We start from the raw sequence: 57,671 nt of genomic DNA, 5'->3' as shown, positions 1-57,671 counted from the left end.
CAGATCATCGACAAAGAGGGGCGCCGAATTGTTGATGTGTTCGGACCGAACAAGGGGATGATCTTCCAAGAAGGCATGTCCCAAGCGATCACATGGGAACGCAAAAACGGCATGCTCCGCGCCTACGCCAGCGACGGCAAGGAAGTGCCGCTGCTGCCGGGCAACACGTGGGTGCAGATCGTGCCGGAGGGGACGAAGTTGAAGGTGGAGTAGGGGGTGGCCTAGAGTGGCGCCAACGTGTCGAGTACCTCTTCGTCAGGCGGCTGACTCAAAAGTAACTATTTTTGAAATGCGAGTCAGTTTCAAACGGTATAAAAGCTACAGGCCTCTTTCATAATCAAGTTAGTCGGTTTAGTCCGAAATTATCGAATTAATCTCACTGTCGGCGTCAATAAATCTTATTTAGTCCGAAATAGCCGAACTAAATCGACCCAAACATCCCTTGCGCAAGGAAATTGGGTAGATAATTCGGTAGAATCGGACTATTTGTCCTTTTTAAAAAGGAATCCTCGGTTTAATTCGTAGATATCGGACTAACGGAGCATCCGGAAAGGAAGTCAAACACAAAGGAGCTAAGCGCATTTAAGCCGCTTAGCTCCTAAATAATACCATGCCATGTCTGGTAGGTGGGGAATGGGGCGACCTCACGCCCCATCACCACGAACTATCTGCGCTTGCGCTTCGCCGTGCCGGATCGGGAGCCGCCTTTGCGTCTTTTGGCTGTGCCAGATTTCTTACGGCGTTTGCGTTTCGGACGGAAGACCTCCTCTACATCACCACCTGCTTTCCCTTTGCCGATGGAACCTATGAGGGTTTTCACCATTGGTGCCATTTGTTGAAAAGTAGACATGAACTTCTGAACCTTGCCCATCGTTCCGATGATGCCGTCAATACCACCCATCCGCTCGACGAAGCCAGAGATTTGCTTCATATTTAAGCCGCTAAGCGGGTTCGAAGAACCTCCAGCACCACCACCGCCGCCAAGGAGATTGCTTAGGAAATTACCACCACCGCCACCGCCGGCATTGCCGCCACCACCGCCTCCAAGGAGATTACCTAGGAAGTTACCGCCGCCACCACCGGCATTACCACCGCCACCGCCGAAGAGACCGCCGCCTGTATTGCCGCCACCGCCGCCGCCAAATAATCCGCCACCGGTATTTCCGCCAGCAGGAGGGCCGCCGAAGAAACCGCCACCACCGCCTCCTCCAAAACCTCCGCCTAAGCCTGGGTATTGACTAAAGCCTTCACCTGGAAGGGTTAAGCTCCTTGTTTCAACTACTTCAGGACGATTTCCGCCATTACCAATAATTTGTTGTCTTGGGTTGGTCACTAGGATTCACGATCCTTTTTATCAGATTTGTCTCCTACAGGATATGTCACTTGCCTACCTTTGGTATGGACGAATGTCACGGGTGCCCGCGATTTGTTGCTATTTAGCCAATTAACGCATAGAAATTTTAAAGTTCTGCTATCCTAAAGGAAGGAATTGCTTGGGACGTGTCGAATGATACACAGGAGCTTAGAGAACCTATGAGCTAACATGCTTTTTGACCGGGAGTTGACAGCAGATGCAATTAAAAAAATTAAATGATAAAGCCATAGACCAGCTTTTTGAAGCTGTACTAACATTGAAGGATATTGAAGAGTGTTACGTCTTTTTTGATGACTTGTGTACCGTGAATGAGATTCAGTCGCTATCGCAACGTCTTGAAGTAGCTCGTATGCTGCGCAAGGGATGTACGTATAACCAGATCGAAGCGGAAACAGGAGCTTCTACAGCAACCATTTCGCGGGTCAAAAGGTGCCTGAATTACGGGAACGATGGTTATGTACTGACATTGGATCGTTTAGGTCGTTAAATAATTGCAATACCGAATCCTGTATTACCTCGTGTAATGCGGGGTTTTTCCTGTTTAAGGAAGCTTCAAATTGACATAGCGGAACACATTCGTTAGCATAGGAAGATAGGCTTAGTTCGTACGGGTGGGGGAAGTTTGAATGAGTAAGTATGGTGTGCTTGTCATTAGCCATGGATCCCGTGATACAGGCTGGGTTCAACTGGTCGAGGATGCCGTGAATGCAGTTCGGATGCCTGATTTCATGCCCATTTATGCATCATATCTGGAGTTAGTCGAGGGTAAATTGATACAAGATGGGATAACCAGCTTACAGGAGCAGGGCGTGACCGACATCATCGTCGTTCCACTGTTTGTGTCCTCTGGGAGTACACATATCGATGAGATTAGCTACGCGTTAGGTGTTATTGCAGAGCCGTTGCTCGAAACCGACATGGAGCTCATGGATATTCGCGCGCGGATCCACTTCACTTCGCCGATCGATGATCATCCGGATATTGCAGCTATTATTTATAGCAAAATAAAAGAGCTTTCCGTGTCACCTGAGGAGGAGGTCCTCCTTTTGGTGGGGCATGGTAGTAAAGAAGAAGGCTTCCACCAGAGGTGGCGCCAAGGGTTAGAGCAGCTAGCGAAGCGGGTGAAAGAGCTCGGCGGCTTTGCCGAGGCGGATATTGCGATGCTTTTGCCGGATCAACTAGCAGAGAAGATGGCTTGGTGGGCGCGCGAAAAGCCGTCGTATAAAGTGATCGTTGCACCGCTTTTTCTCAGTGAAGGGTATTTTACGAGTAAAGTGATTCCTTCCCGTTTGGAAGGGTTCGATTATCAATATCATGGACAGGCGTTGTTGCCTAGTCCGCTAATTTCCAAATGGATTGAGGGGCAGATTGCCTCCGTATTCCCATAAAGTGAACAGGGGATGAACACAGTGGTCAAACGAGCACGATTGATCTATAATCCGACTTCAGGCCGGGAAGAAATGAAAAAAAGATTACCCGAAATCCTCCAACGCTTAGAGCGCGGCGGGTTTGAAGTATCCACTCATGCGACCATCGGTGAAGGAGATGCTACACTTGCAGCCGCCGAGGCGGTAAGACGCGGGTTCGATTTAATTATCGCGGCGGGCGGCGATGGCACGATCTGTGAAGTCGTCAACGGCATGGCCGAGAAAGAAGGCAGACCTCCGCTAGGCATTTTGCCGCTCGGGACGACGAATGATTTTGCGCGTGCGCTCGGTATCCCCAAGAACTTGGAGTATGCCTGCGATCTCATCATTCAGCAGTACTCAACCGCTATCGATGTAGGCAAAATCAACAACCGCTACTTCATCAATATCGCCGGGGGCGGCTCGATGACCGAGCTGACGTATGAAGTCCCGAGCAAGCTCAAAACCATGATCGGCCAATTGGCCTATTATATGAAGGGAATCGAGAAGCTGCCTAGGCTGAAGCCAATCGAGCTCTATATTAAAGCTGGCGATCGCGAGATGCATGAAGAAGTTATGCTCTTCCTCGTGGGCAACACCAACTCCGTAGCCGGTTTCGAGAAGCTAGCTCCTGAAGCCAGCATGAATGATGGTATGTTCGATGTGATCATTTTGCGGAAATGTAACCTCGCAGAATTCATCCGCATCGTCACACTTGCGCTGCGCGGCGAGCATTTGAGTGACCCGAATTTGATCTATTTTCAGACGAATCATATCGAAATTAACTCCCCTGACTACGTTCAGCTGAATCTTGACGGTGAGTTTGGCGGGACATTGCCTTGCGTGATGACGAATTTGCAGGGACACTTGCAGGTGATCGTCGATGAGTCCGGGCAGTCGATTTATAAAAAGAAGTTTTTTGATACATTGACCACGCCGTTTCAGTTGAGAGGGCATGGGAATGGGCATGATGATCATGAGTAGGGTTTGAGAACCTACCCAACCCTCCCACTTGGCAGGTTAAATATGAAGTGAGGTTATTATGAAAACAAAAGGTACATCTGGCTCTGCGCCAGGTAAACATAGAGGTAGTGGCAAGTCGGTAGGAAATAGAAATAGAGCAAAAGAAGTGCCAGCTTGGATGGCGGGCTTGCCTGTGCAAATCGGGCAGCAATATGAGGCTGAGATCATCGGGATCAGCCATGATGGCGAAGGGGTGGGCCGTGTGAACGGCTTTACCCTTTTTGTCGCGGGGGCGCTGCCAGGTGAGCGTGCGCTTGTACGGGTGAATCATTTGAAAAAGCAGTATGGGTATGCTGGCTTGGTGGAGCTGCTGGCAGTGAGTCCGGATCGCGTGGATCCCGACTGTAGCATTTATGATGAGTGCGGCGGCTGTCAGCTGCAGCATTTGAGTTATGAGGCTCAGCTGGGCGTGAAGCGTCAGCAGGTCGTGGATAATTTGCAGCGGATTGGGAAGCTGCAGGTGGCGGGTGAGCCGAGGATTGGTCGGGCTGTCGCGGAGGTACAAGAGCGTGAAGATGATGGGCAAGGTCGAGATCAAGATCAAGATCAAGATCAAGATCAAGGAATTGTTGTTCATCCCACGCTCGGGATGACCGATCCGTGGCGGTATCGGAACAAGGCTCAGGTTCCGTTTGGGGAAGAGCGAGGAGGCCTCATCGGCGGATTCTATGCGCAGGGTAGCCATCGCATCATCGATATGGAGGCTTGTCTGATACAACACGAGGCTAACGATGAAGTTGTTGCACGGGTGAAAGAGATTGGCTCGCGGTTAGGAATCCGCGCGTATAGTGAAGAGACAGGGACTGGACTGCTGCGCCATGTCGTCGTCAAAGTCGGCTTCCGCACGGGCGAGGTCATGGTCGTGTTAGTGACCAATGGGACCGAGATTCCGCGTGCGGATGAGTGGATTGCAGGCATTCGCGAGGCTCTGCCTGCGGTGAAGAGCATTTGTCATAACATTAACGTGAGACAGACCAATGTTATTTTTGGAGATGAGACGCGCGTCCTATGGGGCAACGAGGTCATCTATGACTATATCGGCGAAGTGAAATTTGCCATTTCCGCGCGATCCTTCTTTCAAGTGAACCCCGTCCAGACGGAAGTCTTGTACGGGAAGGCACTTGAGTACGCCGCTTTGACAGGCGGCGAAACGGTCGTCGATGCCTACTGCGGCATCGGCACGATCTCCCTGTTCCTGGCGCAGCGCGCAGGACAGGTGTACGGCGTCGAGATCGTCGAGGAGGCGATCTCGGATGCACGTAAGAATGCCGAGTTAAACGGCATGACGAACGTGCACTTCGAGGCAGGACCCGCCGAGGTCGTCCTGCCGGAGTGGACACGTCAGGGCGTTCGGCCCAACGTGATCGTGGTGGACCCGCCGCGCAAGGGGTGCGACCCGGCGCTGCTGGCGACCATCCTCGAGCTGCGGCCGCAGCGCGTGGTGTACGTGTCGTGCAGCGCATCGACACTCGCGCGCGACCTGCGCGTGCTGGTCGATGGCGGGTACGGCGTCGCGGAGGTGACGCCGGTGGATATGTTCCCGCATACGACGCACGTAGAAAATGTAGCGTTACTGGTCTTGAATGATACAGCAGTCAAAACACTTGATATATAAGGGTTTTTGGTGTGATACAGTTTGTAATACAGCGTTCTAGCGTATAAAATCATAAAAAACGTAAAATGACGCTAGGAGAGAATTTATCCTAGCGTCTTATTTTTATCCTTATTTCTTGTTCTATAGAAAAACACATTTTCAAGCTTATCGGCCGGGACCCGACTTAAAACGGGTCCCGCGTTACGGTTATTTTGAATTACTTTTCACATGCAATGCCATCTCCGTCACGATCAAGGTGACTTCCATAGCCTGGTTCACCCTTATGGAGCGGGGCAACACCTGCATTCTTCGCTGCAGTACAGTTTTTGTAATATGCAGCTGGTTTTGATGTTGGTTCTGGTTTCGGTGTTGGGTCTGGTCTCGGCGTTGGGTCTGGTTTTGGCGTTGGGTCTGGTGTTGGTGTTGGTGTTGGTGTTGGTGTTGGTGTTGGACTCGGTGTTGGACTCGAAGTCGGTGTTGGACTTGGACTTGGAGTCGGTGTTGGACTTGGACTTGGAGTCGGTGTTGGACTTGGAGTCGGTGTTGGACTTGGACTTGGAGTCAGTGTTGGACTTGGAGTCGGTGTTGGACTCGAAATCGGTGTTGGACTCGGAGTTGTCGTCGGTATTAACATGCCACATGAAGAGAAAAGAAGAATAAGACTCCAGATAATCGCTGCAACCCTTTTAGGTTTGGATAATCCCCTCCAAGTGAACGGAAGCATTATGTAAGGAATAAATATCCATCCTATTGCTTTTAAAATTTTCATTATACACATCCCTGTTCATCTTCATTTCATGTACTTTTACAATTTCTATCAGGTTTTAGCCGTTCGTAACAGGGGCGACTCGGGATCACACTTTTACGTGGAACCTCGTGTTGTTGAATTGGTTAAAATAATGTTACCTACTTTTTTCATCTGTTCCTGATCAAACATTTCGTCAAACTCTAAACTTCTTTTACCATACTGAATCCGTTGACCTCGTTCCAAAAATCCATCTTTAAACCAATTAACTTTACTTGATTTATCAAACTCACAGAGCTTTTTCATTTGGTTCAAATACCTACTCATTAGAGATTGGAAGAATTGTCTATTTTTTTGAACCTCATTGTATTCGTATTGAGAATATCCTTCTCTGCTATTCATTACTAGAGATAGTAATCTTCCCACTTCTTTTCTTTCGCTTTCTTGTTGTTCTCTGCGCAGCCGTTCTTGTTCCGCGCGTTGTTGCGCCCTCATTTGTTCTTGCTCGGCTTTACGTTGTGCCTTTTCCAGTTTCTTCTGTTTCAAAAGAAATTCGCTCTGGGCTTTATTATATCCCTCTTGATATGTCTTCATGTGCATTTCTCCAACATCTTTAGGAGGAGAAAATCAGGGCAAAGGAATCCTACGAATGAGGGATTAAAAGTTTCCTGTAAGATTTAGGTAACTCAAGTAGTTACAAAAAAGGGATGATATTTATTTTAAAAAATACAGATGATATATCCAGATTTAAAAAAATCTATGAGATTAAACAGGAAAGCTTTTATTTTCGAATCAATATTTCAATATTCCAAATAGAGAAAGGCGAGATAACTTTGTCCATCATTTTATCCAAAGGGTTGTTACCATCACTCAAAATGGCGGACCCGATATCGTTGTAAAACTGGATGAGCATGACAATAATCTCCCTAAGTGTGCTATTGCGTTGATTCAAAATATTAATGATGAAACGTTTAGCATTGAAAAAGTCGTACGTCATTTTAAGGGTCATCGCGAATTTGGACAAGGCTTATAATTGGGGTTTACGATGGAAAGTAGGAAGTAAATAAACTAACATCTGAATTAGTATTATTTTAAGGAGATATATAATGCTTCTGACAAAAGGACAAAAGATAGATGTTACAAAGGGAAAAGACTTGTCAAACCTAAAACTGCAATTCGGTTGGTCTACAGATTCAAGAGTGAGCATAGATGCTTCCTGTTTTGTATTATCGAATAAAAACCGTTGCGAAAAGGATGAAGACTTTATATTTTATGGCAATTCGAACGCGTTGGGAGGGGCAATAACTCATATTCAAGTAAATGGGGTAGACAAAGAGACGATAAAAATATGTCTATCAAAACTTCCCGATAGTGCTGCGAAAATTGCGTTCTCTCTAACTATTCATGAAGGTGAAAAGTACGGATATAGCATGAAGGATGTCTCAAATATGTATGTAAGACTAATGGATGCCGATCGTTACGAAGAACTATTTCGTTATGAATATGGAACAGATCTGTCGAAAGAAACAGCAATAGTCGTTGGGGAGCTATACAGGCACAATGGGGAATGGAAATTTACCGCGATTGGTAGCGGATTTTTTGGTGGATTAGAGGCGTTATGCACGAACTTTGGTTTAGTGATCGAGCAGGAAGTTTCGCAAGAAATTGTTAAAATTGAGGAGAAACCTGTCCTTTCCTCTATCGATCTACGCAAGAAGATCGTTCAGATCACATTAGAAAAGAAAAAAATGAATCATGTTGCAGCTAGAGTTGGCTTAGTGCTCGACATCTCCGGATCTATGCAGCTCTTGTACAAGAACGGAACAGTTCAGGAGGTCGTCGAACGGATACTGGCTGTTGCATGTAAGTTTGATGATAATGCGACTTTGGACGTTTGGATTTATGATAACGAATTCAGTCGACTGACTGCCGCAACTGAGAGAGATTTTGATCAATATGTGATAAAAAATATTTTAAACAATAAGGATATACATAAGTTTGGTCGTAATAACGAGCCACCTGTAATGGAAGACGTAATTCGTAAGTATACGATTGAAGAGGACTCACCTCTTCCTGCTTTCGTTATCTTTATCAATGATGGTGGAGTTGTAAAATCGATTAAAAAAGTAATCGTGGAAGCCTCTTTCAAGCCGCTGTTTTGGCAGTTCGTCGGAATTGGAGATTCTGACTTCGAGGTCCTAAAGAAACTGGATACGATGGAAGGTCGAATCGTTGACAATGCTAATTTTATTCACATCGAGGATATTGCTTCCATATCCGATGAAACTCTATATAATCAGCTTCTAAATGAATTTCCGTTGTGGCTTAAAGCAGCGACTGACAAAAGGATTATTCGTAAATAAACGCTGGTATAAGAAAGATTTCCTTCGTATCATTTCTCACAAGCTATACCATCTCTGTCACGATCTAACTTGGTGCTGTAACCTGGTTCCCCTATTCGAATTGGAGCTTTGCCTGCTGCTTTAACAGCAGAACAATTCGCGTAGTTCACACTTTGATTTTCATTTGCTGGTGTCGGTGCCGGAGTGTTAGCCGGAGATTTGACAGGAGTCTGCTTCGTGACTTCCTTAACGGTGCCAGTTGCGCCATCAATAACAAACATTATGCGGGTGCCATTCGGGTAATCTTCAAGCTGATTACCGACCCAAGAGCCCGAGCCTCTGTTATCAGAGGGCTTAACATAAGCAATGTCGGCTCCTTTTCCTCCTTCATCGCACATCGCCATAGGCCATTCGTCACGGTCATACCCATCTTTTGTTGGTATGCCTTGAAGCGATTCCTCGCGGTTATTGTCGGCTTCGGGACGATCAATCGTGCAAATAGACGACTCACCTTTTTGGATTGCGGCTTGGATATGCGAAGCTGTTTCCGGGTATTTATCTGCTGGGAAATGAAGAACAACGTCATAATTCTTGCTTTCCATTGTCTGCGGATCTTTTGCTTGCGGTGCAGTAGTTGACTCTGGGCTCGCCATTATTTCTTCATTGGTAGCAGGACTCGCGCTTGCTTCAACTACTTCAGGTGTAGCGGAAGGGCTCGCACTTGACTCAACTACAGGTGTAGCAGTCGGTAATGGTACTGGTTTCTTTGTTGAAACTGAAGGTGGTGAAGCTAATGGCGTTGTTGGTTGCGATGGCAGCAGGCTACCTAAAACGAAAAGAAGAGCGATAATGGCCCAAAAAACACCAAAAGCTTTTTTTACAATGCCGATCTTCTTCCATCTAAGGAAGATCATAATATATGGAATGAAAATCCATGCAATAACGATCAAAAATTTCATATTGCTACTCCTCATGTCTTCTCATTTTTTCTAAAGACAGGCTCAATAATAGCACAGGAAATAAAATGTTTAACCAAGTATAAATTGGATATAAGTCCGGATTGATTGATGGAAAACCCGTTCTGTAGTGCTCCCAAGAACCGTGCTTGGGGAAACCTCTAAATTAAGGTTTTAGCAAGACGCGGCTGAGGAGAGCTGACTAGCCTATGTTCCCGCATACGACACATGTGGAGTCGGTAGCGCTGCTTGTACGAAATGAAACAGATAGATAAGACTAGTGGTACAGCAGTGATTTATTAGCCATTGGTGAAAAGGACACGCTTTGAATGAACTATTATAGTCCATAAGAAAAAGAACCCGAACAATGGGTACAGCAATCGTTCGGGTTCTTTATGCTTCTTTACGATTTTTAAAGCCCCCCTTGATAAAACATGCCCATAAATGTTCATCGTAGGTGGGCGATTGAGTAACAACTTTAATTCATTATGAGTAGAATAGTTAATGTTCTCATGGGTAAATGACTAAGGTTCAACTCCCCACGTTTTTCTGAACCTTTTCCATGCAGGCGTAACAAAAAGGTTAGAATTTCACTTTCTCCCACTTTGCATGAAAGCCACAATCTGTTAGTATATAAAGAAAGGCGATAGATTTAGTAAGGATTAAAAGGAGGCACCTTTCCATGGAAAAACTGATGCTTGATTCTATAGATGAAATGACGCATCTGGATCAACTCGAGGCTGAAGCGATTTATATTATTCGAGAAGTAGCGGCGGAATGTGAAAATCCCGTGATGCTGTATTCGATCGGTAAGGATAGTTCCGTGATGCTGCATTTGGCGCTGAAAGCTTTTTATCCAGAGAAGCCGCCATTTTCTTTCATGCATATTGATACAACGTGGAAGTTCAAAGAAATGATTGAATTCCGCGACCGCAAAGCAAAAGAATTCGGAATCAACATGATTGTTCACTCCAACCAGGAAGGGATTAATCAAGGGATCAACCCGTTCGATCATGGTTCCGCGTATACGGATATTATGAAAACCCAAGCCTTGAAAGAAGGATTGGACAAATACGGATTTACAGCTGCGTTCGGCGGCGGAAGACGTGACGAGGAAAAGTCGCGTGCGAAGGAGCGAATTTTCTCTTTCCGGAATAAGAATCATGCCTGGGATCCGAAAAACCAACGGCCAGAAATGTGGAAACTTTTCAACACAAGAATCAATAAGGGAGAAAGCATCCGCGTCTTCCCAATATCCAACTGGACAGAAAAAGATATCTGGCAATACATTCGCAGAGAAAACATTGATATTGTGCCTCTCTATTTTGCAAAAGAAAGACCCGTCGTCACTCGTGATGGACATATGGTCATGGTGGATGATGATCGCTTGAAACTTGAACCTCATGAGAAAGTTGAAATGAAGAAAATGCGGTTCCGCACATTAGGCTGCTATCCTCTTACAGGGGGAGCTGAGTCGGAGGCGGATACGATCGATGCCATTATTGAAGAAACGCTTGGTGCGGTCTCATCCGAACGGACAACGCGGGTAATTGACCAAGAAGCTGCGGGAAGTATGGAAAGACGTAAAAGGGAGGGTTATTTCTAACATGAAAAGTCTGCTTAAATTTATTACTTGCGGAAGTGTAGACGACGGAAAATCCACCTTAATCGGACATATGCTATATGAGGCCAAGCTTTTATTCGCCGACCAGGAAAGAGCGTTAGAGTTGGATAGCAGACTGGGCAGCCGCGGCGGCAAAATTGACTACTCATTACTGCTTGATGGGTTACTGGCTGAGCGCGAACAAGGGATTACGATTGATGTGGCTTATCGGTATTTTACGACGGACGACCGTTCGTTCATCGTAGCGGATACGCCTGGACACGAAGAATATACCCGTAACATGGCTGTTGGCGCATCTTTTGCGGATCTGGCTATCATTCTTGTGGACGCAAAGAAAGGGGTTATCACCCAAACCAAGCGCCACACTCGGATTTGCGCACTTATGGGCATTAAACATCTTGTTTTAGCCGTGAATAAAATGGATTTAGTGGGTTTTGATCCTAAGATATTTGATGCGATCAAACAAGAATTCTTGCAGTTGACCGCTGAGTTTCACTTCCAAAGCATACAGGTGATCCCTGTTTCTGCTACAGAAGGGGATAACATTACGAAAAAATCGCCTAATACCCCTTGGTACGAAGGGCTTGCATTGCTGCCGTATTTGGGAAATGTGGACGTTCATCAGATCGACAATACGAAACAATTTATGATGCCGATTCAGCGTGTATGCCGTCCGGATCATACTTTCCGCGGTTTCCAAGGCCAAATTGAGGCTGGGCGTATCGCAGTTGGCGATGAGCTGATAACGTTGCCTAGTCATGAGAAGGCGAAAGTCAAACGGATCCTCGTGACAGACCAAGATCGCGATTATGCCTATGCTGGACAGCCCGTAACCATTCAATTGGATCGGGAAGTCGACGTTTCGCGGGGCTGCGTATTCACGAAGGATAGTCAGATGCAAGAGGCGGACAGCTTTAGTGCTACGATTCTTTGGATGGATGATTCTGTACTGACGCCAGGCAAGAACTATCTGGTCAAAGTGGGAACGAAAGTCCTACCAGGTACCGTAACGGCAATTACGCATAAAATTGAAGTTAATACTGGAAAAACGGTTCCAACCGATCATATTGTCAAAAATGAATTGGCAAAATGTGAGTTTTCTTTATCTGACAATATTGTTATTGATTCTTTTGAACAAAATAAAAGTATTGGCGGATTCATTCTGATCGATCGTGTCACCAATATGACATCTGCTTGCGGAGTGATTGAGCAAATCCTTCAAAGCTCTGACAAATCTGTACAGCAAGATTCGGAAATCACCAGAGATGTTCGTGCCCAGCAAAAAGGTCAGAATCCATTGACCCTTTGGTTCAGTGGTTCTGTCTCGGATCAATCGGCCCTTGCGAAGGAAGTCGAAAAACGCTTGGTATCGACAGGCCATCATACTATGTTACTCAAGAATGGCCAAGGAGAATCGTTGCAGCGAATAGCAGAGGTTGCCAAGTTGATGAACGATGCTGGACTTATTGCATTGGTATCGAATGTTTCCTCGAACAGTAACGAACGAGAAACTGCGCGAGACATCATTGGCAAAGAATATGTTGAAGTTAATGTAAACGGACCGCTTGCAGGTAGCTCTAGCACAAAGGATACACCTGGGAACCCGGTAATCGAAATCGATTTAAGCATGTTTTCAATCGAAGAAGCTGCAAATTATGTAGTGAAACGAATTATCAATTATTTAATCAATGAGAATAGTCGTGGACAATTCCTTAATTTCTAGTGTGAACAAATCGACGCAACGAAATAGTCTTTGAAAAATAGTATCCCTACATCATCGTGAATAGTGATGTAGGGACTTTTTTTGTCCGCGGCAAGCAATTAATCTCATGGCTGCAAAGATGAGTGCGGCACTCGCACTTGAAAGACAATTTAGTCATGAAGGGCTTGCTGCCTTGACCGAAGGATCTGGGGGGTAGTCTCGCGACCGAGCATACTAAGCGGTTCGTTGAGAACTCCGTTGAAGGTGTAAAGAGCGCTGAGTCTACTTGGGTAAAATGACTATAGATGTGCTTTGAAGTTGGGTGTGGTGGCTCCGGTTCAGGCGGTTTCTTTCGAAGAAGAGAAAGGGGACGTTTATCTGGAACGAAATCAATACTCCTTTAGAGGAAGAGACAGGATCGCCAATCCGTTCCTACTATGCCGATTCGCTTCGATCTTCGCTGCTTTCATGGGCAAGTGATGTAGTTCCAGCCGATTTATTCACGCGAATTGAACAGAAATCAGCTTTGTTGGGCAAAACATGCTGAAAGGCTGTGATGGATTTACTGGTGTTCAGAATTCTCTTCTCGGTGATTATGAACTGCGTTGGGATCCAACGCAAGTACCTGCAGATAAGGTGGAATTCCGTCGATGGGTGTATAACCTGACTGCAAAGCCAGCGACCGTCGAGCGTCTAAGTCAACAGATACAGCTTGGAAGGGATTCGAGCTTCTTGTTGAAGGGAAGACAGTGAAGACTAAGACTAAAAAGGTCTATAATGTCACCGATGGCCAAAGTATGCGCTTAATTTTTCAATCAATATGTGTGATAGGGAGCAGGGGAACCCGCTCCATTATTTTTTTGAATTTATTGATTTTTATTTTGCTATGGATCAATGCTCGCGAGCATAAAGTTTTAAGGGGATTTATTAAAGGTAATCCTCGCTTGTTGTCGAACATTTTGTAGAATGAAACCGACGACGATTCAAAAAGCCAACAGTTAAAGGAAATATGTGCGATGAATTCAAAGGCCTATCTCGAAAAAGTCATTATTTATGAGATTAATGATGCAAGCTCGTTCTTATTACAATCAAAATCGAGGGCGAATCGAAGCGCTCAAGCAAGCTCTGACAGGTGAAACGGATTAATTGCCATAAACCAGTGTCTAGAGCAATTATGTAAACTGGGGTTTACGAAAGACCTAGAGGATTTTTTGAAAAGTCACCCACCTACATCCGTGTTATTATAAAAGGGGTCATTGGCAATGTCATATAAAGAATGGAATATGGTCATAGCAAAGCATTTTTTCTATCCCGAGATGGATGGTCGTGAAGTATTATTGTACATAGATGACCAAGTTATTGATGAACTTGGAAAATCAATTGGACAGGATTTACAAGGCTTTATTTCATCTGTAATTCAAGGACCCTTTAGTAGATGTGATGAAAGTATAAACTTGTGTCAAAAAGCTTATTCGGTTTATAGTGATTGGCGCAAGAAAGACGCGCAATATCCACCTTACATCGCTTATCTTGCTTTATTTGTGCTTGTAGGCAGTACTGACAACGAAAATTTTTCTCCCAATGCTTATTACCCTAAATTACGGAAACTGCTTGGAGAAGAAGAGACTCAGGGGCAGTATCCTAGATTTGATCAGATGGGCTTACTATGGAGGGACTTGGAATTATGGAGCAAAAAAGATAAGAATGAATCCTTAGGACGATTTACAGTGAGGGTTTGGGGACATAAGAGACACGTTGGAATTCCACAGTCTCAGTCTATTTTATCTGCAAATGAAAGACGAGCTCTCCCGCTTTTATTTCATAGAGGCGATCTTTATCCAACCAGCCCACCACTTAATAACGATTTAGTTAATTTACTAATTAAACATGGACAGGATATTTTTTCGAGAAGGACCATGCGCTTATTACAAGGTGAAGAAGAATACCGAGAACTTTTTGAAGCCTTAATAGACTTAATTAGAGATGACCTTATTCATTGGAACGGGGCGATACCGAGCACGACATTATCAAAAGCTGAAGGGAAAGTGCGCTCTAGTCTATTTCTCTGTTTAGATCATGACAAGATTAAGAAAAGTCCGAAATTTTCCTTTAGAATTTTTTCTAATAATACATTCCCTGAGGAGCCACTAAAACTAACAGCAACTGGAGTTAAGGGCACATTTAATTGTAAAGGTAGCCTACATAATTGGTCTACTGTCCTTCAAGACGAAAATAATAAGATGTTAGAAATCACAACCATTGACTTATCTCGAAGTTGGATCTTTGAAGATAAAGATAACAAATGGTCCTCAAAGTTGGTAGGGAAGCATGTCCGTGTTTTTACAAGAGGACAGAGATTGGGTCTTAATAACTATTACGTAGAAATCCCCCAATTGCAACGCGGAGCTCAGTTCGCGTTGTTATGTCACAGTTATGTTGTTGAGAAAATTACAAAATGGGGCAAGGAAGCTTGCGATGCTTTTGGTTCAATTCCAAATAGTGTCCTTCCAAAAGGATGGTTTCTATTTCAAGGGATAAATCCTAAAGTTACGTGTAATGGTATCGCCGAGCTCACATTTTCAAGCCTAGTACAAGTTCGGCTATCTGGTGGTATTCGATTAGGTAACAGCAATCGATTCTTAGATGTTGTACTACCAACCGCAATATTAGAGAATACGGATCATGCAGAGACCCTTAAAATAAATGACAGGCCCTTAAAATATAATGCAGAACTTGATTGTTGGACATTACCTTCAGGGTTACCTTTAAAAGAACCATTAGTTCTGCAAGTTGATGGAGAACTGGATGAAATGAGAAAAGTAACTTTCCAGCTCGTAAAACCTGCTATTCGTATTAAGAATAAATCAAAGTACTTAGAACAAATAAGATATGCTACTGATAATACTGATACACTTTTAATTGGTCCTAATGTTTACAATCGTCCGGATTATGTTATTGAACATTACTCCCTGCCTACATTTCTGTCAAATGAAATTATTTTTATTGGAAGGCAAATTGGTCAAGTAATTCACTGGGTGAGTAATTCTGAAAGGGAACAGTTTTTATGGAAACCAGTATGGGCTATTGCAAAAGAAGGCCGAAACAGATGGAAACTTCATTACTGTAGTTCTGACAGTATTACCCGTAGCAAGCCAGTAGCCCAGACTGGTAATTTTGATAATATATCTCAATGGAAAGATGCAATTCTTTTGATGCTTAAAGTCATAGAGGCGCCTACCTTTGAGTTTGATTCACTGTATGATTTATGGAACCAATATGTCGAGGTGGCAAAGAATGCTTAACGATATTTTAACAGTAATAAGCTCTCTTGGTAGGGTTACTTTTGAAAAGTTTAGAACCATTTATGAGACCCTAATGCTGCCTCTTCTGGAGAGCGATGAACATAAATTGAGACCGGTTTCAGAAGTGTTAATTCACCTAGAGGCACTAGGACATTGCGAAGTGAATTACGAGACGAGGCATGTAACCGTCTGTCCGCCAACGCTCGTATTGCTTMCTCAATTAGGTCTCCCTGAAGCTGTTTTAATTGGGGGGAGAGATGAAGCCCTGTTACAACAGCTGCTGAAATCAGCTCAAAAAAATCAACATTTCTTTAAGGTATCAATACAAACAGATGAATTAGTGGGGATCCCGTTACTTCCCTCTATTATTAAAGTAGTTGCAACAAGTAAAAGTATTCTTTCTCAATTGGCGGAGCGCTTAAATTTAGAGTATCAATTAGAATATCCAGCTGCGTACACAGTACTTACTACAGCTCCCAATTTAAAGGAGATCGAAGATTCCCTTGTATACTCCGACGAATCCGAGCCCAATTGGAAGTGTAGCGTGTTTAATCCCACCCGTTTACGATTTGTCGAGGGAAGAGACAATTCTACAAATAAGTTGATGATGTATACGAATCCCATTACACAACAACAAACTTTTAGGTTATGGGTCGGAAAAAAGGCTGCTGCCGTAGATAAAAATTGGGGAAGGTACCTATCACTTCAACGTCATAACATAAGTGTTTTACTTTATGATGTGAAAAAACAAAGAATGGCCGTTCCACTTACGATTCCCCTTCCAAAACCAGTACATCGAGCCGCGGTTATTTGCTCCGGTTTATATCCAAGAAAAGAAGAACTTAAGCAATCCGTTGGATTGTTAATGGATCATATGTCGGTGATTATTTATGAGAGAGTCCCTGRCCTAATGGCTCAATACATATCAACAAAGCTGGGTCAACAGCAATTGCATGAAACAAACTTAATATAATATAGGGGGATTCTATGTCTAATCCATTTTTAGCTTTTGAAGAAATACGGGGGAATTTTATCAGATATGTTCAGACAGCATTCGGTACTAGGTACCCCTCTCTCGAGAAGGAGCGCAAACAACTATTATTAACACCGGGGGTTCTATCACAAGACCCTTGGATTGAGCCTTTGCCAAGATACAAAAGTTCTCAAATGCAGATTAATGATCTTACGAAACATGATTTACATGGCTTCACTTCAAAAGAGATAAATTTATTTCAGCAGTTGGCCACCAGTGGGCTCTTCAAAGAAGATCTTCCTTTATACACTCATCAAAAGCGTATGTTGTCTACGGCTCTAACTGGAAAACATTGCGTTATTACCTCAGGAACAGGGTCAGGTAAAACAGAGTCCTTCTTACTTCCGTTATTCGCATATTTGGCAAAAGAATCTTTAAGCTGGAAAAATCCAGAATCCCCACATCCAAGAGTGAACGATTGGTGGAAAAACGAGGATTGGCATGACACATGCAATCCAGTGGTAGGGAAAAAACATAGCATGCAGCAGTCGTTCCGTGTATCTCAAAGAGGCCATGAGACCCGCTCCTCTGGCGTACGTGCAATGATTTTGTATCCGATGAACGCACTTGTAGAGGATCAATTAACAAGACTTCGAAAAGCACTAGATTCAGATAAAGCTAGAGAGTTTTACCAAAGAGAACTAAATGGTAACAGAATTTATTTTGGAAGGTACAACGGATCAACACCTGTTGCAGGTCATGAACTCAAGAAGACTGGTAACCCCAATACAGATAAAATTAAAGAATTGACGAATATAATGAGCAGTGTAGAACAAGTAAGTGTGGAGGCAGCACGATACGCTAAGGCAGTTGGTAAGGATGATATCCCATACTTTTTTCCGAAATTGGATGGTTCGGAGATGAGATCTAGATGGGATATGCAGGAAGCACCTCCAGATATATTAATTACTAACTACTCCATGCTTAGCATTATGATGATGCGCCATGTAGACGGAGGGATTTTTGAGAATACAAAGAAATGGCTTGAGGAAAGCAAAGATCATATTTTTCATTTAATTATTGATGAGCTCCACTTGTATCGGGGGACGTCAGGGGCTGAAGTATCTTATTTGTTGAAGATCATGCTTCAACGTATAGGTTTGACCCCAGATCATCCGCAATTGCGGATTTTGGCATCCAGTGCATCGTTGGAGCCTGAAGACCAAGATAGCCGAACATTCCTTCAAGATTTCTTTGGTGTTCCAGAGGATTGCTTTGAGATCATTCCAGGTGTTCCTGATGAGATTCCTACAGATTCAGGAGTCATCTTACCGAGTCAGGCTTTTGCTGACTTTCAAACAATGTATACTTCGGTGCCTGATCAGGCGGTTTCGATCTTGGTCAAAAACTTGGGATACAAAGGAGATAAAGACGGAATTGTTGCACTAAAAGATACGTTAGAATCCAAAGGGTTGAAACTCGCTTCGACCATGCTCGCTGCATGTAAAGATGAAACAACCAATATGGTTCGTGCGGTTTCACTGGATTCTTTTTCGGAAAAACTCTTTGGTACCCATATTAAGAAAGAGGAACGGAATCTTGCGTTAACTGGTCTTTTTACAGCACGTGAGTTGTGCGATACAAAAAAAGAGCTCAGCAATTTACCGTCGTTTCGTTTCCACTGGTTCTTCCGTAATATCGAGGGATTATGGGCATCCACAGCATTAGAAACCCCTGCGCATCCCATTGGTAAGCTCTATGCAAAACCTGACATTGTTGATAGTAGAGGAAAGCGAATTTTAGAACTCCTATATTGCGAACAATGCGGTACCGTGTTTTACGGTGGTAACCGAATGAAATTAGCAGATGGCAGCTTAGAATTGCTGGTTACTCATCCTGATATTGAGGGAATTCCGGATCGAAATCGTAAAAACATAGTAGAACAAAAAAAATATAAAGACTATTCCATTTTTTGGCCTTCTATTACCGAGTCGCTACATAAAGATGTCCGTCCTTGGAAACAGAAGAACCCTAGAAAAGAAAAGCAAGAAGTGAATGCTGAATGGAAGCAGACGTCACTTAGCTCTGCAACAGGATCTGTCACTTTTACACATGAAGCTGCAGATGCAGATCCAGCTAATTTTATCAAAGGCTTCCTGTTTGATCTTGAGTGTAATGACGATGAAGTTGAAAAAGATTTCAACACGCTTCCATCTGTTTGCCCATGTTGTTCAGCGGATTATTCCTTGCGTAAATCTAGAAAAAGTCCTGTTCGGGGATTCCGTACTGGTTTTTCGAAGGTGAGCCAGATCTTATCCAAAGAACTTTTTCACCAAATTTCGAGCAATGATGAGAAAAAATTGGTTATCTTTTCTGATAGCCGAGAGGATGCTGCTCAAATRTCCAACGGGGTAGAACGTAACAATTATAACGATTTGTTACGTGAAATTGTGGTAAGCGAACTGCGATTATGTACCCTAGGGGAAGCCCAGCTATTAGACCATTTGGAGAATGATGTTCCTCTTACGGATCTGTCCAGAGAGTATATGTCCGTCTTTCCGGAGGCAGAAACGGACTTAAAGGATTGTATCGAAATGGCCCAAATGCCACGGCCTACAAACGCAATACTTCGCGCAGCATATGATGATTGTCTGAAAAAACTTGGGCGCATTAGACAAAGAAAAGAAACAGCGATCTATCAGTGCAAAGAATTATTTCATGCCAGTTCAGATAGGGAATGTGGCCGTCTTATATCCCGCTTCGTTGCCCTTGGTGTCAATCCAGCTGGTAATAATATTGAGTTCCAATCCTTTAAATGGGGACTCAAAGAGCACAGATGGACTGAATTGTTTGACTTCAATAAAAACAGTTGGTTGGAGGGTTTACCACCCGAAGCGGGAACAGTAAAAAATAAAATTATAGCTAAAGTAAGGGAATCACTTAGTGATCTTTTCTTCAGTCGACTTTATTTTAGTTTTGAATCATCAGGCTTTGGATACCCTGCAATACAACTTGACGACTCTCTTTTGGAGGGTACTGCTTCGGATCTATCGATTAATGTGGAAGTCTATAAACAAATATGTAATTCCTCGATTCGGATTTTAGGGGATCTTTACCGTCATGAGGGTTCTGATTTTCCACAACACTCCTGGATAGAGTTTAAGAATGCAAGAAGTACATTTAAGGATTATATAAGCTCAGTTTGTAGCGTGAATGGCATTCCATCTAGCCGTATTGAGACGTTGGGAAACAAAGTTCTTCAATCCATAAACCGCTCTGGTCATGAAGGCGCTATAATTATTACAGATAAACTCGATCTAAAAGTATCTTCACCCGAAGATTCATTTTGGAATTGCCCTAACTGCAAACGGCCACATCTTCATCGTTCTGCTTCAGTTTGTACAAAATGTTATACAAAACTCGCGGATGATCCAGATGGTTCATGCGGAGATCTGATGGATAAGAATTATCTTGCTTATATGGTTTCGAATGATCGGAGGCCAACCCGCATGCATGCCGAGGAGCTCACAGCACAAACTGATGATCAAGCAGAACGGCAAAGGCTTTTTCGGGGTATTTTACTTGACTCGAATGGAACACAACAAGTGAAACAAGTAGATGAAATTGATGTTCTCAGTGTAACTACGACCATGGAGGTAGGCGTTGATATAGGTAACTTGCAATCTGTTATGTTAGCCAATATGCCTCCAATGCGCTTTAACTATCAGCAGCGTGTCGGTCGGGCTGGACGACGGGGCCAAGCTTATTCATATGTCCTCACGCTCTGTAGAGGAGGCCGAAGCCACGACGACCATTATTTCCAAAACCCTGCTGCTATCACTGGAGATCCTCCTCCAGTACCGTTTATTACCACGAACCAACCACAAATTATTAAACGGTTGATTGCGAAAGAAAGCTTGCGGCGGGCGTTCATTGGAATTGGTGTAATGTGGTTTGATGGACCAACTAATCCACCAGATTCTCACGGAGAATTCGGACTTAAGTCCTCTTGGCCAGAGAGGAAAGACAAGTTGAAAGCATGGCTGAAAAATAATACGATCGTCTTGAAAGAGGTTGTTCGTGCGATTATTCCAAGTTGGGAACATAGTGACGAAAACATTAATCAGTATTTAGGGTATATCCAAAAAGATATCGTCACTGAAATTGAAAGATGCTATGAAAATAATGAACTCACTGGGGAGGGTCTAGCAGAATGCTTAGCAGAAGGAGCTAAATTGCCAATGTTCGGAATGCCATCCCGGACGAGGTATCTGTACCATGGAGGTGTGGAGGAACGGTCACAGGCTGTTTTGAACATAGACCGTGATATTGAGCTTGCAATTACTGAATTTTCGCCAGGTGCCCAAAAAACTAAGAATAAGGCGATACATACGGCAATTGGCTTTACTGCGCCATTGAGAAAGATACAAAACGCATGGAAGCCATCGGATATTAGAAACCCCTTACCACACCGGTATCAAATAGCTCACTGTAATGCGTGTGGTTATTTGAGAGTCAATCAGCCATCGGAGATGTGTACTCAATGCGGAACTCCGAAAGGGACAGCCTATAGAGAGATAAATGTGGCCATTCCGATAGCTTTTAGAACTGATTATTCGAAAGGGCAAGACGCAATGGAGGATGAGTGGGCGACTTCTGGTGCTCCGGCCAATATAGCTGAAGGGACACATGTTGATTTTAGGACAATTAGTAACTCTAATACTTCAATTAATCTAAGTAATGAATCACGTGTATGGAGAATCAACGATAACAATAAACAATTATTCCGCGGCGGTATTATTACTACCAATAAAATGAAGTTGCCAAATGGCTATGTCATAGAGGCACCTGCTATGGAAGGGCAATGGATACTAGAAAAGTACCAATACACTAGTAATCATAGTTTCAATAACCTAGAGGATATTGGTATCGCGGCAGCTAAAACAACGGATCTTTTGCGGATCAGACCAAGCGAGACACCGAATGGTCTTCAGTTAAATCCAACGAAAATTACCTCAAGAGCTGCTATGATTTCTGCGGGCTTTTTACTGCGATCCGTTGTGGTTGAGCGTTTAGATATTGATACTGATGAAATTGAAATTTGTGAACATATCAAATCTCTCGCTAAGGATGGAAGCGAAGTAGGTGAAATAATCCTAAGTGATAGGTTGCCCAACGGTGCAGGCTTCGTCAAATGGCTGGAAAATAATTGGATTTCAGTAATCGAAAGTATCGTTAGTTCGAAAAAGTATTCGTTTATAAAATTCATAACAGGAAAGCAACATGATTGCGATTCTGCTTGTTATAGTTGTCTAATGAACTATCGTAATATGCAGTACCATGGGCTTTTAGATTGGCGACTGGGTCTTGCTTATCTAAAAGCGATGAACAGTAAAGATTACCAATGTGGACTAGATGGGGATTTTACCCATGACGAACTTAGAAATTGGGGTAACTTGGCTGAAAGACTGACAAAACAATTCGCAGATTACTTTCATTACGAACAAGTCAAGTTTGGCGAGCTTTCTGGCCTGCGTATTGGTAGTCAAAATCTAATTATAGTGCACCCTTTATGGTCACAAGATACTCAAAATGGCTTATTAGCCGATGCAGTAGATGAAGCAGGCGGATCTCCTCTATTCATGGATACCTTTAACCTGTTACGACGTCCTGGTTGGTGTCATGAGCAACTAGGGAAAGATGAGGAAACGTGGTGGTAGTGTGTTAGTCCAGATCAATCCAGTCCAACAACTTAGCAGAATAGCACCTGGCAGCTTTTTTGGATTCACTCAATGTAAATTAAGAGAAGTGTATGCAGCCTCGGGGAATCCGGGGTTGTTGCCTTCTTATCCTAGTGCTTATTTTGGAAAAGCAGTCCATAAGTTATTTGAAATGGCAAGTAAAGGTCATATTCAAAGTACTGAATATATTGTAGATGCATGGAATAAATGCTTATCTGAAGCAGAGCAGGAGTTATTCAATAATGAGCAGACCAGACATCTCCTCCCCTTGAAGAAATTCGTCAAACAATACGAAGTGAAAAAGCGACAACTTATAAGGACCGCTGCTTCATTATTACAAAGAAAGCGTAGTTCTACTCAAAAGTTTTTTAGCGGAAATGAACGGTGGATAGAATCAGAGGATCAGACCATAGGAGGGGTTGTTGATAAGATTGTCTGGACAGTGGATGGCTATGAGATTGTTGATTATAAAACAGGTGATATTTTTGAGCCAACGGGAATAGAGATTAAGTCACAGTATAAGAATCAACTTATGCTTTATGCCGTGACTCTATACGAGAATACTCACGAGTGGCCAGTCTCATTAAAAATAATTGAATTAAATGGAACTGTTCACTCACTGACATTTTCAACAGAAGATTGTTTAAATCTAAAAAAACAGGCTGGCAAAATCTTAGAGGATATTAACTCAAGCTTATATATAGGGAACTATGACCTTGAGATGCAGCAAGCATTGCTAGCCAATCCCAAACGCGGTAATTGCACATTTTGCAGGTATAGGCCTGCATGCTCTCCCTATTGGAAGAAGAGAAGTAAAAGCGTTGAAGATTGGCCATTTGATGTCACAGGGGAATTTGTGGATGTAACCCGGTTGGGCAATGGGACCGAATTACTCAAGATAAAACATAATAATAAGATCTATAGGATCAGAGGCTTACAACCTAGTAGACATAACATTGTCCCTAAAAAATATTACGCTGTCTACAATCTATTACCTGATAATGTGGAAAATTGTTATAAGGAAGGACCTATGACAACAATATTTACATTTTAATATTTAGTTCAAACGATCTATAACAAACCTAAATATAAAGGAATAATGAGTTGTTTGTCGAATTCATACTAAAAAGATGTATTGTTCATAATTTGGAAGAGGCTACCTATGAATACCCCAAACTCTGACGTCAGTATAAATGGTCAAAGAATGTTTAAATTATTAATTGGTCAATGTAATCACATTACTATACAAGAACTCGATGATATCCTGAAAATTGCTTGCAATTCTCAAGATATACGCTCAAATAAGCACGATACGAACATCGCTGAGGCTATTGCTGGAAAGTCGTTACTCGAATTAATTTTTTGTTATTTACTTTTTCATGATATTCATCTTCCAAATCACCGATTAGAAGGTACATTTTGTCAGAACTATGAACCCTTACTATCAAAGCTTTATCAGCATTTACAAATATCTGACCTTGTCTATCTAGTATTAGAAGAAGAGGAAGCTAGGTATTTTCTACAGCATCGGGAAATTTTGCTCAAAATCTTGTCTCTCATATATAAGAGAGAGGGATTCTATTGTATTACTGATTTTATTGTACCTTTTGTTATAAACAATCAGGAACCCGATTATAAAAAAATATTGCAAGAACTTGCAAGTCAACAAAATAGTCAAGTGCAATATCAGCGTTTTATAAATCCTGTTTGGAATGGTACAAATAATACTTGGTATGTCGTTGAAGTAAGTGCTTTAGGAAAAAGAGCTTTAGGAAATGGTTCTACAGAAGTTGAAGCTCAATCGAAGGCTGCCCAAAAGTTACTTGAAAGTCCGAGCGAGAATATGAATGCTTTCTCAAACCAATTCTCATTACGTTGCAAGAAGGTGTGGCAAGTACCCCCTGAACGTGAGCGATTACTTCAAAAGTTCAACTTTAAATCACATCTTTTTCAGTTACCGACATTCCTCCTTGATATAGTGTTTTTGCAGAATTCATTTCTTGATCGAGAATCAGCTGCTACTAATCTAAATAACGACACACTCAGTATAATGGGGTCGTATGTTCTTAAATGCTCGATTGATGCTTACTTGCTAGAGCATTTCGATTCCATTTGTAGCTTTAAATCTAATAACATGATAAAAATGCGTGGATATTGGTTGAGTAATAATTTTGTTGTTTCGATGGCTAAGAGTATATTGGTAAGTCATGAGAACTTAATAAGAGAATCACAAGGCGATCAGGAAATAATTAATGATGACTTATGGCAGCGTACCTTTAAAAGGCTTCTGGGAGCCATCTTTATACATGAAACCTCGATAGGTATATCTGATCCATTTCAAACTATTCAGAAAGTACTTGAGGAATACTTAACATCGAATAAAATAGTTACCACCAACAGAGCACAACAACATATTGAGGCTGACTTAATAAAATGCCTAATAAGCAATTTGTATAAATACGAAGATACAGGCGAAGTACAATACGATGCTGTAACTTCAACGCAAATTAATGAGACGCTAAAATTACTTAATTTACCTTCTGTGATAAAGCTGCTTGAAATGAGTGGATTTCGCTCCGTAGATATCTTTGTCCAGACACTACGCATGCTTGCTGAACAATTGACTATCTATAAATCTGGTGATTTTATCAAATCTTTATTAAAAATAAATGAATACTACGAGTCATTATCTGTTTTAGGTGCAGTCCATTGGTTGAATGAATGCATGGCAGTAGTATTCAGTGATAAGTTATCTAGCAATACCTAATTAATCCAAAACATAGCAGGATATCTTTAATATGTAATATTTAGTTTACCTAGGAGCGCAAACGATGATGAGTTCCAACACCTTAAAAGATCTCCTTCAACAAGCAGCAACTTTTCAAATCAAAGGTGATAATCAGTCAGCCAGATTATTTTATCAGAAACTACTTGAAGAAGAAGCAAAAGCAGGACTTGACCATGCTTTTTTGCAAGCGGTGTTATTTTTTAATTCCATCCAAGAGTACAAAGAAGTGATTACCTTATCACGTTTATACATACAAAGTGGTGGGCTACTTAACAGAATTGCTCTCGATTATGTAACCGCGTGTATAAAGAATGCTGAGGCAACTAATACAGATGCATTTCAAGACCTAAAGTGGATCTTAAGCCAATCAGGTCAGGGAACTATTTTGGGGGAACGACTACTTATAGCCCAATGTTTCTTTGAGACAAGCCATGCAGAAGAAGCATATTTTATCTTTGTTTCTCTCATTGAAATTTTTGAAAAAAAGATGCTTGATTCGCCTAATGTGACATTTGAGCATTATGTGAAAACGTTGCTTTATTTAGTTGATTACGAGTACCATTTTGGAACATGTCCACAAGCTCGATTTCATGTTCGACGACTCATTGGGCTTGAAGGTTCCTGGATTATTAACCATCAGTTAATTGCACGTTGGAGCCTTTTACTTGATGAGACAGCGCTGCTAGTTAGTCGTAACGATTGGGGCGAGTTCGCTACTCATTTGGTCGGTGAAGTATCCAAACTTTGCGGAATGTACCGAGAATTTTATGAAGGCTATGTAAACCGTGAAGCAATTCATATGTTATTGAATACTTCATTTAGGGATACTGAGTTGGACAAAAAAAGGGGAACCTACGTTTGCCTCCTCTCGAGAGCGTTTGAAGATTTAGGATGGCTAGATTGGATCGAAGTTCAATATAGAAAGCTTCCAGATGATATGCTTACTTCACTACTATATGGTGAAATGCTTACCATAAGAAATCCTCAAAATGTACGTGGGTTTTGGAAAGAGCACTTCTTACGACATGCCGATAAGCCTGAAGTAATTCGCGCTTATAGTGCAACTTCTAAGAAATCAAATACTGTACAAAATAAAGAAATTAATGTGATGTTTTTAGGTGGAGGAGAGAAAATTGGAGGTACATCGATCCTTGTTAGCATCGGAGGAAAACATATCTTACTTGATGGCGGGATGCATTTACAAGGAGAAGATCGTTTTCCTGATTTCTCACTTTTGATACGAGCGGGAATAACAGTACACGATCTGGACGCATTGCTAATTACTCATGCCCATTTGGATCATACAGGTGCGGTACCTTATCTTCATAGTTTATATCCAGAACTACCAATGTTTGCTACCGAAGAAACTAAACAACTGATGAAAGTACTTCTTGATGATGTTATTCGCTATAGTGAATCAACAGATGAAATGTATGACTTGAAACAGCTGCAGATGACACTGACGAGTATTTCCTCTATAGACTTTTTCAGTACTTTTGAAGTGCCATCAAAACAAGGTCAATGGAAAGTTACCTATTACCCTGCCGGTCATATTCTAGGAGCTGCGGCAATTCATTTGGTGACCGACGGAATTTCTGTTCTCTTTACAGGTGACTATAGTGTGGAAAATCAAAGAACAGTGAACGGGATACAACTGCCTGAGGACCTACATGTGGATGTATTAATAACAGAAAGTACCTACGGCTTTCTTCCGACAAATGCTTCGATACGCAGGGAGCAACAAGAGAAATTGCTAGTGCAAACTATTCTCCAAACTGTTGAACGTGGTGGGCCGATATTAATTCCCGCATTTGCAGTGGGCCGTGYTCAGGAAATTATCCAAATAGTAAAAGGCCATTTTACTGCCTATGAGTTCTTGCCTTTCCCTCTCTATTTGGATGGTAAGGTAGCTGAGGTGTGCCGAATCTATGAAAAAAGTGTTTCGTCAGGTCAAACCTCAAATAAACCCTATTACGGGCAAGGTGTTCAATCTGCTAATGAAATTTACTCAGACCGGCAAGGGAGCAACTATCCTTTTACCAAGTTTTTTGAAGAGTACATACTTTCGGGAGGTAGCTGTATCATCGCAAGTTCTGGTATGTTAACGGATGGGAGCGCTTCCTCCCGTTATGCGGAGAAGATTGTTGGTTTGGAAAGAGCTTGCGTCGCATTTACTGGTTACTTAGATGAAGAAAGCCCCGGGGCTCGTCTATTCCAAAATACTGCAGAAGGATCATCTGCATTTATACAACTCAACGGTAAATATAATGAGATTCGGGCAAGCGTTTCATCATATCGTTTATCTGCGCATGCAAGCAGGGAAGAAATTTCCCAATTAATTCTCCAGTTACAACCAAAAGCTGTGTTTCTAATGCACGGCGAGCATCAGAAACATTATCGAGCATCTCGATCCTGGCTCGAGGGTAATGTTATCTATCCAAGCATTATAGATATCTTGAGTTCTATCGAACATATCCAAGTTTACCCTGCTTTTAATGGTAAAAACTATCACATTTTAATTTCTTAGGAGGATGATTTGATGAGTAAAGAAATGTTAGCAATTGAACATATTATCCGTTATTACTCGCAACCAAACGAAGAAATATATAGTCAATGGAAACAAGAACACGGGGATGATCTGAGATCGATACTTCAACAATTGGACTTATTTGATTATTCAAAAAGAGGCGTATTGGTTTGGGACTTACAATTGAAATTTGAGAAAGTATTAGTTGAATTCCCATCATTAAATAATACGGATATCGCGGATATAGTTGCTCAAAACTGGAATATCGATAGTCAGCTTCGTCTTAATAAAGATACAATACTTAGTTTGATGGCGCATCTCTCTATGAAGGATTCCAACTCACAAAAAAGCTTTCTTTCATTGTGTAAAGGGGATCTGAAATCATACTTTTATTACACCAAGAATGTGGATCAGTTGACTGAGCTTTATATTCGCTTTTTAATTACTGCTCTTGATGATATGAAACCAATCTCATCAATGGTGAATAGTATCGTAAGTGTCCTCAAGGGTGCTTCAGCAGTAGAAGAAGTGCGTCAAGCATTCCATCGGATGGATCTTATTAGATGGAAGGATAAGAAGGTTAATTTTGCGAAAATGAAAGCATACAAGCATCACGTGAACATAAATGAACTTGTATTCACGAATGGCTTGATCCGAATATATTTAGAGAACGCCAATGCAATAAAAGAAATAAATGAGGAGACATCATTATTATTTGATGCGCTACAATCAGAGTCACAAAATACCAGCAGTGCCTCTGAAAAAGTTAAGGTTCAGATTCAATCTGAAACCCGGCCAGAGCCAATTAATCAAGAAACGGCAACTCTCTCATTAACCATTCGTAGCTTGGCGAATAAAGTGTTAGATGCCGTGTCGCAAATTGAAAAACTAGAAGAGAGTACTATACTATTGGATCCCACTTACATTCAAAGACTTGAAGAGGAGAACAAGCGACTCGTTATTGAACTTGAAAAAGAGAAGGTGAAGGCTCAAGCAGCAGGTGAAGAGTCTATCGTAAATCTTCTGAATGGAATTGCAGGAAAAAGCGGTGGATATTTGCTATCTGATCTATTAGAGGAATCTAGAGGAAACTTGCCACAAGAGCGAATCATCAGTACAGGAAGGCTCGTAAATCTCTTTTCTATGTTAAGCCTTTTTGGAATAGAGGAGTATACGGCCGGTTACCAACTTCATGAACAGATCATCATTCCAAGGGATAAATTGGCAAAGACATTTATGATTAGTGGGCCTATACGTACAGATGCAAAAGAAATTCCTGTCCGTATGATACGCTGTGGTTGGGCGTTAAATGATAAAGTCATGATTCAACCTCTTGTTGAAGAAATTCAAACGAATATATCTTAGGAGGAATTTTCATATGAACCGTTTCGTTGGAATTGACCTTGGTACTACTAACTCAACTATAAGCGTATCTCATCTTACCGCAAGAGGTGATGTTCAGCCTAAAACCCTTGAGGTTACTCAAGTTCAGGAGAATGGTATCAACTTAGTGCAAGATACATTATTACCAAGTGTGTTGTATATAGACGATGAAAAGAATGCATATATTGGGCAGTTTGCAAAAAAAATGGTTGGTTTTTATCCTAAACGAGTAATCAAAGAAGCAAAACGATTTATAGGAGATGAAGTCAGTTGGAAGGTCGACGAGGATTCTTACCGTCCTGAGGTAGTGTCTCACTACGTACTGAGAACATTAAAAAAGCAGGTAGAAGAATTTTATATAGGAGATAAAATTGATAGTGTTGTTATTACAGTGCCAGCAAATTTTAATTTTCAACAAGATAAAGCAACACGATTGGCTGCACAGCTTGCTGGCTTTGAGAAAGATAAAATTCACACCATCCCAGAGCCTACTGCTGCACTGGTTGACTTTATTAATGAGGAGAGGTCGATAGATAATAACGCCCGTCGGATTCAGTTAAACGCGAAACCCAAAAACCTCTTAGTATTCGACTTGGGAGGTGGAACATGTGATGTTTCAATTCTTAGTGTTAGTGAATCCTCCACGGGCCAAATTGATATTGAAGAACTTTCAATATCTCAATATACAGAACTTGGTGGTATTGATTTTGACAAAAAAATTTCCAATTTTTTACTTGTTAAGCTTTTAAAAGATAAAGGGATAACTGGGCAAGAACTTAAACGAAAGTTTGATGAAGCTGTATTATCTAAGTTGTGGGAGAGTTTAATTGATTTCGCTGAGAAGGCAAAAATGTTCTTTTCAACAAGAATCGAAACAACCTTGTTGAACAGAGGGCAGTCGTACCATGATTGTAAGACACAATTTGATAGTCTGGTGTTCACTCTGATGATCTCAGACCAGCTCCCTGCAGAACTTGCTACACTTGTATCCATTAGCAAAAGTGATTACGATTCTGTTGTTGCAGACCTTCTATACAGCGAAAAGAGTACAGGCAAAAATATTGAGAGTCCTATCCTAAATGCTCTAGCAACTGCTAGGAGTGGGGCGATGAAAAAAAGTGATATAGACGCGGTATTCCTTGTTGGTGGTATGACGATGTATCCGACGATTCAAGAACGAATATATGAAATTTTTGAAATGAAAGTTCGACCTGTACGCTCTTTAAATCCGATGCATGCTGTTTCAAGGGGCGCTGCTGTTTATCACTATTATATTAATCAAATTAACCTCACTAAATATATTAATAATAAACAGACGGTCCCTAATAATGTCTTTATTCACGTTACTGGCGGACATGCAGTACCTCTACTTACTAAGGGGGAAAAAGTACCTTGTACCCGATATTTTACGGATTCAGAAAACTCAGAACATAAGTTTTTCGTTACAGGACCTTCAAGCATGTCAACGGTTAATTCTATGGAACTCGAGCTGTTTACAGCCCCATCAGCAGATTCACTCTTAGATGTGAAAACTCTGAAAAATGCGTTTATTAATTTCAAACGACCAGTACGTGTAGGATCAAGGCTCTTCATTAAAATCGAATGTAATGAAGAACGAGATGTTACAGTGAAGGCCTGGCTAAAAGATGATGAAACAGAGGTTATAGATGTTAATGTAGGATCACATGAGTTCACGGAAGAAGAACTAAAGCAAATTAAGCTCAGGCACGAAAATATTAATAAATTGTGAGGTCGTGTTTCCATGACAAAAAAAGAGCGAGTTTCTTTTAATCAACTAGCAGATCTGAATAAAATCAGAGAAATGTTTGGCTCTATTGAAAATGAAAGCACAACACCAAAAACTAATTTTATGGAAACAAAAGAAGCACTGTTCTCTAAGGAAGAAAAATTAGTAATTCATCAGGAATTACTCGAACAAGCAGGTCAGGCAGAAAGTGACTACGATTTTGACGGTGGAGATTTATTTGGCAATACGCCTAAGCATTCCTCTGGTAGTAAAGTTGTTGAAGTCGAATATCCTAGAGGCTACGTTGGGTATGTAAATATACACTTTGATAGACCCGAATTATCTGAGGCTGAGTATCAACGCGTGATTCGTTCTGTCGAGTTAATTTCTAAGGGGAATAATCAATATGAAGGGCGAAATGTTTTACAGGAAGTTGAGGCACTTGGAGACTCTGCGATTGAAGTGATATACCGTGAGTCTCGTCGGTTCCTTTTATCGGATACAAATCAACGAAACGGTATTGTTCAGCTGCTAACACGAATGACCGTGCGAAGCCTTAAAGGTAGGAGGATATTAAAAGCAATATTACAGCATTCTCAAAGTAAACATCATATTCAGCTTGCTATTATGGTATCAGGATCTGTTCAGGACGAGGAAGTTACTCATGAATTACTGCAGCTTGCATCAAATAATGATTACTTCGAGTTTTGTCTGGATGCGCTGCTCAAAATCAGGAAGCTTGATACAGTAAAACCGTTATTAAATCTTATTGATACTTTAGACTCTTCCCGCAAGGACTTACTTGAACAGGCTATATTTATGGCTCATCGATTTAATGGATTTGGAGCGGAAGCTGTACAAGATGTATTTGAGGCATATCATAATTCAGAGCGACACCAAATAAGACCGGTTTTATCCAATGCACTAAAGTCATTTAAAGAGGATGCTATTCCATTTTTAATGAGGGTTCTTGAAAAAGAAACCGATGAAAGAAGAATTATTCGTGTATGTAGAACTCTCGGTGGTTTAAGGCATGCCTTTGCTTCTGATGCTCTAAAAAGAGCTTACGAACAGTTTCCTGAAAAAAGAGGCCCCATTTTGGATGGGCTTGGCCATACAAACGATTCAACCTTTTTGTCATTAATATTTAAATCACTGGAAGAAAGTAAAAATCCCAAAATTCTAGAGGCCTGCTTTAGTTCCATTTCAAGTTTAGGAACTCGAGATGACATCGAAACCGTCCGTTCTGCAATGGGTGAACGAGGAGACCGAACGTATCCTCATGCGTTATTTTGTCTAGTAAAACTGGGTGATTCCGCCGCGCTCGAAGAGTTTATTGAAATGTTCCTTAACGGAACATCTCAGGAACAGTATTCTTTAGAAAAATACATGAACCGTCTTCCGATGAATGCAATTAAATCAATGAGCTCACGAATTAATGTTCTTCCAGATAATAAGGCAACTCTGATTATAACCGCACTACAACGAGTTAAAGTGCCACCTAGAGAAATGGGTACATACATAGCCGAAAGGTTTAAAAGACCGATAGAAGATGCGTTGCGCTTAGAGTTATACCGCTTAATTGCGATGCATAACGATACAAAGAATCAACTTTTGCCTGAAATGGTACTTTACGACGCAAKAGATCGGGAAGAAAATCCACGCATTAAAAGGGAATTGAATACAATAATCGCGGGGATGAAGAATCGGACAGGCGCGCTCACTATTAAACAACATGGAGATGAATAACTATGCCTCCCAAAAAGAAGACTTACCGTTATATTGAAGTAGAGGGAGTTCGGATGGACTTGTTGGATAGGTGCCTTCTTGATCTTATGACCAAAGAGTCCCTTATCTCATATTTAAAAGCAAATTCAAAGTTACGGCGTATGATCGGAATTGAGAGTAATGAAATAAATAGCTGCTCTCATGCGGAACTGGCAGGATTCATCGTCCCTCACTTATTAGAAGAATACAACTTATATAATCAACTTGTAGGAATTTGGACCACTACTCACTCTGACCGCCTCTTGAGCCAGGTTGGTGAAGTTAAAGACACGATGGATCTTGCTTTATGGGAACAAAAATTACATCAAAAATTTAAAGAAGAAGAAATTCCGCTGTTTCCAGTATTATGTCATTTGCGATTTCACAAAGCACCTCATTTTCATAAGTTAGTTCCAACTTTCCTGGATACTTATTGGGAAGTTAACTACTTAAAGAAACAAGAAATGGATTCTAATGTTTCTACTCAAATAGAATTAGCAAAAGATACTTTAGATGAGACGAACATTTCAACAGAGGAATATCTTAATAAAATCATACAAATGGCAGAAGTCTTGAAAAGCTTATCAGGGCTTGGCATGGCTTCAAAAGAAAAAGTAGAAGAACTTCAAGCTAAAAACGAACAGATCGAAAAAGAACTTGCCAATCTACATAAAGAGTTAAAAGCCAAGGACAAACAGCTAAAGACAAAAGATGAAAATATAGAAGTTGCGGGTAGGAAAGTAAGTGATCAGTTACGGCGAATAGAATCTCTGGAAGAAAAATTGGAAAATGAGCGTAGAGATAAGGGCAAGTTATCTCAATTGCTTGGAGAGAGCAGAAAGAATGTAGAGCTGCTTGAAACGGAAAAACAAAAAAGTATGCAAAAACTTCAACTAGCGCTTAAAGAAAATACGACAATTGCCGAATCAGTTGAGAAGCGGTTGAAAACAGAATGGAATAAGGAAAAAGCACTAATCGGAGAAAATCATTTAAAAGATAGATTGGAACAAGAGGAATTAATTAAAGCATTACGTGTTGAGATTGAAGAACTCACTGTAATAATCCATCAGAAAAGCTCAAGAGAACAAGCTGATGCGATAGAAGACTCAGTAGTTGATTTAGTAGCTGAAGAAGTGAACAAAGAAGAGAATCCAGACGACCTAGGACTAGATTTTCTCATAGATTTTCAACCAAATCGGCATTAATAGAAATGTAGTTACTTACGGTTTAACAAGATGGAGGAGATGGAGGTATGACTTCAAACGGGGACACAGACAACTTGAATTTTCTAATAGAAAATTCAACTCTTAAACCTCAAAAGGAGAATAAGGTTAATCACTCTATTGCTGATTCAGAAATTTACAGTTCTACTAATGGCGAGTATGATTCTGATTATCAGGGCGAAGCATTAATTGAGGAGAGTGATTTTAATTCACTCTCTTTTTTGCCTACGAATTTATCTACCAATTCCTTGATGGAAATAGCCTATAAAGAACCTATTGACTATATTAACGAGGTTATTCAATTTCCATCCACAATACTGGAGAAGGAACCGGAAATAGGTGATTTAGTTGTATATTCTATCATCGCTGGGATTATTGGAAATGGAAATATAAGAGTGGTAAAGCTCCGAGACTTTAAAGGCTGGGTATCAGTTTTGCAAACATCGGGAAAGTCGAACTCTAAAATAAATGATCATAATCTTCAGGCCTGGGTTATGGAGAAGGATTCTTTAAAGAAAAAGATAGTCCTTTCCAATGAACAGTTTGGTCGTGCAGCACCAAGTGCATCCGAGCAGAATCGTTACTTAGCGGCAGTGATGGAAGTACATAAGATGTTAAAGATATTCCTTAACAGTGGTAGTATCGAGCAGTTTAATTCTCTTGAATCTCTGTATGAACTCAAGGGATTGTACAGCCGAAGTGTAAAAAAGGACCGGTGGGACTGGCTATATGCATTTAAAGCACTGGGGTTTGAAGATGACAAGGACGCAGTGAACAACCGGAATGCTTACATCGATTTTCAAATGAAACTAAAATTGTTTCAAAAAAGCAATCAACAAGACATTGAGATCTCTGAAGTCATTAGATCACTTTATACACTCTTAGAAATGGATACTGTTAAAAAACTGGAGCAAGCAATAGAATTCATTGAAAAAAATGGTAGAGATAATTGGGAAACCATTAACGGAAAAAAGTTACTTATACGTAAAAAAGGGGAGGGAAAGCAGAGCTGATTTTGGATACTATCCCTCTGTTATTCAATGGAGTCGACTCTACTATACGTTTTTTAAAATTGTGGGAGTAAAATAAATAGAATTTGGCATAAATGATAATAGTTTGTTATATCTGAGGGGGATATTAGTGGAGAATAAACTTACACTAAATGTTAATGAAATTTCTGATCTTCTCGGTGTTTCTACGGATTGTATTTATGCAATGGTTCGCGAAAAACAAATACCTCACATCAGAATAAGAAGGAGAATCTTATTTTATCAAGAGGGGATCAAAGAGTGGCTCAAACAAGGTGCTCCTAGCTACTGATCGACCATCAATTACTTACATGTTTATCCATTCAGAAAGTTCTTCATAATCATCAATGTTACCGAGGCGTCGTAAGTAATCAAGACCTCCATTAACACCCACTTTACCACAAGAGCAAAAGCTAACTTTATGGGTAGTCTTTGATTCAATTACAAAGTGGCAATTATTACAGCGCACAGCATTTCTGATGATTTTTTTCTTCGTCACAGGCCCTTCAGCTCCTTGAAAAGTTAAGCTTAAAATAAGAAATAAAAAGGGGAGTCCTCGTAGTAGCATAGTCTGCTCAAAGGAATCCCCTTTGTCCATTACGGACTTTGATAAATCGCTAAAGGTAGGTGCTCAATATAAGCTTGAATAATTAATATGTTAATCTATTAAATAGGAACCGTCAATTAGCCTTTTGCTTCGCGATATTAAATTTATTGTTATTTTGTTTTTCTCTGTTTAAATGGAACAATTGAATAAAACTTATTTGCAGCCTCTTTATCGGCTGACTGTAATGCGTGACCGTAAACATTCATTGTCGTAGTGATGCTAGCATGGCCGAGTCTCTCGGATATAATTTTTGCATGCACACCTTTATTTATATAATAAGGTTGCAGATGTATGACGTAAATCATGAAAACGAATATACCGGAGACCATTCTTTTTAAAAATTTACGAAACCAAAGGTACGGTGTTTCCGGGTAGAATGCCTTACCTTCAAAGTTTGGGAACACAAAAAAATGTTCCCCTCCCTTCCAAGCATCACCTAAAGTTAATCTTTTTTTGCGTGAAAATAGATAATATTCTTTCAAATTTTCTTGAACTGAATCTGGTAATGATATCTTTCTTTTAGATTTTTTGGCCTTTGGTTCAGTAATGATTCTTTCTCCATTCTCTGATAATGAGATACTTTGTTTAACTTCAATTATTCCAGTTTCTAGATCAATGTGTTTCCATTCTAACCCAACTATTTCCCCGCGGCGAAGCCCCGTGGTAATGGCAAGCAAAATTAAAATCTGCCTGCTCTTCAAGAAAATAGAGTGTTAGACTGGGTGAGCATCGTATCAAACTCTAACGATGAGCGATAGTTAAATAAAACGGGGCGATAGTCTAAGACTATATTTTCTAGTCAAAAGGCTGTCGCTGTTTCGATTTTCGTGGTTAGTTTAATAATTATTTTGTGGGAATTGACGGCTTTTTGTAATCATCAGAGGGCTTATTTTGTGGGGCATCATTTATTTATTATTGATATCTTTAAATAATTTATATAAAGTGAATACAGTACAAAATATTTCCAATAGAGGAGAATCAGGTATGTCAAATCAATCCAAATTGACAAAGTTTTTATTGTTTGCATCGCTATCACTAATAGTGCTTGGAATTTCAAAATTAATAGTTTCAATCTCTCAAGCGGATCCATTTGGTGACCTTAGCAATGATCTACTCAAACAAAAAGTAGTTAATGAAGTTTCTATGGATCTTACAAATGATGCGTTAATAATATGGTTAGTTATTTTAGGAATAATTACTTTGCTATCGTCGTTCATGATTATTAAAAGGAAGAGCAGTTCTTTTAAATCTTCTATTGGTTATGCATTATTTTATGCATTTCTAATTGTTATAACTTCCTTTATTTTTTCCTTGGTTTTTTTCTTTGGGACTGCAGGTTTTTCATTATTACCTTTTAAGTTGCTGGCGACGCTAGTCCCACTTGGAATAAGCTTATTTATTTTTATTAAGTTATTTACTGTTAAGATTAAGAGTTTAATAATATGGATCATTATAGGAAATGTATTAGTATTCATTTTATCGATAATTATGTGCCCCAAATTTGAGTGGTCGTATACTGGATATTTTAGATATTGTTATTGGATAAATGAAATGTTAACAGAGGTAGGTGATGGACTATCCATCTTTGCATTTGGTCTATTAACATTACAATATACACTAGAGAAGAAGTGGAGATAATTTGGACAAAGTGTAGCTAAATTTTGTGCTCGAAACTGAATTTTAGATATGACAAGTGGGATGTAAGAGTTGTGAATTGAAGAATAACTAGCCCCAATGCTGTAATTGCATTGGGGCTTCTTTTAGTTAGTTATCATAAGCCTTTAGGACGTCTTCAACTAAACAGGATACATCTCCGAAAGACTCTGCCGGAAGCGACCATAACAATCCGGGCAACCTACACCACGATTCCTACTATTCACTTTGGCAACCAATTCATACTTCTGATCGTAGATCCACCACACAACCCTGTTCGAATCAGGCGCTAATTGTGAAGGTTTAAGTGCCCCGTTCTTTACAGGATGCCACTCTTGAAGTTTGGAATTCCTTATTAGTAGTGAACGATCAAATGGCAAATGACGCTTCCGAATGTACCAAAGTTGGAGAAAACTGAGTATAGTATTAGACAGGTTATATGGCTAGAGAAACAAGCTAGTGTAGAGCTAAAGAAGAACAGGTAGAGGTCTGGTCTTTTGCTCACTTTGTACATTGCCAAAAGTTATTCGGAGTAATTAAATTATTACCGGAAGTAAAGTATTGGATAACTTCACATTACAATAAGAGTAAGAAAAATGACTGGAACCCCTTGGTTACAGCCATTTTTCTTACTTAGCAATTAAACGAGTTAAGTTACAGTTCATTAAAGATAATTTTATTGGATATTATAATTTTTTGAGGGATATTAAACTAATAAAATTAGCCGAGCCTTAACAATAAATACCCCCATATATCACTATAGCGATATGAAGGAGGTGTTTTTATTATTTATGTTGATGACAGTTGGAGGGATAATTCATTTGATTTAATAGCCTTAATTACCTCGACCGCGATTGCTCTAGCTAATAAAGGAGGGACAGCATTGCCAACTTGTGTATATTGCGGAACTTCCACTTTCCGTCTTGGACCACCAGTTGTTCTTTTCCCTAGAAAATTAAAACTATCATCAAAAGACTGTATTCTAGCCATCTCCCTAACAGTCGGAATTCGGTTTTCGAAGGGAGTTAAAAAGTCGTCTGGTAAAGTGACCATAGTAGGTGCAACGCTGTTTCTATTTAATCGGAATCGGTTGCTTTTTTTAGTTAATAAAGCTTCTAGAAACTCATCATTAATAATTCCGCTTTTAAAAGTACTGATAATTTCTTTGGTTGTATAGTCGGATAACTTTCTTTCACACTCTTTTAATAATGACGGGTACTGACTGAGATCTATTCCTTCATTTCTTATTCTTTTTATTAGTGCCGCGGATGATTCCCCTTCTTGAAATAGAGAAAACCTCTCCGTTATTAGCTCATTATGTCTAGACTGAACGTGATTATAAATCTCACCATTGTAGTCAACTGGCTTTCCGGAAAATGTCTTTGTACGACCTTTACGAGATTCAGCTTGATATTTTGATATGTTATTTAATGTAATTTTACTATTCTGATCAACAATAAGATCACTAATAGCGTCTAAAACAGGTGTCTTTTCTGTTTCATTGAATGTAGTTGGTGTTGGATATGCTGGTGGTTTAACTGTATCTAGATAACCAATAAAAATTACTCTACGTCTTCTTTGTGGTACCCCGAAGTGAGAAGAATCTAATACTCTTGTAGGAAGTGTTTTGTACCCGATTTCAGAGAATTCATTGCTTAGTATTTCGGGAACTAAACTATTATCATCATATTTTTTACCTTTTACTCCAATGAATCCATCTAAACGAGTATCATTAAAGCCTTCTACATTCTCCATAACAACATAGCTTGGTCTTAAATCATTAATAATTCTTAAATATTCTTTAAATAGTGTATTGCGAGGATCATCCTTTTTTCGTTGCCCGGCACGGCTAAATCCTTGGCAGGGTGGACCACCAAATATAGCATCAATTTTTGGGAATTTTTTTATATCTTGAAACATTTCGAGGTTTTGAATTGATTCTTTAATTTCACTTGATGGTAGTTCGCGAATATCAGCTCTTTTAAAGAAAGTATTCACACCTTGATTAAGACCGAGTTGATCATGTCTATTTCTATAGGTTCTTTCGACATCTTCATTAATATCACTTGAAAATAGGATGTGAAATCCTGCTTGTAAAATGCCTTCGCTCATCCCTCCAGCACCACAAAATAAATCAATAGCAAATGGTTTCATATGACACACCTCTTCATTTAAAACTAGGATATCTTTATTATGACTGAATCTGATAGAAAAGTCCAGGTTTTTTGCGAATATACGTTCTTATACGTTCTATTATAAAGCATTGAATATATTAATTGATAGATTTATTTTGAAAATCATTTGACGATGTCGTAAATAGGTATTATAGGTGCTAATATAGAACTAATACAACAGGAAAAATAAGGTGGTCCTAATGAATCCGTACTTTTTACCTAATGAGGAAGAACAAACAAAGATTCAATTAGTACAACAGTATTGTAGGAATGAATTTACCTTAATTAGAATGACTTCAACGATGCTAGAAAAAAGTATCATTGATGCCTCGGGTCCCTTGAGAACGATTTTAAGAGATAATGATATCGTTAACTATGAAAGTTTACTTCAGGGAACTGAATACAAAATTTTAAAGGATTCTGATGTGTTTTTGAACTCTAATATTTTAAATATGAAAACTAGCTTTTATAGGCCAAATACAAAGCTTGGGGATCCGAGAATCTGGATATACGAATTTAAAAAGTATATTCCTATAGGTACATTGATATATTTTACTGCTTTTCAAGGAAATCTTGTGGTTATCCCTCTTATTACGAGAGAGTCACTGGAAATATTGTTGCCGCAATACTTTGGTGGTAATGACGATTATCTAATTGTAGAAGAATTAATGCAGCGTCTTTCAATAATATCAAACCAATGGATAAAAAGTATATCTCCATTTAAAAGTAGTCCAAAAGATGTCGGTGAAACCTTAGAAAAGTGTTTAGGGATAAGCCCTAATAGTATCGCCCAAGCGGATTTTAAAGGAGCTATCGAATTAAAGTGTAAGAGAGCCGGTGGAGGAAATCTCGATACATTATTTAGTATGGTTCCTAACTGGGACATCAGTGCTCTTAAAAGTTCAACAGATATAATGCTGACTTACGGATACCCAAGTAATAAATACAGTGGCTTTTATGATTTATATGTAACAGTCAGCAATAATCCAAATAACCAAGGGCTTTTTCTGGGGGCAGATGATGAGGAACAGATAATATATCAAAGAAGTAAGATTAATGGGATTATTAATGAAGTCTGCTCTTGGGAATATTCGGCTGTTAAGCAAAAACTCCAAGAAAAACATCCTAAAACTGCTTGGCTAGTTGCAGAAGAAAAAATAATTAACGGTGAAATACATTTTAACTATAACCAAATCCAACTGACTCAACGCCCAATATTCTCGCAGTTTACAACATTAATTAACCAAGGCATTGTAACCTATGATTGGCGTGGAAGGGTTCGTACAGATAGAACTGGATATAAAGATAAAGGGCATTGTTATAGAATTTCGCCGCGTAACAGGAGTCTACTCTTTGGTGAAACTAGTGATGTAGTATTTAAATAAGCTTTTAAGGAAGAAAAAGAAAGTTTTAAAAACACGGCTACTATATTCAAATAATTAGAATAGAAAAGTAGGTGGTTTTTTTGCCAACAATGCATTTTAGCTCTTCAACCAATTTAAAAGATTTGGTAGGAAGAAGATTGGTAACAAATAAAATATCAGCAATCTTTGAATTAGTTAAAAATGCATTTGATGCGGATGCTGATGAAGTAAAGGTTACCATTGATCCGGATGGCGATAAGCTTACTATTTGGGACGATGGAGAGGGTATGAGTATTAATGATATAAGAAATAAGTGGATGGTCATTGGGACAGATAACAAAAAGGGCAAAAATTCAACTGATAAGGGACGACCATTGAACGGTGAGAAAGGAATAGGTAGATTCTCTGTTGATAGATTAGGTAAGAATTTAGAGTTAATAAGTCGTAAAGAAAATAATAAGCAAACTGTATCAATGTTTTTCGACTGGGGAAAATTCGAAGATCAGAATGATATGTTACTAAGTGATATTGAAATTGATTATTCTATAAACAAAATTCTTAGAAAAAAGAAAGGAGTAACATTAAAGATAACGGGTCTTAGAGATCTATGGACTAAAACAGAGGTAGAATCTCTAGAAAAACGTTTAAAAGGAATGCTATCTCCCTTTTCTAATTTTGATACGCAACCCTTTAAAATAATTTTAGACTGTAAAAAATACGGCTTTGATAATAAAATTTTAGAAGCATATCAATTAAGTGATATAAGTTCGCTTTGGGTGGAGTTAAGTGTCCCTTTGGAGAATCAAAATATTATAAATTTGGAAGTGTATAGAAATGGTGCGTTGATTGAAGAACTTACTTATAATAACAAATATAATTTTGGTCCCGTAAGAACAATCATTTATTCTTTTGATCAATCAGATAAAGTTAGCTTCTATCATAAATTCAAAGATAACGTTAAGGATTACGGGAATATAAGAATATACAGAGATTATTTTCAATTATATCCGTATGGTGAGTCGAATAACGATTGGTTAGATTTAGACATTAGGAAATCACAAGGGCATTTCCGTTTCTTAGGTTCTAGAGATATTATAGGCTTTATCCAAATATATCGAGAGCATAATCCGATGTTTATCGATGCAACTAATCGACAAGGTCTGGAAGAGAATGAATCTCTAACTGAATTGAGGAATTTCATAAAAAAAGAAGCAATGTCTAAGCTAGAAGAATATTTTTTCCTGAAGAGGTTCAAAGCCCCTGAGGGCATACATGTACAGCACCGAGCAGAAATTTCTGGTGCGACCAAAGAATTAAACATAATGGCTAAAGAAATAAAGAAATTTTCTCCTGAGCTAGCACAACAAGTTGTTGATTTATCTAAATTGATCCGAGAGAAAAATCAAGAGCAAGATAAGATAATAAGGAATCAATTGCAGTTAGTTGAAGTCTACAAAAGAATGGCCAGTAAAGAGACATTACTTCATGGAATTATACATCAGGTCTTAATAAGGTTACAAAATATCGAAACTGCTGTATGGAATCAGAAAAGTGACTTATCTATATATATGGCCGATGAGCATCTGAACAAATTGTTTATTGAATATGAGCAATTTACACTTTCTACGCTTAAGGAAATTAATACATACTTACTCGATGCACGTAACTATTTATTAAAAAAGAGAGAACGAATAGAGATAAATATTTACCAACAACTTGAGAAGATATTCCATACATCAAAGTATTCATTAATTAAGGAAAATATTTCATATTCAATACAAGGGCCAGTGACTGGAAAACTGAAAGTGGATTTGAATGATTTGAAAGTAATTTTCGACAATCTGATTTCAAATTCAAGAAAAGCCTTATCTGACATAATAGATGAAAGAAAAAAAGAAATTCAAGTAGTGTATGAAATGACAGCGACCAAGTTAAATATTATTTTTAGAGATAACGGAGTTGGCATAGAAGAAAGTGATATCCCGCATATTTTTTCTCCGTTTTTCACGACAAGAGAAGGTGGATTTGGAATGGGATTATCCATAGTAGATGAACTTGTAAAAAGTAATTACGGGGAAATCCATCTAATTAAAAGTAATATAGGAGCAGCTTTTCAAATCAGTTTTGATCTGGAGGAATAGAAAAGTGGATATACAAAGAAATATATTGATCGTTGATGACTCTAAAAATATAGAACAAGATATAAAAAGCTATAGTACAATTTTTGAAAAACTGAAAGAGGCTAGAAACTTAGATTATAATTTGATATTTCATACAAGAAAAAAATACGAAGAGGCTATCGAATTACTTCAAGATCCAGATATGGTATTTGATGTAGTGATCGTTGATCATAACCTTTCTGAGGGGGGCAATGAACGTTCTGGTGATGATTTAATACAAGAAATCAGGCACCATATTAATAAGCATTGTAAGTTAATATTTTATTCTATGGGTGACTTAGCTGAGATCTTTCCTAACAGATTAGATTTAATCAATCTATTCAACCTAGGTATTTTTCGGTTCTTGTCGAAAGATATGTCCACGAGTAGTTCAACTTTGTTCGGACCAGGGCAAATGCAATTAAGAGTTGAGACTATTATTGATGCAATTCAAGATATTGATTTTGTTCAAGTTACATTGGAAAGATATTTTGCAGAATATAGAGAAGTTATTTCTGATGAAACGATTACTGTTTCTGGGAAAAATTACTCCGTGAATGAGATTATTAATCTAATAAAAAAAGATGCAGATGAGGGTAGATTGTATAAAAGTAATTTGGCTGAATCAGTTATAATACACAATATATTGACAGGTGGTAAGACAAGTTGAAAGCTATTCATTTTTATCCTAGATCAGCTGGAATTAATTTTATTGCCCATTTCAAAACTTATCTAGAGAAAACGATGAACGATAATTATACTTTTGTTGATCGCTCTACAAACTTATATAGTGAATTAGATAAAAGAATAAATCAGATCGATATTATTTTATTTACAAGTCATGGTGAGCCAGAATATTTCATAGGTGAAAAAGAAAAAGGAACTGACGTGCTGATCCGAGAAGAACACTTAGGGGGGGTAAAGAACTCTTTTATATTTGCGTTTGCATGTTCTACCGGTGAACTGGGAAAAAAATTGTGCGATGGTTCAGGTGCCTTAGCGTATATAGGTTTTAATGATGCGATAAACCTAACAGTGAACACAAGTGAAATATCTTTTAAACCACAAATGAAAATAGTGTTAAGTTCAATATATATAGAAGCGCTTATTGCATCGTTTAACGAATATTTTAAAAAAACCTATAGTGTAAAGCAGTTCGCAAAGTTGCTATCATTAAATTTGAAAAGAAGCTATTCGAGAGTTCTTGCAGCAGAGCCGCTGTCACTATGCCACCAATTTAATCTTGGGAAGAGACTTGCTCAGAATCCTCTATTCTTAAAGACATTGCACTCAGACTTACTGACTACAATTGACGCTGTAAGATCAAGAATAATCGTCCATGGGGAAACCGAGTTTATTCCCTGGGATTTTATAAATAATGAACCAGAGAAGGTATACTCACTTATAGCGAAATTGGAAAATACTACTTTTGCATCACAAAATGAATATTACCGTAATTTCCTACTATTATGTTTGTATATGAAAGCTGGAAGAACCAGAAAAGCCTATACATATTTTAAGAATGTTGCAAGCCTATTCCCTCAGTTTGAGCCACTATCTATCTATAAAGTTAATGAAGATGACACAGAGTTGCAAGAAGTTGTTTCGTAACTTTTATGATCATGTTGACAGGTTGTTGACGAAGCCTGTCAACAAATAGCCAAAACTAAACAAACAGATAAGTCTATTGGCATATGAAACCTTATAATATAAGGGTTCTATCTTACTGACACAGATTCCAACAAACCCACACATGTTCCCGCATACGGTGCATTTGGAATAATGTTAGAGGATATTGAAAGAAGTTGGGTGAGTTTTGGCCATATAAAGAGCGTGATGTGTTCAGAGAATCATCTTGTAGGCCATCTAACGAATCGAAAAGCTACATTTATTTCTTTAATAACGTAAACTATGCTACAATCTGGCACCGTTAGAGTACCAGCTTGTAGCATAGTTTTTCATTGTCTACGATTTGGGGTCTTGATCACTTAGGAAGGGGGAGGTGCTAGGAGCTTTTTACAATTCCTGAATTAATTCTATTAACTTCGACGGTATCTTTGATCATTTGAGCAATAGCCTTTGAAAGAAGTGGAGGAACAGCATTCCCCACTTGTGTGTATTGAGGAACCTCGACTCTCCTCCGATCACCCCCTGTAGTTTTCTTTCCTAAGAACTCAAAGCTATCGTCAAATGATTGAATACGTGCCATCTCACGAACAGTTAGAATTCTATTTTCAAAAGGAGAGATGAAATCGTCGGGCAATGTTACCATGGTGGGTGCTAACGTATTACTTGATAATCTTATACGACTGTTTTTCTTAGTAAGCAAAGTTTCGATCATTCTATCAGTAATGTTCTTCTCTAAAAACATTTTTATTATTTCTTCAGTTGTGTAAAATTCAGCTAATTTCATGGAGCATTCATTTAAAAGAGATGGATACATAGATAGTGCTAGTCCTTCTATTAAAAGTCGTTTCACTAATATTGAAGTACTTTCACCTTCTCTAAATAAAGAAAAGCGCTCAATAATATAATTATTATGTTTTGAAAGTTCGTGGTTGAGCTTAGTACTGTAATTAGATATTAATGATTTAGTTGTAGTTGGAGTACGACCTATTTTTGAATCACTTTGATAATTCGAGCTAACCTTATGTATTTGGAAGCGCAATGAGGGATTCACTATCAGATCACTAATTGCTTCACTAACGGAAGTTTTTTGATTTTCCAATTTAGTTGTAGGTTTTGGATACTGTGGGACTGCTTGCCCATCGACATAAGCTATGAAGATAACTCTCTTTCTTCTCTGAGGTACTCCGAAATCAGATGCATCAAGGACTTGTGGGGTTAGAGTACTGTATCCAATTTGTTGGAATTCTTTAAGGAGGAGTTCAGGAAGAGACATATCATGATCATAGGTTGTTCCTTTGACTCCAGTATAGCCTGGAAGCTTTGTATCTAGAAATCCTTCAACATTTTCCATAACTACATATTTCGGCCTAATTTCATTAACTATCCGAAGGTACTCACGAAATAAGAAATTTCTTGGATCATCTTGGTTTCTTTTACCAGCTCTGCTGAAACCTTGGCAAGGAGGGCCTCCAAAGATTGCATCAATCGGCGGGATAGCTTTACCTTTTAACATTTGTAGATTCTTAATAGCATTCATTATATTTTCTGAAAGTAATTCTCTCACATCTGCTAATTCGAAATGTGTGTTTTTACCTTGTATTAGTCCTAATTGTTCGTGTCTGTTAACATATGTTTGTTTTACAGAAATGTTAATGTCACTCGAGAAAATAATGTGAAATCCAGCTTGAAGGATTCCTTCACTCATCCCACCGGCGCCGCAAAATAGATCTATTGCTAGTGGTTTTGCTAAATCACTCTGGTACGATGATACCTTGTTGTTATATTCATAACTAGACTTCTTATCACAAATATAATTACACATAGATACTATCTTACGAGTCTCCGGAAAAGACCAAATATTTCTTGATTCCATTGTACCCCTCCTAAATTAAGAACATTTGTTCTATTTCATTATAACAAATTAATAATAATATTGGAATAATTTGTTTATTTTAATTGAAATATTTAGATAACTAAATTTGAGTTGGTGACATACGTCACCCTATAAGCATTGAAGAAAATTATAGAACCAGAATTATTTGACTTTGAGACAGGTTCTTTAAGTAAAAAGCCTCAGCTGGGGTCTGCTTTAGAGCATGGATTTTACCATACACCTCTGCGTAATATTACAGACCACAAGGTGCTGACTCGTATCGAGTACGTAGCGTTGTACCAGTCCATTCGTTTGTTTAGCAAAGAGGAAGCGGGTATTTCCTGGTATGGAAGAGTGAAGGGTTGGAAGGTTGTTCCACGCCCCGCGATAACGGCAATTCCTTCTAGTCGAGGTGCGACGGATGAGCTTTATGTTGTATTTGAAGTGGATAAGTGGCTCCGTAGAGAGACGGCTATTGCTCCCGCGGGGCATGGGATTTATCGGATTCTGTTTACGACGGATTACATACTTAACCGGGCTAAAGAAGTGTCTGAGCTACGTCTGGAAACGGAAGAGGAGCTTCGCGATTGGCGAGAGAAACGGCGTGTGGGTAAGGTGCGCGTGAAGCTGGATCGGGAGCATGTGGATTTGGGGAGTTCGGTTGTGGGGATTGAAGTGGAGTAGGATAAATAACAAAGCATAAACCCACCTGAATTTCAGAAGGGTTTATGCTTTGTTATGTTTTAAAGTGTTTCATTATTAGATAACCGTGTCCATATTTTTATCATTAAGACAACCTTCTCAACAATACATTTAGAAATGGCATGATTGGTGAGGGGGAGTGTTGTGCATGTCAAAAGTGATAAGCATTATTAATCTAAAGGGTGGAGTTGGGAAAACAACCATTACAGTAGCTTTAGCCGAATTCTTAGCAATCGAACACAATAAACGTGTTTTAGTGATTGATTTAGACCCTCAGACGAATTCGACCGTGGCTTTAATTGGTGAAGATGAGTGGACAAAAAGAAATCAAAACGGACAAACGCTGCACGCTTTATTTAAGGATCATATTGATGATACATATACATTTGAAATTGAAAAAAGTATAGTTCGAAAAACATCTAATTTGCAAGGCGGGCTGGAAACAATACATTTGCTACCTTCGAGTCTAGACTTCGTAAAAATACAAGACAGGTTAATACATATATGGCAAACAGCACTTATTCGTCCTTTTGACGTATTGAAAAATGCTGTAAAGAACCATTTAGATAACTATGATATTGTATTGATCGATTGCCCGCCGAATTTAGGAATCGTTACTCAGAACGGATTAAATATAAGTGATTGGTATCTAATCCCTACCATTCCCGATCATTTATCTACCTACGGTATCCCCCAAATTATCTCTAGCGTTAAAAACTTTAATCGAAAGAAAGCCGATGGGGAAGTAAAGCTTCTAGGAGTTATTGCCTCCATGTATCGCTCTGGTGTGAACCGACATAACACAACACTACGTAGATTAGAATCACAAGTTCAACAAGGTCAACTGACCCGTTTGTTTGAAACTAGAATCCCACTAGCCTCTAAAGCCGCTGATGCCACATATTATGACGCAGAAGGTATCAATACACTTAAGCAAAAGTACGGTAATGCTGGTGATAATTTATATCAATCTTTTCAAAGTTTGGCGGAGGAGCTTCAAACTTATGTCCAAATTTAATGATTCTGATTTTAGAAAACAACTTTCGACCATTTTTATCAAGCTTGCTGAAAAAATTGAACAAGACGAGGTATTCGCCCAGTGGATCTTTGAAGGAATTAATACTTCAACCGGAAAGAATTCTAAAAGAAAACAGGAGAGTAAGAAAATCGAGATTCAGTCAGTTGTTTTGGAGGTAAGCCCATTACCTGATATATTTACAATATTCTCAATTAAAGGGTCTGAAGGTTTACGTGAACAATTAAATACATATGAAACTGAGATTCTAGTAAAAATTGTTTTAGAAAATGGCTTGGATCCAGTAAGAAAGGTTCGAAGATGGAAAACCAAAAATAAAATTATTACTTATATTATCGATGTCGTTTCAAAGCAGATGTCCAAAGGGAATTCTTTTCTTGATAAGGGATGAATAAAAATATGAGGGTGTATATTACTTGGAGGTATAGCCTAATCAGGCCACACCTCTTATTTTTGTTTATTTAAACATAAAATCCCTACCATACCCCAACCATACTTTGATACAATAGGGGAACGAGAAGAGGGAATATCCCTTTCTTTATCCATTACACAAATCCCCCTACAGAAACGATGATACCCATGAAAATCGAACTCGATAACACAACCATAGACGTCAACGTCCAATACGGCATCCGCAAAAAACTCTACATCCACATCGATGACACGGGTTTCATCACCGTCAAAGCTCCGAATGACACCAGTCAGGAGCTCATCATTAACGCTGTGAAACAACACAGCAAGTCGATCCTAGATAAGCTAAATGCCATCACCAGAGCTCGGCAGCCCATCCCCAAGATCAGAGAATATGAAGACGAAGGAAAGTTCCTTCATCTCGGGAAATATCATTTCCTCCATGAGTTAATTGAAACGAATGGACTCACCGAGGATGAGTTGAAAATCAACCTGAAGAAGTTCTATTTTGCTAGCTGTAAGAAGGTTGTAGCGGAGCGAATCAAATCTTATCAGACCCAACTGAAGGTCAAACCCAAAACGATTGAGGTCGATGAGTCGAGGACCAAGTGGGGGAGCTGCAGCTCTGATAAAAAGCTTACCTTTAATTACCGTCTAGCCATGGCGCCCGTTGAGGTAATTGATTATGTCATCGTTCATGAGCTCTGTCATCTCCTGCATATGAATCATGATCGCTCCTTTTGGAGAAGAGTGGGCAGCATCATGCCGGATTATAAAGAGAAGGAAGCGTACTTAGCCCGATATGGGCAGGCGATGACGCTTTAGCACATTATTATCACTGCTTCTATCACGGGTACTCACCATATACAACGCAAAAAGCTAGGTTCCTTAACCTAGCTCCTTTGTCATTCTTCTATTGCCGCCGCTAAAGATCATTCTCATGCAAATATGCAATCGTTTCCGATCTTCCAGAGACATTCAGCTTCTTATAAATAGCACTCAAATAATTTTTCACAGTCCCCGTGGTTAAAAATAATTCAGAAGCGATAGCTTGATTCGGCTTCCCTTGTTTCAAATTCCTCAGGATGTTCCTTTCCTGTATGGATAAAATAGGCGACTTGGCATCCTGCTGTTGCTCTGTCAAAGTTCCTAATCCTTCCGCTGATGCGCGTTCTTCGTGTTCCTCTGAAGTTCGAAGAGCTTGGACAAGGCGCGGCTGAATACTGATGGGGTAAGTAATTCCACCGTCTAAGCAGACCTGAATCGTAGCGAGTATTTTATTCGTCTCGACACCTTTAACTAAATAGCCGCATGCGCCATGGCGTATCGCTTCCCAGATGTATTCTTCATCCTCAAATGTGGTCAGAATGAGCACCTTAATATCTGGGAACTCAGCTTTTATTCGTTTGGTAGCCTCTAAGCCATCTAGCTTCGGCATATGAATATCCATCAAAACAAGCTCAGGACGATGCAGTTCTACTTGTGCAAGGGTGGCCAACCCATCACCGGTTTTGGCTACGACTGTATATCCGTCCTCCATACCTAGAATAGCTGCTAATCCGTCGCGGATTAGGGGTTGGTCGTCTGCGATAAGAATCGATATTTGAGACAATGCGATCATTCCTTCCGATCATTTTCGACTGAAGGGTATGGTTATATCCAATGTTACTCCGCCAGCTGAACCCTTGTTACTTATTGCAAAATCCCCTCCAACATCCTCCACTCTTTCTTTCATCGCATTTAGACCATAGCCAAAAACAATGGGAAGCGGTGGATATCCATTATCGGATAAAGTAAATCGAATGACCCCATCCTGATACGTCAATGTGAAGTGGAAGTAGGTACTGAGACCATGGCGAATGCCATTGGTTAGCCCCTCTTGTAGTGCACGATAAATGGTTAACTCGATAAGAGGTGACAGATCAGCAGGGACCATCGTGTCTATTGCGTAGGCGATTTCCACGTTCGTTTGCTTTTTCGTATTATCGATCAGCCTAATGAGCTCAGGTATGAACGAGTGATCTGGGAAGTTTTCGCGCAACACATGCACAGAGCTTCGTACGTCATCTAGACCTCTAAGAATACTTTCTTTCGTTCTATCGATCATCTCTTTGGCCAGTGGATAATGGTTTTTGTCTAAGGCATGTGCTGCTGTCTGTAGCCCGGTTAACGCGGATGTAAGCGTGTGTCCAACCGAATCATGAATGTCGCGGGAGATCCGCGTTCGTTCTTGTAATTTGGCTTTTTGCTCCAACGCTATAGAAGCAATTCGCAGGTGTTCATTATCCCTAGCCAATTGATTCTTTTGTTGAACCGCAATTTTGGCAAGTTGGCACATCCCGAAAATAGCAAGAAAGTCGATAACTCTAGGAATAATTAAGTAGATTTGCTCAAAAGGCGGGAACTGACGATATATCAAAACGCCTACTAGGTTAGTAACATAGGTTACTATGGTGAAGATAATGGCATGTTTTCTAGCATGATGAAAGGTGAATTCGCCAATGAGGATGAAGAGGTAGATTTGTGCGAAATAACTTTCTGACCATACACAGATAACCAAAGCCAATACGAGTTGACCATACAATAACGGGATACCCATATTTCCATGTAGAGCGATCTTCAAGATGTAATCTCGTAAAAGGATGACAGCGACATACGTGCATGCTAGCAGCAAAAGTCCAACAGAAAACTTACTCGTGTGAAGCATTAAGAAGAATGTTGAACCCGCCACGAAGATATTCAAGATGAGAGTCATATTTTTATTAAATTGTACATCCATATCATTTGCCCTCAAATAGAATGCTTATTTTCCATTTATTGTACCATAAACATGACTTAAGTCATACAAGTTCGGGTAAAAATGACAGTATATCTGCTTTTTCAGTGAATTTCTTCATTTATAATAGGTCTTTAGTAGGATCTATAATGAGGGTAGAGGATGTTGAAATCCTAAGGGAGGCATGTCCAAATGTTGATGATTTTATGGAACGCACTTGGAGGCATTCTTCTAATCTTGTAGATGTATGTTATACTAAATAAAACTATATTATGGGGCTGTGTGATATGAAATGGTCTGAAATTTGCTGTCATTACCCCAGTCGATTTGTTTTAGTAGAAGCAATCAAAGCAGTTTCAAAGAATCGCTTACGTACAATTGAAGAAATGACAGTTGTAGAAGAATATGATAATCCAATGCAAGCTTGGGATGGATATAAACTTCACCACAAGGAAAACCCTGAACGTGAGTTTTATGTCTTTCACACTAGCAAGCAAGAAATAGAAGTTATAGAGGAGTACTTTTCGGGGATTCGCAAACCATGATGGAGCTGCGAGTTGAGAATGGCCTGCTAGTAGTAGCATTTTCACTAACTTATCAGGAACAAACAATTAGAATGAGTAATGTGTTATTTGATACGGGGTGTAGTTCCACAATATTCGATACGGATTTAATGGCCAATATTGGGTTATACCTCGATTTAATAAATGGAACTGCCAAAAGGATGTATGGTGTTGGCGGTGCAAGTGAATTGTGTTATGAACAAAAAGTAAATGCTTTAGAAATAGGAACCATTTTTCTGCCATCTTTTAAACTGCAATTAGGTATGACAAGAGAGCCCTATGGTTTTGATGGCATATTAGGTATAGATTTTATGACCACTGTTGGTTTAAAAGTTGATTTTAAAGAACTAATTATTCATTATGAGTGAACCCTACCATGATAGGGTAGGGTTCACTCAATTCAATAGGGAAAAGTTATTGGGGCTAATAGTAGAGAGACTTCATCCACTGGATAAGGTCTCTTTTTCATTAACAAGGTTAATTAAATCGTTCCCTCACATAAATTAGATATGGTAAACTATACATAAAATGCACCGGCTTCCCTCATCCTACCGACTCTACGAAAAGGCGCTGAAACTCACCATGCTTTATTTATACAGATCCGTTCTACGATATCTAGCGAATAGCAAAAAAATATTCACCGTGTTCCTACTAGCACTATTATTTGAACTCTCCTTTGAGTACTTTACATCATTAAGTATCAAATATTTAATCGACGATGCCATCACGCCACGGAATATGACCATTTTCTTCGGCCTGCTCTTGGCGCTTCTTATTGGTGGTATTTTGAACTTGTTGATTGGCGTTGGCGGCGATTATGCGATGTCCAAATTGAACGAGACAATTCTAATCGGGCTGCGCAAGGATCTCTACGAACAGACGCAGAAGCTTTCTGCTCATTTCTTCTCGCGTTACAGGATCGGCGATATTGTCGCGCGGTTTACCATGGACATTCCAGCGGTCGAGCATGCGATGATGCAGACGTTTTCGACGCTTATTTTAGCTAGCCTGAGCATGGTGGTCGGTACGGTGTTGTTGTTTGTTTTGGAGTGGAAGCTGGCTCTGGTCGCGTTTGTCGGCATTGTGTTTATGTTTGTCCCGCAAAAATTATTGAATAAACGCGCTCAACGCTATAACGAGGAGTACGTTGGCATTGTAGAGTCATTTTCTAATAATATGGATGAAGAAATGAAGGCTTTTAAGGTCATTAGAGGCTTTCAATTGCAGGAATCCATGAAAAATAGGTTCACGAAGCAACTCCAAGTTTGGTTTAGATTAGGGGTAAAGAGGAGCTTCATTAATTCCAATCTCGAACGTCTTCCGATCATGGTTTTATCCGTTATTAACGTGATAATCCTTGGTTTAGGGGGCTATTTTACGTTCCAAGGTACCATGACGATCGGTGATTTAATCGCATTCTACTCGGTATTCGATACGGTGGGCGTATCCGTGATTCAATTCATGGAGGTCGTGCCTGACCTGATTGAAGGCGAAGTAGGCATACGACGCATTAATGAGGTGCTCGAGATCAAGCCTGATCTTGAGGGTGATGAGCAAGCGGCTGAGACTCCCTCTTTTACAAATGAGATAAAGTTCGACAATGTCACCTTCGGCTACACAGAGGCGCATCCTGTTATTCAGGATCTTACTTTATCGATTCCGATGGGCAGCTATGTGGCTTTGGTGGGTCCTAGTGGTTCAGGCAAAAGCACGTTGCTCCAACTGCTCATGCGTTTCTATGATCCGCAAAAGGGCTCAATCCAGGTTGATGACCTTGACCTTCGTAAGATCCAGCTATCTTCGCTGCTTACGCAAGCTGGTGTTATTTTCCAAGATCCTTATCTCTTCAATACAACGATCCGTGATAATTTGCTAATTGGAAATCCCGATGCCACGGAGGATGAGCTCCTCGAAGCAACGCTTGCAGTGGATGTTCATGAGGCGATTATGCAAATGTCGGGCGGCTACGATACCTGGATTGAAAATGATGGAGCCAATCTGTCCGTCAGCCAACGGCACCGGATCTCGATCGCGCGTGCGCTGCTTCGTTCTAACGAGCTTACCTTTATGGATGAAGTCGCGGCTTCCCTAGACCCCGAGTCCGAAATAGCGCTAAATGAGACCATCTCGCGTGTCAATCAGGGGCGGACGGTTGTTGCGGTTTCGCATCGGTTGAAGACCGTTTCACATGCAGATCTGATCTATTACATCCACGAGGGGAAAGTTATCGAATACGGTACGCATCAGGAGCTGCTAGAACGTCAGGGGGCGTACAATAGTCTCTGGCAAAAGCAGCAGGGCTTCCAACTATCCCACAATGGCGAAGTTGTCATTGAAGTCGAACGTTTGAGACAGATGCCTTTCTTTGCTTATATGAATGAGGAACTTCTGCACGAGATCAAAGATTTGCTGATGACAGAGAAAATCACGAGCGGTCAACATGTCTTCCGGCAAGGTGAAGCGGGAAATAAAATGTACATCATTGCAAGGGGCAAAGTGGAAGTGTCGAAAAGGAATGCTAAAGACGAGAACGTAAGAGTCGCTGTTCTTCAGGACGGAGACCATTTCGGTGAGATCGCGCTGTTGAAGGATGCGCCTCGCAATGCCAACATCACGGCACTAACGGATTGCATGCTATTGTCACTAACCCGCAAGCAGTTGCTGCCTCTATTGGATCGGTATGAAGATATGAAGGTGAAATTGAATCAGTCACTTAGTGAGCGGAGTTAGTCGATGTGAAAACCAAAAGTGTAGGGGCGGGCCTGGCTAGGCTGCGTCTTTATGCGTTTTATACGATTTCCAGAATCAGTAATATGTAGTATACGACACTGGGAAATTCTACTATGATAAGATTGGCTTATTAAGTAAAAAATGGGATTTTACTAGAGGGAGAGTCAGGATGAAATATAACATTTTCGCAATTGCCATCGTTAGCTTGATCGTATTCAGTTTATTCACACCATCTCAAACCTACGCTGCTGCGGCAGACGATGCAGTAAAGATCGAAGACCCAGTACTCGAGAAAGCAATTCGGGACGAGTTGAAACTAGAAGCTAGTGCACCTTTAGATGCCAAAGCTTTAGAAAAGCTAACGTCCCTTTACCCCAAGGGGAAAGAGAAAATTAAAAGCTTAAAAGGCCTGAACAAAGCGATTAAACTGAAGGAATTATACCTCCCTAATCAGGAAATTACAGATATTAGCCCGCTAAGCAGTCTGTATAACTTAACTTTTCTTTCTCTAAGCGGTAATCGCATTCAAAATGTTTGCCCGACCCTCCCGACAATCTATCAATTAAAAACGCTATTAATTAGCGATAATCAGATTGAAGATGTGAGCTGTCTTTCACATTTGAGTGAGTTAACTGATCTACTGGCAAGTAATAATAGAATTACGAATATAGCGCCACTTGCTAAGCTTCATATCGGTTGGTTGGATGTGTCGAAGAACCCGCTTGGGGATATAACCCCATTAAGTTCAATGAGTACGCTACATAATATCTATTTGAATAAAGATTCTTTGGATGAGAAATCCAAGGATCTATTACAGCGTTTCGAGCAATCCGGCGTAGCTGTGAATCGAACGTCGCCCATCACGGATTCCGTGTCTGGCATTTCAGTTCTAGTCAATGATGAGAGAGTACTGTTCGAGCATTCACCGATCGTGGACGCTGGAACAACCTTGGTCCAGTTTCGCCCCCTTTTTGAAAAGTTAGGCTTCACGATCGAATGGGATCAAGAAACGCGCACCATTCACGCGAAAAAGCAAGGGATAACGATGACGTTGCAGGTGGATAGCACGAATGGAAGTCTGAACGGATCGCCGCATACCCTTACGGTTGCCCCAAGAAATGTGGAAGGCAGTGTGTTTGTGCCGATTCGTTTCGTGGGTGAAGCCTCTAATTACGTTGTTACCTGGGACAGTAAAGCGAAAACGATATATTTAATGCCTACGCGCTCCGTCGTTACGCCGGATAGTCAGTCTAAATTTACGGTCAGTGGAAAATGGCTGAATAAAAGGGTATCCACTTCATTGGGGTATCAAACTTACATGACGCATGATAATGTTGCACTACTCACTTTTACGGAGTCCAAATTAGACGCTGTTGATTTCAAGACGTTGGGGGAATATTCGGCAGCTATCAAAAAATCCCTCGAATCCATCGCCATTTCCTTTTCAGATGATAAAATAGTCAAGATAAACGGGTTGGACGCACGACAATTCTCATACTCGGTTAAAAATAAGAATGGTATTACGTACAGGTATCTTCAAACACTTATGGATGGCAGTTATAACTACTATAGAGTTGTCCTGCAAAGTGAGAAACTGATCGACCCAGAAGTTGGTCAAGACTACCAAAGCATTGTTCAAACATTCCAAGAGATCAAAACACCTGCGCAATTAAGTGAGGAAAAGTTTCGAGTCCTTACGCCTACGGATCGTTTTCTAGATGCTGCTCATTACTATCGTAATTTCGGCTATTTCAATAAGGATAAAGCGTTGAGCAGCCAAGAATTTGATAATAAGTACCTAGGGATCTATAACAAATCGACCGACTGGAACCCGTTTGATTCTAGCAAGTTTTACAATGAGTTTGCCGAACTCTATATGTTAGAGCTAGATCAAGAGCGCGTTTGGTTAGAAGATACGGAAGCAGATGTTGCTAAGGGAAATGACGTCTATGTGGATACGCTAAAATGGTGGAGCTACATATCTCGCGGTGCTTTTGAGCCTACAGAGATTATGGAAACGTGGGGCACCGATGGTGGACCCGTTACCATTACTTTTACGATGTTCGGTCAAAAGAAAGTGCTTCATCCCGAGTATTTCTATGATTATATCGATGTAAGCATCCTCAGGGAGATTAACGAGATGATCAAAGACAGCGGTTATGAGTTTGTAGCCGTGTCCATCGATCAAGATGTCTTCGTGACGGTGTTGAAAGCGGATGAGAAGAGGAAACTAGAGCAAGAGCGATATATTGCTTTTATAAATTTTAAATAAGGTATACCTCTTAAAGCAGATAAGGCCATCCTTCCATTAGAAGGAATGGCCTTATTCTGGCTGAATGTAAGGGTCAGATAAAATAGTTTTTAAATGGAAAAATAAAACATTGCATTATTTGTCGAAACCATGCTATATTATCACTCCGGCCGCAAGACAGGCAGGCGAGAGTAACTGAAAGTAACTCGAAAAAAAGTAGTTGCACATTAAAAGTAAACATGGTATATTACTTCTCGCTGCTTCGGTAACACAGCAGTGAGCGAAAGAAATTGATCTTTGAAAACTGAACAACGAGTGAGTAAGCACGAACGAGCAATCGTTCAAAAAAGAGATTGCAAAATCTCGCTAGCATCAAAATGAGCATTTCAGCTTTCACAATAGGACGAGCAATCGTCCACTATTATGGAGAGTTTGATCCTGGCTCAGGACGAACGCTGGCGGCGTGCCTAATACATGCAAGTCGAGCGGGTTTATCC

At 40.0% G+C, this 57,671-nt stretch carries 45 protein-coding genes, 1 rRNA gene and 3 pseudogenes (1 of these 49 running past the window's edge); 36 read left to right on the top strand and 13 right to left on the bottom strand.

From position 1 onward, the window contains the following. Positions 1-213, top strand: partial view of a DUF3048 domain-containing protein gene (locus AC1DVJ_RS13600; RefSeq protein WP_477591488.1) — the 3' end only. The gene continues 876 nt to the left of window position 1, outside the view; 213 of the gene's 1,089 nt are visible here — the last part of the coding sequence; its start codon lies off the left edge, out of view; the stop codon is at positions 211-213. Between the two features lie 451 nt (positions 214-664). Here AC1DVJ_RS13600 and AC1DVJ_RS13595 read toward each other — a convergent pair whose 3' ends face one another. Continuing rightward, positions 665-1,333, bottom strand: coding sequence for an aminotransferase (locus tag AC1DVJ_RS13595; protein ID WP_477591486.1), 669 nt, complete (start codon positions 1,331-1,333; stop codon positions 665-667). A 238-nt stretch (positions 1,334-1,571) separates the two neighbouring features. On the opposite strand from AC1DVJ_RS13595, the gene AC1DVJ_RS13590 reads away from it, so the two are divergent. The 4 genes from AC1DVJ_RS13590 to rlmD all read left to right on the top strand — a co-directional run bounded on the left by AC1DVJ_RS13590 (position 1,572) and on the right by rlmD (position 5,419). Next, a complete protein-coding gene (locus AC1DVJ_RS13590) occupies positions 1,572-1,862 on the top strand; it encodes a YerC/YecD family TrpR-related protein (RefSeq protein ID WP_029198698.1) in 291 nt (96 codons plus the stop codon). 139 nt (positions 1,863-2,001) lie between these two features. Next, positions 2,002-2,763 (top strand): sirohydrochlorin chelatase, encoded by a 762-nt coding sequence (locus tag AC1DVJ_RS13585; protein ID WP_477591484.1) that lies wholly within the window; start codon positions 2,002-2,004, stop codon positions 2,761-2,763. Positions 2,764-2,835: 72 nt separating this feature from the next. After that, positions 2,836-3,765: a diacylglycerol kinase gene (locus AC1DVJ_RS13580; protein ID WP_477591562.1), complete on the top strand. Its 930-nt coding sequence runs from the start codon at positions 2,836-2,838 to the stop codon at positions 3,763-3,765. Positions 3,766-3,922: 157 nt separating this feature from the next. Next, positions 3,923-5,419: a 23S rRNA (uracil(1939)-C(5))-methyltransferase RlmD gene (gene rlmD / locus AC1DVJ_RS13575; protein ID WP_477591482.1), complete on the top strand. Its 1,497-nt coding sequence runs from the start codon at positions 3,923-3,925 to the stop codon at positions 5,417-5,419. Between the two features lie 196 nt (positions 5,420-5,615). Here the strand turns inward: rlmD and AC1DVJ_RS13570 are convergent. The 3 genes and pseudogenes from AC1DVJ_RS13570 to AC1DVJ_RS13560 all read right to left on the bottom strand — a co-directional run. Further along, a pseudogene (locus AC1DVJ_RS13570) lies at positions 5,616-5,738 on the bottom strand (excalibur calcium-binding domain-containing protein); the annotation flags it as partial. 522 nt (positions 5,739-6,260) lie between these two features. Next, positions 6,261-6,737, bottom strand: coding sequence for a hypothetical protein (locus AC1DVJ_RS13565; RefSeq protein WP_477591480.1), 477 nt, complete (start codon positions 6,735-6,737; stop codon positions 6,261-6,263). A gap of 187 nt (positions 6,738-6,924) precedes the next feature. Next, positions 6,925-7,056, bottom strand: a complete 132-nt coding sequence (locus AC1DVJ_RS13560) for a hypothetical protein (RefSeq protein WP_477591479.1) — start codon at positions 7,054-7,056, stop codon at positions 6,925-6,927. Between the two features lie 193 nt (positions 7,057-7,249). On the opposite strand from AC1DVJ_RS13560, the pseudogene AC1DVJ_RS13555 reads away from it, so the two are divergent. Together AC1DVJ_RS13555 and AC1DVJ_RS13550 are read left to right on the top strand one after the other, a co-directional pair. Further along, positions 7,250-7,762, top strand: a pseudogene (locus tag AC1DVJ_RS13555) (TerD family protein); the annotation flags it as partial. Positions 7,763-7,891: 129 nt separating this feature from the next. Beyond that, positions 7,892-8,506 carry a vWA domain-containing protein gene (locus AC1DVJ_RS13550; protein ID WP_477591560.1) on the top strand — a complete coding sequence of 205 codons (615 nt, stop codon included), beginning with the start codon at positions 7,892-7,894 and terminating at the stop codon, positions 8,504-8,506. A 29-nt stretch (positions 8,507-8,535) separates the two neighbouring features. On the opposite strand, the gene AC1DVJ_RS13545 is transcribed toward AC1DVJ_RS13550, so the two are convergent. Together AC1DVJ_RS13545 and AC1DVJ_RS13540 are read right to left on the bottom strand one after the other, a co-directional pair. Then, entirely contained in the window at positions 8,536-8,766 is a 231-nt protein-coding gene (locus AC1DVJ_RS13545; protein ID WP_477591558.1) for an excalibur calcium-binding domain-containing protein, read from the bottom strand. Continuing rightward, positions 8,752-9,138: pseudogene (locus AC1DVJ_RS13540) on the bottom strand (NucA/NucB deoxyribonuclease domain-containing protein); the annotation flags it as partial. The gene AC1DVJ_RS13545 and the pseudogene AC1DVJ_RS13540, both read right to left, overlap by 15 nt. A gap of 985 nt (positions 9,139-10,123) precedes the next feature. On the opposite strand from AC1DVJ_RS13540, the gene cysD reads away from it, so the two are divergent. From cysD to AC1DVJ_RS13465, 15 genes are all read left to right on the top strand, one after another. Next, positions 10,124-11,047: a sulfate adenylyltransferase subunit CysD gene (cysD, locus tag AC1DVJ_RS13535; protein WP_477591477.1), complete on the top strand. Its 924-nt coding sequence runs from the start codon at positions 10,124-10,126 to the stop codon at positions 11,045-11,047. A gap of 1 nt (position 11,048) precedes the next feature. Next, a complete protein-coding gene (locus AC1DVJ_RS13530; protein ID WP_477591476.1) occupies positions 11,049-12,788 on the top strand; it encodes a GTP-binding protein in 1,740 nt (579 codons plus the stop codon). Positions 12,789-13,307: 519 nt separating this feature from the next. Beyond that, positions 13,308-13,520, top strand: a complete 213-nt coding sequence (locus AC1DVJ_RS13525) for a hypothetical protein (protein WP_477591474.1) — start codon at positions 13,308-13,310, stop codon at positions 13,518-13,520. Positions 13,521-14,029: 509 nt separating this feature from the next. Beyond that, positions 14,030-16,069, top strand: a complete 2,040-nt coding sequence (locus tag AC1DVJ_RS13520) for a hypothetical protein (protein WP_477591472.1) — start codon at positions 14,030-14,032, stop codon at positions 16,067-16,069. Next, the gene (locus AC1DVJ_RS13515) at positions 16,062-17,042 is read left to right on the top strand and encodes a hypothetical protein (RefSeq protein WP_477591471.1); all 981 of its coding nucleotides are present in this window, start codon (positions 16,062-16,064) and stop codon (positions 17,040-17,042) included. The genes AC1DVJ_RS13520 and AC1DVJ_RS13515 overlap by 8 nt, the downstream gene beginning before the upstream one ends. Before the next feature lie 14 nt (positions 17,043-17,056). Further along, positions 17,057-22,762 carry a DEAD/DEAH box helicase gene (locus AC1DVJ_RS13510; RefSeq protein WP_477591469.1) on the top strand — a complete coding sequence of 1,902 codons (5,706 nt, stop codon included), beginning with the start codon at positions 17,057-17,059 and terminating at the stop codon, positions 22,760-22,762. After that, positions 22,743-23,837, top strand: a complete 1,095-nt coding sequence (locus AC1DVJ_RS13505) for a PD-(D/E)XK nuclease family protein (protein WP_477591467.1) — start codon at positions 22,743-22,745, stop codon at positions 23,835-23,837. Before AC1DVJ_RS13510 ends, AC1DVJ_RS13505 begins: the two co-directional genes overlap by 20 nt. A gap of 108 nt (positions 23,838-23,945) precedes the next feature. Continuing rightward, positions 23,946-25,550, top strand: coding sequence for a dsRNA-binding motif domain-containing protein (locus tag AC1DVJ_RS13500; RefSeq protein WP_477591465.1), 1,605 nt, complete (start codon positions 23,946-23,948; stop codon positions 25,548-25,550). A gap of 64 nt (positions 25,551-25,614) precedes the next feature. Further along, a complete protein-coding gene (locus AC1DVJ_RS13495; protein ID WP_477591463.1) occupies positions 25,615-28,098 on the top strand; it encodes an MBL fold metallo-hydrolase in 2,484 nt (827 codons plus the stop codon). Between the two features lie 12 nt (positions 28,099-28,110). Next, entirely contained in the window at positions 28,111-29,463 is a 1,353-nt protein-coding gene (locus AC1DVJ_RS13490; RefSeq protein ID WP_477591462.1) for a hypothetical protein, read from the top strand. Positions 29,464-29,476: 13 nt separating this feature from the next. Continuing rightward, positions 29,477-31,231, top strand: coding sequence for an Hsp70 family protein (locus AC1DVJ_RS13485; protein ID WP_477591461.1), 1,755 nt, complete (start codon positions 29,477-29,479; stop codon positions 31,229-31,231). Between the two features lie 12 nt (positions 31,232-31,243). Further along, positions 31,244-32,977 carry a hypothetical protein gene (locus AC1DVJ_RS13480; protein WP_477591459.1) on the top strand — a complete coding sequence of 578 codons (1,734 nt, stop codon included), beginning with the start codon at positions 31,244-31,246 and terminating at the stop codon, positions 32,975-32,977. 140 nt (positions 32,978-33,117) lie between these two features. Beyond that, entirely contained in the window at positions 33,118-34,200 is a 1,083-nt protein-coding gene (locus tag AC1DVJ_RS13475) for a hypothetical protein (protein WP_477591458.1), read from the top strand. Between the two features lie 47 nt (positions 34,201-34,247). Next, positions 34,248-35,231 (top strand): hypothetical protein, encoded by a 984-nt coding sequence (locus AC1DVJ_RS13470; protein WP_477591456.1) that lies wholly within the window; start codon positions 34,248-34,250, stop codon positions 35,229-35,231. Positions 35,232-35,358: 127 nt separating this feature from the next. Beyond that, positions 35,359-35,538 carry a helix-turn-helix domain-containing protein gene (locus tag AC1DVJ_RS13465; protein ID WP_477591455.1) on the top strand — a complete coding sequence of 60 codons (180 nt, stop codon included), beginning with the start codon at positions 35,359-35,361 and terminating at the stop codon, positions 35,536-35,538. A gap of 15 nt (positions 35,539-35,553) precedes the next feature. Here AC1DVJ_RS13465 and AC1DVJ_RS13460 read toward each other — a convergent pair whose 3' ends face one another. Beyond that, positions 35,554-35,745 carry a DUF7695 domain-containing protein gene (locus AC1DVJ_RS13460; RefSeq protein ID WP_477591453.1) on the bottom strand — a complete coding sequence of 64 codons (192 nt, stop codon included), beginning with the start codon at positions 35,743-35,745 and terminating at the stop codon, positions 35,554-35,556. 218 nt (positions 35,746-35,963) lie between these two features. Beyond that, on the bottom strand, positions 35,964-36,554 hold the full coding sequence (locus tag AC1DVJ_RS13455; protein ID WP_477591451.1) for a site-specific integrase: 591 nt from the start codon (positions 36,552-36,554) through the stop codon (positions 35,964-35,966). Positions 36,555-36,837: 283 nt separating this feature from the next. Here AC1DVJ_RS13455 and AC1DVJ_RS13450 point away from each other — a divergent pair, with 283 nt between their 5' ends. Beyond that, positions 36,838-37,491, top strand: a complete 654-nt coding sequence (locus AC1DVJ_RS13450; protein WP_477591450.1) for a hypothetical protein — start codon at positions 36,838-36,840, stop codon at positions 37,489-37,491. Positions 37,492-37,649: 158 nt separating this feature from the next. Here the strand turns inward: AC1DVJ_RS13450 and AC1DVJ_RS13445 are convergent, their stop codons facing one another. Both AC1DVJ_RS13445 and AC1DVJ_RS13440 read right to left on the bottom strand, forming a co-directional pair. Then, positions 37,650-37,886 (bottom strand): zinc-ribbon domain-containing protein, encoded by a 237-nt coding sequence (locus AC1DVJ_RS13445; RefSeq protein WP_477591448.1) that lies wholly within the window; start codon positions 37,884-37,886, stop codon positions 37,650-37,652. A 409-nt stretch (positions 37,887-38,295) separates the two neighbouring features. Next, on the bottom strand, positions 38,296-39,660 hold the full coding sequence (locus tag AC1DVJ_RS13440) for a DNA cytosine methyltransferase (protein WP_477591446.1): 1,365 nt from the start codon (positions 39,658-39,660) through the stop codon (positions 38,296-38,298). Between the two features lie 220 nt (positions 39,661-39,880). Here AC1DVJ_RS13440 and AC1DVJ_RS13435 point away from each other — a divergent pair, with 220 nt between their 5' ends. The 4 genes from AC1DVJ_RS13435 to AC1DVJ_RS13420 all read left to right on the top strand — a co-directional run bounded on the left by AC1DVJ_RS13435 (position 39,881) and on the right by AC1DVJ_RS13420 (position 44,814). After that, entirely contained in the window at positions 39,881-41,065 is a 1,185-nt protein-coding gene (locus AC1DVJ_RS13435; RefSeq protein ID WP_477591445.1) for an MvaI/BcnI family restriction endonuclease, read from the top strand. Positions 41,066-41,154: 89 nt separating this feature from the next. Continuing rightward, a complete protein-coding gene (locus AC1DVJ_RS13430) occupies positions 41,155-43,185 on the top strand; it encodes an ATP-binding protein (RefSeq protein ID WP_477591557.1) in 2,031 nt (676 codons plus the stop codon). Between the two features lie 4 nt (positions 43,186-43,189). Continuing rightward, positions 43,190-43,873, top strand: coding sequence for a response regulator (locus tag AC1DVJ_RS13425; RefSeq protein ID WP_477591443.1), 684 nt, complete (start codon positions 43,190-43,192; stop codon positions 43,871-43,873). Next, positions 43,870-44,814 carry a hypothetical protein gene (locus AC1DVJ_RS13420; RefSeq protein WP_477591441.1) on the top strand — a complete coding sequence of 315 codons (945 nt, stop codon included), beginning with the start codon at positions 43,870-43,872 and terminating at the stop codon, positions 44,812-44,814. The genes AC1DVJ_RS13425 and AC1DVJ_RS13420 overlap by 4 nt, the downstream gene beginning before the upstream one ends. Positions 44,815-45,208: 394 nt before the next feature. On the opposite strand, the gene AC1DVJ_RS13415 is transcribed toward AC1DVJ_RS13420, so the two are convergent. Next, positions 45,209-46,705 (bottom strand): DNA cytosine methyltransferase, encoded by a 1,497-nt coding sequence (locus tag AC1DVJ_RS13415; protein ID WP_477591439.1) that lies wholly within the window; start codon positions 46,703-46,705, stop codon positions 45,209-45,211. Positions 46,706-46,843: 138 nt separating this feature from the next. Here AC1DVJ_RS13415 and AC1DVJ_RS13410 point away from each other — a divergent pair, with 138 nt between their 5' ends. From AC1DVJ_RS13410 to AC1DVJ_RS13395, 4 genes are all read left to right on the top strand, one after another. Continuing rightward, complete coding sequence (locus AC1DVJ_RS13410) at positions 46,844-47,389, top strand: hypothetical protein (protein WP_477591438.1); 546 nt, start codon at positions 46,844-46,846, stop codon at positions 47,387-47,389. 166 nt (positions 47,390-47,555) lie between these two features. Beyond that, positions 47,556-48,425, top strand: coding sequence for a ParA family protein (locus AC1DVJ_RS13405; RefSeq protein WP_477591436.1), 870 nt, complete (start codon positions 47,556-47,558; stop codon positions 48,423-48,425). Continuing rightward, entirely contained in the window at positions 48,412-48,834 is a 423-nt protein-coding gene (locus AC1DVJ_RS13400) for a hypothetical protein (protein WP_477591434.1), read from the top strand. The genes AC1DVJ_RS13405 and AC1DVJ_RS13400 overlap by 14 nt, the downstream gene beginning before the upstream one ends. A gap of 188 nt (positions 48,835-49,022) precedes the next feature. Continuing rightward, positions 49,023-49,679, top strand: coding sequence for a M48 family metallopeptidase (locus tag AC1DVJ_RS13395; RefSeq protein WP_477591432.1), 657 nt, complete (start codon positions 49,023-49,025; stop codon positions 49,677-49,679). A 100-nt stretch (positions 49,680-49,779) separates the two neighbouring features. On the opposite strand, the gene AC1DVJ_RS13390 is transcribed toward AC1DVJ_RS13395, so the two are convergent. Both AC1DVJ_RS13390 and AC1DVJ_RS13385 read right to left on the bottom strand, forming a co-directional pair. Continuing rightward, positions 49,780-50,475: a response regulator gene (locus tag AC1DVJ_RS13390; RefSeq protein WP_477591430.1), complete on the bottom strand. Its 696-nt coding sequence runs from the start codon at positions 50,473-50,475 to the stop codon at positions 49,780-49,782. 9 nt (positions 50,476-50,484) lie between these two features. Next, positions 50,485-51,633, bottom strand: a complete 1,149-nt coding sequence (locus AC1DVJ_RS13385) for a sensor histidine kinase (protein ID WP_477591429.1) — start codon at positions 51,631-51,633, stop codon at positions 50,485-50,487. A gap of 284 nt (positions 51,634-51,917) precedes the next feature. On the opposite strand from AC1DVJ_RS13385, the gene AC1DVJ_RS13380 reads away from it, so the two are divergent. The 5 genes from AC1DVJ_RS13380 to AC1DVJ_RS13360 all read left to right on the top strand — a co-directional run. After that, positions 51,918-52,175, top strand: a complete 258-nt coding sequence (locus AC1DVJ_RS13380; RefSeq protein WP_477591427.1) for a hypothetical protein — start codon at positions 51,918-51,920, stop codon at positions 52,173-52,175. After that, complete coding sequence (locus tag AC1DVJ_RS13375; protein ID WP_477591425.1) at positions 52,172-52,561, top strand: aspartyl protease family protein; 390 nt, start codon at positions 52,172-52,174, stop codon at positions 52,559-52,561. The genes AC1DVJ_RS13380 and AC1DVJ_RS13375 overlap by 4 nt, the downstream gene beginning before the upstream one ends. A 214-nt stretch (positions 52,562-52,775) precedes the next feature. Continuing rightward, positions 52,776-54,923 (top strand): ABC transporter transmembrane domain-containing protein, encoded by a 2,148-nt coding sequence (locus AC1DVJ_RS13370; RefSeq protein WP_477591423.1) that lies wholly within the window; start codon positions 52,776-52,778, stop codon positions 54,921-54,923. Positions 54,924-55,092: 169 nt separating this feature from the next. Continuing rightward, positions 55,093-57,195: a stalk domain-containing protein gene (locus AC1DVJ_RS13365; RefSeq protein ID WP_477591421.1), complete on the top strand. Its 2,103-nt coding sequence runs from the start codon at positions 55,093-55,095 to the stop codon at positions 57,193-57,195. 399 nt (positions 57,196-57,594) lie between these two features. Then, positions 57,595-57,671 (top strand): 16S ribosomal RNA (locus AC1DVJ_RS13360); the annotation flags it as partial.

It is taken from the genome of Paenibacillus sp. P4_A9 (assembly GCF_056402415.1).
Note: the sequence above shows the minus strand (reverse complement) of the source record. Positions and strands in the feature narration are given on the sequence as shown.

Coding starts and splice junctions, on each gene's coding strand:
- AC1DVJ_RS13500 (WP_477591465.1), top strand. CDS start 23,946: ATGAATACCCCAAACTCTGACGTCAGTATAAATGGTCAAAGAATGTTT.
- AC1DVJ_RS13485 (WP_477591461.1), top strand. CDS start 29,477: ATGAACCGTTTCGTTGGAATTGACCTTGGTACTACTAACTCAACTATA.
- AC1DVJ_RS13520 (WP_477591472.1), top strand. CDS start 14,030: ATGTCATATAAAGAATGGAATATGGTCATAGCAAAGCATTTTTTCTAT.
- AC1DVJ_RS13530 (WP_477591476.1), top strand. CDS start 11,049: ATGAAAAGTCTGCTTAAATTTATTACTTGCGGAAGTGTAGACGACGGA.
- AC1DVJ_RS13550 (WP_477591560.1), top strand. CDS start 7,892: ATGAATCATGTTGCAGCTAGAGTTGGCTTAGTGCTCGACATCTCCGGA.
- AC1DVJ_RS13430 (WP_477591557.1), top strand. CDS start 41,155: ATGCATTTTAGCTCTTCAACCAATTTAAAAGATTTGGTAGGAAGAAGA.
- rlmD (WP_477591482.1), top strand. CDS start 3,923: ATGGCGGGCTTGCCTGTGCAAATCGGGCAGCAATATGAGGCTGAGATC.
- AC1DVJ_RS13435 (WP_477591445.1), top strand. CDS start 39,881: ATGAATCCGTACTTTTTACCTAATGAGGAAGAACAAACAAAGATTCAA.
- AC1DVJ_RS13405 (WP_477591436.1), top strand. CDS start 47,556: ATGTCAAAAGTGATAAGCATTATTAATCTAAAGGGTGGAGTTGGGAAA.
- AC1DVJ_RS13450 (WP_477591450.1), top strand. CDS start 36,838: ATGTCAAATCAATCCAAATTGACAAAGTTTTTATTGTTTGCATCGCTA.
- AC1DVJ_RS13470 (WP_477591456.1), top strand. CDS start 34,248: ATGACTTCAAACGGGGACACAGACAACTTGAATTTTCTAATAGAAAAT.
- AC1DVJ_RS13395 (WP_477591432.1), top strand. CDS start 49,023: ATGAAAATCGAACTCGATAACACAACCATAGACGTCAACGTCCAATAC.
- AC1DVJ_RS13390 (WP_477591430.1), bottom strand. CDS start 50,475: ATGATCGCATTGTCTCAAATATCGATTCTTATCGCAGACGACCAACCC.
- AC1DVJ_RS13490 (WP_477591462.1), top strand. CDS start 28,111: ATGAGTAAAGAAATGTTAGCAATTGAACATATTATCCGTTATTACTCG.
- AC1DVJ_RS13560 (WP_477591479.1), bottom strand. CDS start 7,056: ATGCTCATCCAGTTTTACAACGATATCGGGTCCGCCATTTTGAGTGAT.
- AC1DVJ_RS13475 (WP_477591458.1), top strand. CDS start 33,118: ATGATCGGAATTGAGAGTAATGAAATAAATAGCTGCTCTCATGCGGAA.
- AC1DVJ_RS13440 (WP_477591446.1), bottom strand. CDS start 39,660: ATGAAACCATTTGCTATTGATTTATTTTGTGGTGCTGGAGGGATGAGC.
- AC1DVJ_RS13380 (WP_477591427.1), top strand. CDS start 51,918: ATGAAATGGTCTGAAATTTGCTGTCATTACCCCAGTCGATTTGTTTTA.
- AC1DVJ_RS13400 (WP_477591434.1), top strand. CDS start 48,412: ATGTCCAAATTTAATGATTCTGATTTTAGAAAACAACTTTCGACCATT.
- AC1DVJ_RS13385 (WP_477591429.1), bottom strand. CDS start 51,633: ATGGATGTACAATTTAATAAAAATATGACTCTCATCTTGAATATCTTC.
- AC1DVJ_RS13545 (WP_477591558.1), bottom strand. CDS start 8,766: ATGTTTGTTATTGATGGCGCAACTGGCACCGTTAAGGAAGTCACGAAG.
- AC1DVJ_RS13580 (WP_477591562.1), top strand. CDS start 2,836: ATGAAAAAAAGATTACCCGAAATCCTCCAACGCTTAGAGCGCGGCGGG.
- AC1DVJ_RS13585 (WP_477591484.1), top strand. CDS start 2,002: ATGAGTAAGTATGGTGTGCTTGTCATTAGCCATGGATCCCGTGATACA.
- AC1DVJ_RS13565 (WP_477591480.1), bottom strand. CDS start 6,737: ATGAAGACATATCAAGAGGGATATAATAAAGCCCAGAGCGAATTTCTT.
- AC1DVJ_RS13415 (WP_477591439.1), bottom strand. CDS start 46,705: ATGGAATCAAGAAATATTTGGTCTTTTCCGGAGACTCGTAAGATAGTA.
- AC1DVJ_RS13525 (WP_477591474.1), top strand. CDS start 13,308: ATGCTGAAAGGCTGTGATGGATTTACTGGTGTTCAGAATTCTCTTCTC.
- AC1DVJ_RS13505 (WP_477591467.1), top strand. CDS start 22,743: ATGAGGAAACGTGGTGGTAGTGTGTTAGTCCAGATCAATCCAGTCCAA.
- AC1DVJ_RS13590 (WP_029198698.1), top strand. CDS start 1,572: ATGCAATTAAAAAAATTAAATGATAAAGCCATAGACCAGCTTTTTGAA.
- AC1DVJ_RS13375 (WP_477591425.1), top strand. CDS start 52,172: ATGATGGAGCTGCGAGTTGAGAATGGCCTGCTAGTAGTAGCATTTTCA.
- cysD (WP_477591477.1), top strand. CDS start 10,124: ATGGAAAAACTGATGCTTGATTCTATAGATGAAATGACGCATCTGGAT.
- AC1DVJ_RS13365 (WP_477591421.1), top strand. CDS start 55,093: ATGAAATATAACATTTTCGCAATTGCCATCGTTAGCTTGATCGTATTC.
- AC1DVJ_RS13370 (WP_477591423.1), top strand. CDS start 52,776: ATGCTTTATTTATACAGATCCGTTCTACGATATCTAGCGAATAGCAAA.